General features: G+C 63.3%; 58 protein-coding genes and 1 tRNA gene (2 of these 59 running past the window's edge). 52 read left to right on the top strand and 7 right to left on the bottom strand.

Going from position 1 to position 56,207, the window contains the following annotated elements:
- Positions 1–572, top strand: partial view of a CaiB/BaiF CoA transferase family protein gene (locus XH88_RS24250; RefSeq protein WP_271670775.1) — the final stretch only. The gene continues 658 nt to the left of window position 1, outside the view; only the last 572 of its 1,230 coding nucleotides appear in the window; the start codon falls outside the window, past its left edge; the stop codon is at positions 570–572.
- 32 nt (positions 573–604) lie between these two features.
- Here XH88_RS24250 and XH88_RS24245 read toward each other — a convergent pair whose 3' ends face one another.
- The gene (locus XH88_RS24245) at positions 605–1,600 is read right to left on the bottom strand and encodes an AraC family transcriptional regulator (protein ID WP_271670774.1); all 996 of its coding nucleotides are present in this window, start codon (positions 1,598–1,600) and stop codon (positions 605–607) included.
- A 242-nt stretch (positions 1,601–1,842) separates the two neighbouring features.
- Between XH88_RS24245 and XH88_RS24240 the strand changes: the two genes are divergently transcribed.
- The 3 genes from XH88_RS24240 to XH88_RS24230 all read left to right on the top strand — a co-directional run bounded on the left by XH88_RS24240 (position 1,843) and on the right by XH88_RS24230 (position 5,187).
- Positions 1,843–4,353, top strand: coding sequence for an autotransporter outer membrane beta-barrel domain-containing protein (locus XH88_RS24240; protein ID WP_271670773.1), 2,511 nt, complete (start codon positions 1,843–1,845; stop codon positions 4,351–4,353).
- Between the two features lie 137 nt (positions 4,354–4,490).
- Positions 4,491–4,706: a hypothetical protein gene (locus XH88_RS24235; protein ID WP_128966853.1), complete on the top strand. Its 216-nt coding sequence runs from the start codon at positions 4,491–4,493 to the stop codon at positions 4,704–4,706.
- A gap of 88 nt (positions 4,707–4,794) precedes the next feature.
- On the top strand, positions 4,795–5,187 hold the full coding sequence (locus tag XH88_RS24230; RefSeq protein ID WP_271670772.1) for a RidA family protein: 393 nt from the start codon (positions 4,795–4,797) through the stop codon (positions 5,185–5,187).
- Positions 5,188–5,190: 3 nt separating this feature from the next.
- On the opposite strand, the gene XH88_RS24225 is transcribed toward XH88_RS24230, so the two are convergent.
- Positions 5,191–5,862, bottom strand: coding sequence for a TetR/AcrR family transcriptional regulator (locus XH88_RS24225; RefSeq protein ID WP_271670771.1), 672 nt, complete (start codon positions 5,860–5,862; stop codon positions 5,191–5,193).
- A gap of 216 nt (positions 5,863–6,078) precedes the next feature.
- Between XH88_RS24225 and XH88_RS24220 the strand changes: the two genes are divergently transcribed.
- From XH88_RS24220 to XH88_RS24205, 4 genes are all read left to right on the top strand, one after another.
- Positions 6,079–7,314 (top strand): acyl-CoA dehydrogenase family protein, encoded by a 1,236-nt coding sequence (locus tag XH88_RS24220; RefSeq protein ID WP_271670770.1) that lies wholly within the window; start codon positions 6,079–6,081, stop codon positions 7,312–7,314.
- Between the two features lie 132 nt (positions 7,315–7,446).
- Entirely contained in the window at positions 7,447–8,505 is a 1,059-nt protein-coding gene (locus XH88_RS24215) for a phosphotransferase family protein (protein ID WP_271670769.1), read from the top strand.
- Positions 8,506–8,729: 224 nt separating this feature from the next.
- Complete coding sequence (locus XH88_RS24210) at positions 8,730–9,071, top strand: NIPSNAP family protein (protein WP_271670768.1); 342 nt, start codon at positions 8,730–8,732, stop codon at positions 9,069–9,071.
- A 20-nt stretch (positions 9,072–9,091) separates the two neighbouring features.
- Complete coding sequence (locus XH88_RS24205; RefSeq protein ID WP_271670767.1) at positions 9,092–9,715, top strand: LysE family translocator; 624 nt, start codon at positions 9,092–9,094, stop codon at positions 9,713–9,715.
- Positions 9,716–9,929: 214 nt separating this feature from the next.
- On the opposite strand, the gene argE is transcribed toward XH88_RS24205, so the two are convergent.
- From argE to XH88_RS24190, 3 genes are all read right to left on the bottom strand, one after another.
- Entirely contained in the window at positions 9,930–11,117 is a 1,188-nt protein-coding gene (gene argE, locus XH88_RS24200; protein ID WP_271670766.1) for an acetylornithine deacetylase, read from the bottom strand.
- A gap of 365 nt (positions 11,118–11,482) precedes the next feature.
- Positions 11,483–12,445 carry an IS110 family transposase gene (locus tag XH88_RS24195; protein ID WP_271670765.1) on the bottom strand — a complete coding sequence of 321 codons (963 nt, stop codon included), beginning with the start codon at positions 12,443–12,445 and terminating at the stop codon, positions 11,483–11,485.
- A gap of 828 nt (positions 12,446–13,273) precedes the next feature.
- Positions 13,274–14,059: an SDR family NAD(P)-dependent oxidoreductase gene (locus tag XH88_RS24190; protein WP_271670764.1), complete on the bottom strand. Its 786-nt coding sequence runs from the start codon at positions 14,057–14,059 to the stop codon at positions 13,274–13,276.
- Between the two features lie 132 nt (positions 14,060–14,191).
- Here XH88_RS24190 and XH88_RS24185 point away from each other — a divergent pair, with 132 nt between their 5' ends.
- Together XH88_RS24185 and XH88_RS24180 are read left to right on the top strand one after the other, a co-directional pair.
- Positions 14,192–14,890: a histidine phosphatase family protein gene (locus tag XH88_RS24185; RefSeq protein ID WP_271670763.1), complete on the top strand. Its 699-nt coding sequence runs from the start codon at positions 14,192–14,194 to the stop codon at positions 14,888–14,890.
- 42 nt (positions 14,891–14,932) lie between these two features.
- Positions 14,933–15,700 carry an SDR family NAD(P)-dependent oxidoreductase gene (locus tag XH88_RS24180; protein WP_271670762.1) on the top strand — a complete coding sequence of 256 codons (768 nt, stop codon included), beginning with the start codon at positions 14,933–14,935 and terminating at the stop codon, positions 15,698–15,700.
- A 192-nt stretch (positions 15,701–15,892) separates the two neighbouring features.
- Here XH88_RS24180 and XH88_RS24175 read toward each other — a convergent pair whose 3' ends face one another.
- Positions 15,893–17,116 (bottom strand): serine hydrolase domain-containing protein, encoded by a 1,224-nt coding sequence (locus XH88_RS24175; protein WP_271670761.1) that lies wholly within the window; start codon positions 17,114–17,116, stop codon positions 15,893–15,895.
- A gap of 168 nt (positions 17,117–17,284) precedes the next feature.
- Between XH88_RS24175 and XH88_RS24170 the strand changes: the two genes are divergently transcribed.
- The 12 genes from XH88_RS24170 (at position 17,285) to XH88_RS24115 (ending at position 35,574) form a co-directional block, all read left to right on the top strand.
- Positions 17,285–17,360: transfer RNA gene (locus tag XH88_RS24170), tRNA-Trp, on the top strand.
- A 274-nt stretch (positions 17,361–17,634) separates the two neighbouring features.
- Positions 17,635–17,826, top strand: a complete 192-nt coding sequence (secE, locus tag XH88_RS24165; RefSeq protein ID WP_092294122.1) for a preprotein translocase subunit SecE — start codon at positions 17,635–17,637, stop codon at positions 17,824–17,826.
- Positions 17,826–18,383 (top strand): transcription termination/antitermination protein NusG, encoded by a 558-nt coding sequence (gene nusG / locus XH88_RS24160; RefSeq protein ID WP_188104643.1) that lies wholly within the window; start codon positions 17,826–17,828, stop codon positions 18,381–18,383. Before secE ends, nusG begins: the two co-directional genes overlap by 1 nt.
- A gap of 133 nt (positions 18,384–18,516) precedes the next feature.
- On the top strand, positions 18,517–18,945 hold the full coding sequence (gene rplK / locus XH88_RS24155; RefSeq protein WP_057745528.1) for a 50S ribosomal protein L11: 429 nt from the start codon (positions 18,517–18,519) through the stop codon (positions 18,943–18,945).
- 6 nt (positions 18,946–18,951) lie between these two features.
- Complete coding sequence (gene rplA / locus XH88_RS24150; RefSeq protein ID WP_092294126.1) at positions 18,952–19,644, top strand: 50S ribosomal protein L1; 693 nt, start codon at positions 18,952–18,954, stop codon at positions 19,642–19,644.
- Between the two features lie 106 nt (positions 19,645–19,750).
- A complete protein-coding gene (locus XH88_RS24145) occupies positions 19,751–20,704 on the top strand; it encodes a 2-hydroxyacid dehydrogenase (RefSeq protein ID WP_271670760.1) in 954 nt (317 codons plus the stop codon).
- A gap of 577 nt (positions 20,705–21,281) precedes the next feature.
- Entirely contained in the window at positions 21,282–21,800 is a 519-nt protein-coding gene (rplJ, locus tag XH88_RS24140; protein WP_271670759.1) for a 50S ribosomal protein L10, read from the top strand.
- Positions 21,801–21,854: 54 nt separating this feature from the next.
- Complete coding sequence (gene rplL / locus XH88_RS24135) at positions 21,855–22,232, top strand: 50S ribosomal protein L7/L12 (protein WP_018647233.1); 378 nt, start codon at positions 21,855–21,857, stop codon at positions 22,230–22,232.
- A gap of 472 nt (positions 22,233–22,704) precedes the next feature.
- The gene (gene rpoB / locus XH88_RS24130) at positions 22,705–26,829 is read left to right on the top strand and encodes a DNA-directed RNA polymerase subunit beta (protein ID WP_271670758.1); all 4,125 of its coding nucleotides are present in this window, start codon (positions 22,705–22,707) and stop codon (positions 26,827–26,829) included.
- 129 nt (positions 26,830–26,958) lie between these two features.
- Positions 26,959–31,155, top strand: a complete 4,197-nt coding sequence (gene rpoC / locus XH88_RS24125) for a DNA-directed RNA polymerase subunit beta' (RefSeq protein WP_271670757.1) — start codon at positions 26,959–26,961, stop codon at positions 31,153–31,155.
- Between the two features lie 192 nt (positions 31,156–31,347).
- Positions 31,348–33,411: an FAD-dependent oxidoreductase gene (locus XH88_RS24120; RefSeq protein ID WP_271670756.1), complete on the top strand. Its 2,064-nt coding sequence runs from the start codon at positions 31,348–31,350 to the stop codon at positions 33,409–33,411.
- Positions 33,412–33,546: 135 nt separating this feature from the next.
- A complete protein-coding gene (locus XH88_RS24115) occupies positions 33,547–35,574 on the top strand; it encodes an ABC transporter ATP-binding protein (RefSeq protein ID WP_271670755.1) in 2,028 nt (675 codons plus the stop codon).
- Here XH88_RS24115 and XH88_RS24110 read toward each other — a convergent pair.
- The gene (locus XH88_RS24110; RefSeq protein WP_271670754.1) at positions 35,487–36,740 is read right to left on the bottom strand and encodes an FAD-dependent oxidoreductase; all 1,254 of its coding nucleotides are present in this window, start codon (positions 36,738–36,740) and stop codon (positions 35,487–35,489) included. The genes XH88_RS24115 and XH88_RS24110 overlap by 88 nt on opposite strands.
- A gap of 669 nt (positions 36,741–37,409) precedes the next feature.
- On the opposite strand from XH88_RS24110, the gene rpsL reads away from it, so the two are divergent.
- From rpsL to XH88_RS23960, 30 genes are all read left to right on the top strand, one after another.
- Positions 37,410–37,781 (top strand): 30S ribosomal protein S12, encoded by a 372-nt coding sequence (rpsL, locus tag XH88_RS24105; protein WP_007603006.1) that lies wholly within the window; start codon positions 37,410–37,412, stop codon positions 37,779–37,781.
- A gap of 15 nt (positions 37,782–37,796) precedes the next feature.
- Entirely contained in the window at positions 37,797–38,267 is a 471-nt protein-coding gene (rpsG, locus tag XH88_RS24100) for a 30S ribosomal protein S7 (RefSeq protein WP_008136420.1), read from the top strand.
- A 33-nt stretch (positions 38,268–38,300) separates the two neighbouring features.
- Positions 38,301–40,373: an elongation factor G gene (fusA, locus tag XH88_RS24095; protein ID WP_271670753.1), complete on the top strand. Its 2,073-nt coding sequence runs from the start codon at positions 38,301–38,303 to the stop codon at positions 40,371–40,373.
- Between the two features lie 40 nt (positions 40,374–40,413).
- A complete protein-coding gene (tuf, locus tag XH88_RS24090) occupies positions 40,414–41,604 on the top strand; it encodes an elongation factor Tu (RefSeq protein WP_194467931.1) in 1,191 nt (396 codons plus the stop codon).
- An 84-nt stretch (positions 41,605–41,688) separates the two neighbouring features.
- Positions 41,689–41,997, top strand: coding sequence for a 30S ribosomal protein S10 (gene rpsJ / locus XH88_RS24085; RefSeq protein WP_002712302.1), 309 nt, complete (start codon positions 41,689–41,691; stop codon positions 41,995–41,997).
- 53 nt (positions 41,998–42,050) lie between these two features.
- A complete protein-coding gene (gene rplC / locus XH88_RS24080) occupies positions 42,051–42,767 on the top strand; it encodes a 50S ribosomal protein L3 (RefSeq protein ID WP_271670752.1) in 717 nt (238 codons plus the stop codon).
- A 1-nt stretch (position 42,768) separates the two neighbouring features.
- Entirely contained in the window at positions 42,769–43,389 is a 621-nt protein-coding gene (gene rplD, locus XH88_RS24075) for a 50S ribosomal protein L4 (RefSeq protein WP_057745497.1), read from the top strand.
- The gene (locus XH88_RS24070) at positions 43,386–43,688 is read left to right on the top strand and encodes a 50S ribosomal protein L23 (RefSeq protein WP_092294145.1); all 303 of its coding nucleotides are present in this window, start codon (positions 43,386–43,388) and stop codon (positions 43,686–43,688) included. Before rplD ends, XH88_RS24070 begins: the two co-directional genes overlap by 4 nt.
- Positions 43,689–43,700: 12 nt before the next feature.
- Positions 43,701–44,534, top strand: a complete 834-nt coding sequence (gene rplB / locus XH88_RS24065; protein WP_092294147.1) for a 50S ribosomal protein L2 — start codon at positions 43,701–43,703, stop codon at positions 44,532–44,534.
- Positions 44,535–44,546: 12 nt separating this feature from the next.
- Complete coding sequence (rpsS, locus tag XH88_RS24060) at positions 44,547–44,825, top strand: 30S ribosomal protein S19 (RefSeq protein WP_008136357.1); 279 nt, start codon at positions 44,547–44,549, stop codon at positions 44,823–44,825.
- A 10-nt stretch (positions 44,826–44,835) separates the two neighbouring features.
- On the top strand, positions 44,836–45,222 hold the full coding sequence (gene rplV, locus XH88_RS24055; protein ID WP_024342451.1) for a 50S ribosomal protein L22: 387 nt from the start codon (positions 44,836–44,838) through the stop codon (positions 45,220–45,222).
- 18 nt (positions 45,223–45,240) lie between these two features.
- The gene (gene rpsC, locus XH88_RS24050; RefSeq protein WP_092294149.1) at positions 45,241–45,966 is read left to right on the top strand and encodes a 30S ribosomal protein S3; all 726 of its coding nucleotides are present in this window, start codon (positions 45,241–45,243) and stop codon (positions 45,964–45,966) included.
- Between the two features lie 30 nt (positions 45,967–45,996).
- Positions 45,997–46,410, top strand: a complete 414-nt coding sequence (rplP, locus tag XH88_RS24045) for a 50S ribosomal protein L16 (RefSeq protein ID WP_008136349.1) — start codon at positions 45,997–45,999, stop codon at positions 46,408–46,410.
- Positions 46,411–46,415: 5 nt separating this feature from the next.
- Positions 46,416–46,622, top strand: coding sequence for a 50S ribosomal protein L29 (gene rpmC / locus XH88_RS24040; RefSeq protein WP_027520957.1), 207 nt, complete (start codon positions 46,416–46,418; stop codon positions 46,620–46,622).
- Between the two features lie 13 nt (positions 46,623–46,635).
- Complete coding sequence (gene rpsQ, locus XH88_RS24035) at positions 46,636–46,884, top strand: 30S ribosomal protein S17 (protein WP_057745481.1); 249 nt, start codon at positions 46,636–46,638, stop codon at positions 46,882–46,884.
- 96 nt (positions 46,885–46,980) lie between these two features.
- Complete coding sequence (rplN, locus tag XH88_RS24030) at positions 46,981–47,349, top strand: 50S ribosomal protein L14 (protein WP_007603030.1); 369 nt, start codon at positions 46,981–46,983, stop codon at positions 47,347–47,349.
- Positions 47,349–47,663, top strand: a complete 315-nt coding sequence (rplX, locus tag XH88_RS24025; protein ID WP_024342453.1) for a 50S ribosomal protein L24 — start codon at positions 47,349–47,351, stop codon at positions 47,661–47,663. Before rplN ends, rplX begins: the two co-directional genes overlap by 1 nt.
- Entirely contained in the window at positions 47,656–48,213 is a 558-nt protein-coding gene (gene rplE / locus XH88_RS24020) for a 50S ribosomal protein L5 (RefSeq protein WP_092294151.1), read from the top strand. The genes rplX and rplE overlap by 8 nt, the downstream gene beginning before the upstream one ends.
- A gap of 46 nt (positions 48,214–48,259) precedes the next feature.
- Positions 48,260–48,565 carry a 30S ribosomal protein S14 gene (rpsN, locus tag XH88_RS24015; protein WP_271670751.1) on the top strand — a complete coding sequence of 102 codons (306 nt, stop codon included), beginning with the start codon at positions 48,260–48,262 and terminating at the stop codon, positions 48,563–48,565.
- Between the two features lie 14 nt (positions 48,566–48,579).
- Positions 48,580–48,978: a 30S ribosomal protein S8 gene (gene rpsH, locus XH88_RS24010; protein WP_015685407.1), complete on the top strand. Its 399-nt coding sequence runs from the start codon at positions 48,580–48,582 to the stop codon at positions 48,976–48,978.
- Between the two features lie 16 nt (positions 48,979–48,994).
- Complete coding sequence (gene rplF, locus XH88_RS24005; protein ID WP_271670750.1) at positions 48,995–49,528, top strand: 50S ribosomal protein L6; 534 nt, start codon at positions 48,995–48,997, stop codon at positions 49,526–49,528.
- 11 nt (positions 49,529–49,539) lie between these two features.
- Positions 49,540–49,902, top strand: coding sequence for a 50S ribosomal protein L18 (rplR, locus tag XH88_RS24000; protein WP_209959815.1), 363 nt, complete (start codon positions 49,540–49,542; stop codon positions 49,900–49,902).
- Positions 49,903–49,949: 47 nt separating this feature from the next.
- Entirely contained in the window at positions 49,950–50,546 is a 597-nt protein-coding gene (gene rpsE / locus XH88_RS23995) for a 30S ribosomal protein S5 (RefSeq protein WP_209959817.1), read from the top strand.
- Between the two features lie 25 nt (positions 50,547–50,571).
- Entirely contained in the window at positions 50,572–50,778 is a 207-nt protein-coding gene (gene rpmD, locus XH88_RS23990; RefSeq protein WP_092294155.1) for a 50S ribosomal protein L30, read from the top strand.
- Between the two features lie 48 nt (positions 50,779–50,826).
- Positions 50,827–51,312: a 50S ribosomal protein L15 gene (rplO, locus tag XH88_RS23985; protein ID WP_128951226.1), complete on the top strand. Its 486-nt coding sequence runs from the start codon at positions 50,827–50,829 to the stop codon at positions 51,310–51,312.
- Between the two features lie 150 nt (positions 51,313–51,462).
- Complete coding sequence (gene secY, locus XH88_RS23980) at positions 51,463–52,794, top strand: preprotein translocase subunit SecY (protein ID WP_209959820.1); 1,332 nt, start codon at positions 51,463–51,465, stop codon at positions 52,792–52,794.
- 379 nt (positions 52,795–53,173) lie between these two features.
- Entirely contained in the window at positions 53,174–54,085 is a 912-nt protein-coding gene (locus tag XH88_RS23975; RefSeq protein ID WP_271670749.1) for an adenylate kinase, read from the top strand.
- Positions 54,086–54,273: 188 nt separating this feature from the next.
- Complete coding sequence (rpsM, locus tag XH88_RS23970; protein WP_014494511.1) at positions 54,274–54,642, top strand: 30S ribosomal protein S13; 369 nt, start codon at positions 54,274–54,276, stop codon at positions 54,640–54,642.
- A 121-nt stretch (positions 54,643–54,763) separates the two neighbouring features.
- Positions 54,764–55,153: a 30S ribosomal protein S11 gene (gene rpsK, locus XH88_RS23965; RefSeq protein ID WP_007603045.1), complete on the top strand. Its 390-nt coding sequence runs from the start codon at positions 54,764–54,766 to the stop codon at positions 55,151–55,153.
- 111 nt (positions 55,154–55,264) lie between these two features.
- On the top strand, positions 55,265–56,207 hold the 5' portion of the coding sequence (locus XH88_RS23960) for a DNA-directed RNA polymerase subunit alpha (protein WP_271670748.1). It continues 89 nt past the right edge of the window; only the first 943 of its 1,032 coding nucleotides appear in the window; it begins with the start codon at positions 55,265–55,267; its stop codon lies beyond the right edge, outside the window.

Below are 56,207 nucleotides of genomic sequence, written 5' to 3'. Positions count from 1 at the left end.
CGCTGTCGCATTGGCTGCAGATCTACCTTGTCAACGGCAAGACGCCGCCGCGCCGCGGCACCTGGGGCAATGGCGGCATGCCGGCCGGCGTGTTCCGGTGCACCGACGGCGAGCTGATGCTGGTGGTCGGCAATGACGGCCAGTTCCAGCGCACCTGCGCCGTGCTCGGCCAGCCCGAGCTCGCGAGCGATCCGCGCTTTGTCAAGAACAACGACCGCGTCGTGCACGGCAAGGAGATCATGGCGATATTTGCCGGCCTGTTCCTCAAGCAGCCGGTGGCCTATTGGCTGGAGAAGCTGGAGGAGGCTGGCGTGCCCTCCGGCCCGATCAACAATTTCGAGCAGGTGTTTTCCGATCCCCACGTCCAGTCGCGCGGCATGCGGGTGAAGGTGAACCATCCTTTCCAGCCCGACCTGTCGCTGATCCGCAACGCGCTGACCTTTTCGGAGACGCCGGTCAAGACTTACCGCGCGCCGCCACTGCTCGGCGAGCACACGCAGGAGATCCTCGGCGGCAAGCTCGGCTATGATGCGGGAAAGATCGAGCAGCTGAAGCAGCAGGGGATCATCTAGCGTCGTGCTCCGCGCGGGGCTTGCCTGAAGCCTTACTCCCGCTGCTCGCGCCATACGCATTTCGCCGCCTCGCGAAAATCGGAGGGACGACTGCCGAAATGACGGCGAAAGGTGCGGTTGAAGTAAGAGACGTCGCCGAAGCCGCTTTCGTGCGCAATCTGCGCGATGTTGAGATGTGAGAACCGTTGCTCGACCAGCATGCGCTGTGCCTTCGCCAGGCGTTCGGCGAGCACGAAGGCGGAGAACGAGGTACCGTCCTGCTCGAACAGCTTGCGGACATAGCGCGGTGAAATGCCGTGTCGCAGCGCGATGCTTTCGGTCGACAGCTCGAGGTCGCCCAGCGCCATCCCGATGTCCGATTTGATCGCCATGAGCCGTGCCGCCGTTCCGCCGCGCTGGATGGCAAGCTCGGCAAAGTCGCCACGGGCGCCGAGCGCGAGCGCGGCAAGGTCGAGCATGTGCTCGGACGCGCTGCGTGCAACGTCTGCTTCGCTGGACGTCACCTCCTCCGCGACGATGTCGACATAGCGCGTCAAGAGACGCAGCGCCGTGTTCGAGCTCGGGATCGATCGGCCGAACGCCCGGCTGTAGTGCGGAGCGCGGCGGGTAATGATGGGCAACGGCAGCAGCAGCGTGACGAAGCTACCCGCGGTCAGCATGGTGCTGGTGGAGGGCTCGAGCGGCGCGATCACGCTGGCGCTGCCGACCCCCGAGATCAGCTCCTTGCCGAACTGGGTGGCGCTGGCGCGGCCCGAGCGCAGCACGCTGATGGCCATGACGTCCTTGGTGCGTACCGCCAGCTCCTTGGACACCACATAGTGCGCGGGCGAGCGGGAGCCGGCCGCGATGCTGATGCCGGGGAGCTGACAGAAGGTCACGTCGGCTTGGAAAGGCTGATCTCCGATCGGTTCGATGTCCACCGCGGCGATGCCACGTCCATAGACCTCGCGCCACGTCTGCAGCCGGCTGGCTTGCGGAAAAACGTCCGTGGAAATACGTGCGCGCCGAAGCGACCGTTCGTCCTGCATTGGCCCCCGCCAGAAAACATCGCGTCGCGTGTTGGACGCCCGATTGCGTGATGGCGTTCAAGTTCGTAGCGCCGACGACAAGCTTTTCCTCCCGATCGTTGCACAGATGCCACAGCGCGCCGAAGAAAGCTCGTGACGTGCCGCGCGGGCCAAGGCGGTGCCGTACAGGCCAAGACAGTCGGAACCCATCCGAGCCAAGTCTACGGCGCGGCTGCCTTTGCCGCAATGCTCGGGAATCACTGATGAAAACGACATACGGCCGGATCCGCCACAAGCTGCCGCAGGGAACGACATTCAACGCCAGGTGGATCTGGGGCGGCGGGCCGATCGCCGCTGCAATGTCGGTCGCCGTCGTTGCAAGCCTCGCACCGTCGACGGCAATGGGCGCCTGCGTGCAGAGCGGCAGCGTGGTCACCTGCAGTGGGGGCAGCAGCACCGGTTTCGGCACCGGCGCGGAGGCCAACCTGTCGCTGACGGTGGTTTCCGGCGCCTCGATCACTGTGCCCTCGGGCGTGAACGCGATCAACCTCGGCGCGGGCAACACCGCCGTCAACAACGGCGCCATCTCGATCGGTGACGGCGCATCGGGCATCGTGGGAAGCAACAACAATTCCTTCACCAATACCGGGACCATCGCCATCGGCTCGAATGCCGCGGCGATGTTCGTGGCGGGCAATAACAATGCCGTGCTCAATACCGGCTCCATTACGGGCTCGACTTTGATGGGCGTTGGCATCGACGTCCTCGGCAGCGGCAATGCCGCCACCAATTCCGGCACGATCACCCTGACAGGCACAGCTTCGACCGGAATCTCCGCCAATGCGACCGGCACCACTGTCCAGAATTCGGGAACCATCATCATCGGCAGCAGCAGCGGCACCAATGGCCAGGGCGTCTTCCTGCTCGACGCCAACACGTTCGCCAACAGCGGCACGATCCGCGCCGTCGGCGACGACAGCGTCGGCGTCAGCATCTGGGGCAGCGGCAACGCGATGTCCAACAGCGGTACGATCGTCGCGACCGGCCCGACCGGCATTGCCCTCGGGATCGGAGGGCTGAACAACACGGTCCTCAACAACGGGATCATCAAGGGCGGCGCCAACGGTTATTCGCTGTTCTCCTTCGGCACCACCGGCAACAATATTGTCAACAACGGCACGATCGACGGCGCGATGTTCTTCATCGGGACCGGCAACGGGCTGACCAACAACGGGCTGATTACGATCAGCGATCCGGCGACGGCGCTCGCGCCGGGCAATCTCGCCTTCGGAGGCTCTTTCGATCAGGGGGCGCAGGGAACGCTTGCCCTGCGGGTCGACAGTGCAGGGCACCGCGACGGTCTCTCTACCCAGGACCAGGCCCAGCTCGGCGGCACACTGCGCGCCGTCGTACTGCCCGGCCTCTATCAGACCACGACGACCTACGCCGCCGTGGTGCAGAGCGCGGGGCCGGTGACCGGACAGTTCAATGCCGTCACTGCGTCCTCCGCCTTCTTCAATGCGACGGCGACTTACAATGCCAATTCCGTCGACCTGACGCTGACCCGGCAGGCATTTGGCGCGGTTGCGGGCGAAACGGCCAACCAGCGAGCGGTCGGCAGCGCGCTCGAGGCCGGCTACTCGCCCGCGCTGACGGGCACCGCCGCGGCGTTCTATGCGCAACTCCTGGCGGCCGGATCCGTAAGCGTGCTCGACAAGATCTCGGGCGAGGGCACCAGCGGCACCCAGAACACCGCCTTTGCCGCCGCAAACATGTTCGGCGAGACCATGGACGGACAGATGAACGCCTGGCGTGCCGGTACGCGCGGTGCTGCCGCAGGGGCAGGCGCGCTCGGCTACGCCGAGGCGCGGCCAGTGACCTCGGCCTTCAACGCGCTGAAGGCGCCGCCGCTCGTCCAGCCGCAATGGCATACCTGGGCGTCCGGCTTTGGTGCGGGCCAGTCCCTGTCGGGCGACGCGGCAACAGGCAGCGCCGGCTTCAGCGACCGCATCGCTGGCGGGGCCGGCGGTCTCGATCGCCTCGTCAATCCTGACCTCCTGGTCGGCATCGCCGCCGGCGGCTCGACCGCGACCTTTGACGTCAGCGATCGTGCGACCTCCGGTCGGCTCGAGGGCGCCCATATCGGCGCCTATGCGATACAGCGCTTCGGTGCGAGCTATGTGTCGGGACAGCTCGCCTACAGCCACTTCAACAATGCCACCAGCCGCACCGTCACCGGCGTCGGCCCGGACGAGCTTGCCAAGGGGGCGTTCGGCAGCAATCAGTTTGGCGGGCGGCTGGAAGTCGGTCGCACCTTTGGCTTCGATGCGGTTGCAGTGACGCCCTTCGCCGCGCTTCAGGCCGCTCGGCTGTGGCAGGCGGGCTATACTGAAACCAGCGTCGCCGGCGCAGGGCCGGGCGTGCTCGGCCTCAGTTACGCGGGGCGCGACGTGGCGTCGCTGCCCCTGTTCCTCGGCAGCAAGTTCGACGCCCGGTTCGATCTCGGAGGCGGTATCAGCTGGATGCCATTCGCCAACCTGGCCTGGGTGCACGAATTATCGCCAGTCCGCACCGTCGCGGCGGCTCTGGTGTCGCTGCCGGCGGCCGCCTTCACCGTCGACGGGGCGCGTGCGGCGAGCGATGCCGGTCGGGTCGAGCTCGGCTCGCGTCTCGTGCTGAACCGCTGGTCGGAGCTGTCGGCACGCTTCACGGGCGAGTTTTCCAATGTGGGGCAGAGCTATGCCGGTACCGGATCGCTGCGCATAAATTGGTGACCTCAATGCGGCGCTCGCGCAGGCTTGCCTGAAGCTTGCGCGCAATCCCCAGATAATCCCGGTCCGTAGTCGCACAGGCTTCCGCTTTGCTTCAGACTCTGATTCGATCCCTCCACTGAGTTCGGGAGGGAAATGGCATGTCCTACACGATCGGGTTCCAGGCAAAGGACCAGAAGGCAATTCTGGCGACCGAGGCGGCAACGGCCAATCAGGCGGTCGCCATCATTGCCGCGCTGCGGCAAAGCGCCGAGGAGATCAAGTTCATCCGCTCGCCGCAGGAAGGCGACATGGGGATCGAAATGCTGCTGCTGCTCGCCAAGGAAGAGGCCGAGGAGATGCCGCAGCGGGGCTGATCCGCGGCCACACTTCGAGCTCTAGCGAAGCATGTCGGCTGCATCATCGGGTAGTCAGGCACCGATCTCGCTTGAACCGAAGGTGGCCATGAAACGCGAAGCGCTCCGCGTCGAGCCGATCTCGACCTATCTCGACCGCTGGAACGCGCCCGCCTCGCCCGTGACGCGCGCCGGCAACATGATCTTCGTCTCCGGCCTGCCTCCGTTTGACCCGATCACGGGCGAGATCGCGGCGGTTCCGATTGAGCGGCAGAGCGAACTGGTCCTGGAGCAGCTGCAGCTGTGCCTGCACACGGCCGGCGCCACGCTCGACCATGTCATGAAGTGCAATGTCTACTGCACCTCGGCCAAACACTTTCCCATTTTCAACGCGATCTATGCGCGCTACTTCCCGGAGCAGCCGCCGGCGCGGATCTTCGTCTGCATCCCCGAATGGACCGGGCCCTTCGACATCGAGATCGACTGCATCGCGATGGTGTGACGTTCAGCGCGCATCGCGTGCAAGGGCGCGGGCCGGCGCCTTGGCTTCGACCTTGCCGGCCGTCAGCGCCATGGTCGCGACGCTGACGACGCGCGCGACCACGTCCTCGACGTCGTCGAGGTCGCATTGGCCTTCCGACAGCTTCGTCAGCCGCTCGCTCTCGCGGATGGTGTGGTGCGCCATCGCCAGCGCGAAATTCAGGCCCCAATAGATATCGACGTCGCTGCGGTCGGGCAGGGCCCTTCGCATCGCACCCACGAATTTCCGCAAATGATCGATCTCGCGGTTCTTGATGCGCCGGATCGGCGGCACGGATTCGATCGACGCCCGGATCATGAATCGCGCCGCGGTCGAGCGCTGGTTCTCGGGGCCGAGGCAGCCGCGCAAGGTCGGGCCGACCAGCGCGCGCAAGATCACCTCGATCGGCGCGCGGCCGCCGCCTTGCTCTTCCGCCGCCTTCAACTCGCGCAGGCGCTCGCGGTTGGTCGCGATCGAGCGGGTGACAAATAATTCCGCAATCAGCTCGTCCTTCGAGCCGAAATGATAGTTCACCGCGGCCAGGTTGACGTTGGCCTCCGCGACGATGTCGCGCAGCGTGACGTCGCCGAAGCCGCGATCGGCGTAGAGCCGTTCGGCGGCGGCGAGAATGGCAGACCTCGTATGATCGCTGGCCATGGATGACTTCGGGAGAGGGAGTTGCAATTCAAACAGTTGTATGAAACTATCGTTTGAAGGCTGGAGAAAGTCAATCCGCAATCGCAACTCGTTCGCAGCGCGCGGGCCGGTTCCGAGGTTTTGCAAAGCGCACACGCTGATGCTTGCGGACCGCGCGAAGCGGGAGGACAGTCCGGCGCAAAACGAGATCGCAAAGAGAGAGACGAGGAGCGTCCCATGGACTTCGATATGTCGCCCAAGCAGAAGGAATGGCTCGACCGCGTGCGGTCCTTCATGGCCAAGCATGTGCGTCCGGCAGTGCCTGTTTACAACGAGCAGGATCAGACCGGCGAGCGCTGGAAGGTGATCCCGATCCTCGAGGACCTCAAGAAGAAGGCGAAGGCCGAAGGCCTTTGGAACATGTTCATGCCGCCGAGCGAGCATGAGGATGACGAATTCCGCGGCGCGGGACTGACCAATCTGGAATACGCGCTGCTGTCCGAAGAGATGGGCCGCATCACTTGGGCGTCCGAAGTGTTCAACTGCTCCGCGCCCGACACCGGCAACATGGAAGTGTTCATCCGTTACGGCACCAAGGAGCAGAAGCGCAAATGGCTGCGCCCGCTGATGGACGGCGAGATCCGCTCGGCCTTCCTGATGACGGAACCGGCGGTGGCGTCGTCCGATGCCACCAACATCGAGACCCGCATTGAGAAGGACGGCGACCACTACGTCATCAACGGCCGCAAATGGTGGTCATCAGGCGTCGGCGATCCCCGCTGCAAGATCGCGATCCTGATGGGCAAGACCGACTTCAACGCGGCCAAGCACCAGCAGCAGTCGCAGATCCTGGTTCCGCTCGACACCCCCGGCATCAAGGTCGAGAAGATGCTCCCCGTGTTCGGCTTCGACGATGCGCCGCACGGCCACGCCCAGGTGCTGCTCGAGAACGTTCGCGTGCCGAAGGAGAACATCCTGCTCGGCGAGGGCCGCGGCTTCGAGATCGCGCAGGGCCGCCTCGGACCCGGTCGTATCCACCACTGCATGCGCACCATCGGCAAGGCCGAGGAGGCGCTGGAGAAGATGGTGAAGCGGCTCACTTCGCGCACGGCCTTCGGCAAGAAGATCGTCGAACATTCGGTGTGGGAGCAGCGCATTGGCGAGGCCCGCACCAACATCGAGATGACGCGCCTGCTCTGCCTCAAGGCTGCTGACATGATGGACAAGGTCGGCAACAAGACCGCGCAGGCCGAGATCGCCATGATCAAGGTCGCAGCTCCCAACATGGCGCTGAAGATCATCGACGAGGCGATCCAGGCGTTTGGTGGCGCCGGCGTCTCTGATGACGCCGGTCTTGCCAAGGACTATGCCCACATCCGTACGCTGCGTCTCGCCGACGGTCCGGACGAGGTGCACAATCGCGCCATTGCAAGGTTAGAGGTTCGGAAGTATGCCAACTCTCCCAAGCATTAAGCGGGAGGGCTGCGCGGCGCTCTCGACTTGAAGAAACGACAAGAACATGATCCGCGCTCGGTGACCGCTTGACGCAAGTGCGTCAGCGGTTACCGATTAGGATCATGTTCGGACTGAAGAGGGAGCGTCACCGTGGCTGACGGCGTCAGGAAAGACGAAGAGTTCTCGGGCACCAAGCCGGTCGAGGAGCGTCATCGCTTCGACGAACTGCGGCTCGAAGCGTGGATGCGCGAGCACGTCGAAGGCTTCGAAGGCCCGCTGGTCGTGCTCCAGTTCAAGGGCGGCCAATCCAATCCGACCTACCGGCTCAACACGCCGAAACGCTCCTACGTAATGCGCCGAAAGCCCTTCGGCAAACTGCTGCCGTCCGCGCACGCGGTCGATCGCGAATACCGTGTCATCGCAGCCCTCGGAAAGCAGGGTTTCCCGGTCGCGCACGCCTACGCACTATGCCAGGATGACAGCGTCATCGGCGCCGCCTTCTACATCATGTCGATGGAGGAGGGGCGCGTGTTCTGGGATCCGACGCTGCCGAGCCAGGACAACGACTCGCGCCGAAAGATCTTCACCAGCAAGATCGAGACGCTGGCGAAACTCCACATGTACGATCCTGTCGCGATCGGCCTCGGCGATTTCGGCAAGCCTGGCAATTATTTCGCGCGCCAGATTGACCGCTGGACCAAGCAGTATCGCGCCTCCGAAACGCAGCATATTCCCGAGTTCGAAAAAGTCGCCGAATGGCTGCCCAAGACCGTGCCGGAGCAGGCGCGCGTCTCGATCGTCCATGGTGACTATCGCCTCGACAACATGATTTTCCACGCGACGGAACCGCGCGTGCAGGCCGTGCTGGACTGGGAGCTCTCGACGCTCGGCGATCCCATGGCCGACTTCACCTATCTGTTGATGCAGTGGATCATGCCCGGCCTCGAAGGCGCCGACCTCAAGGCACTCAACATCCCGAGCCTGGAAGAGGCGGCGCAAATCTATTGCAACGTCACCAGGATGACGGTGCCCGATCTCAACTGGTACTTCGCCTACAATCTGTTCCGCCTCGCCGGCATCACGCAAGGCATCGCCGGCCGCGTCCGCGACGGCACCGCCGCCAACGCGAAGGCGCTCGAGTCCGCCAAGCGTACCGTGCCGCTGTCCAAGGCGTCCTGGGAATACGCGCAGAAGGCGGGCGCGGTGTAGGGAGACAAAGGCGCGGCTGACGGCCGCGCTCTTTTGTTTGATGCGATGCTGCTCCTACATGCACAGCGTCATTGCCCGCGAAAGCGGGCAATCCAGTACTCCGTGGCAATCGCGATTGAATCGAGGGAGCACGACGTACTGGATGCCCCGCCTTCGCGGGGCATGACACCGTCGGCTTGTCCGGCCGTTGAGCGTGACCATATCTCCCAGCACGGAGACAGATCATGATCCAGCAACTGCGCATCTACGAAATCTTCGAGAACAACAAGGCTGCCTTCCACGCCCGCTTCCGCGACCACGCCGCGCGCATCATGCGCACCCGATATGGCTTCCGGATCGTGGCGATGTGGGAGACCAAATTCGGCGAGCGGACCGAGTTTGCCTATCTGCTGGAATGGCCAGACGAGGCGACGAAGATTTCGGCATGGGCGGCCTTCATGGCCGATGCCGAGTGGTCCGAGATCAAGCAGGTGACCCATGCGCAGCACGGTCTGATGGTCGGCCAGATCGAAGACCGACTGCTGATGCCTGTGGACTACTCCCCCTCGTCCAGCCTGATAAGCTAATCCTCGCTCAAGATCTGCCCATGATCGACCACGCCACCCTCATCACCTACGTCGTCATCGTCCTCGGCTTCGTCTTCATTCCGGGCCCGGCCACATTGCTCACCATGGCGCGGGCGGCAAGCTCGGGAACCAGGGCGGGCATCGCGACAGGCGCGGGGGTTGCGGCCGGTGATTTGATCCACACCTCGATGGCGATCGCCGGCCTGTCGGCAATCATCGCGACCTCCGCGCTGCTCTTCAGCATCGTCAAATATGCAGGCGCTGCGTTCCTGATCTATCTCGGCATCCGCACGATGCTGGACAAAGCGCCGATCGAATTGAAAGGCGCGCCCGCGATCAGCGCGGGCCGCGCCTTCCGGCAGGCTGTGCTGACCGAGGTGCTCAATCCCAAGACCGCGCTGTTCTTCCTGGCGTTCCTGCCGCAGTTTGTCCGGCCGGAGCACGGTTCGATCGCAGTTCAGCTCGCGATCCTCGGCATCGTCTTCGTGATGCTCGGCCTCGTCAGCACGATCGTGTTCGCTGTCGGTGCCGGCCGCCTCGGCAATCTGCTGCGCCGTCACCCCGCCGTCGTGAAGTGGCAGGGCAAGGTGGTCGGGGCGATCTACTGTGCCGTCGGCGTGCGGCTTGCCTTGCAGGAGCGATGAGACGCAGGGCTGCTTCGTCGCCAGCCCACGGCACCTGGGTCCCGGCTCTGCGGAGCGTCACTTCGTGCCGTACCGCGTCCGGGACACGAGACCGTCTTCGGAGCATGCAACGCCCAAATGGGGCCGAGCACCTGCCTCATGCTCGTGTCCCGGACGCGCTGCAACGCGTAGCGTTGCTGCGCAGAGCAGGGACCCAGTTCAATTCGGCCGCCGCTTACCGCTTCGCGCAGTGCGCGATCAGCTTCTCCACGAAGCCAGCGCAATTCTCCAGCTCGGCCATTTCCACGAACTCGTCAGGCGTATGCGCCTGCGCGATCGAGCCCGGGCCGATCACCACTGAGGGGATATCGGCCATGCTGGCGAAGAGGCTCGCCTCGGTGCCGAACGCGACCTTGGCATGGTCGTTGCGCCCCGCAAGGCTCTTGGCCAGCGTGACGATGGCAGCGTCCGCCTTGGTGTCGAGGGCGGGGTAGTCGAGGATCTCCTCGAATTCGATGCCGCACTCGGGATGTCTCGCCTTCATCGCCGGCTCCAGCTCGGCCTTGGCCCAGGCGACGATCGCATCCGTCACCTCCCTGGACTCGGTGATGCCGATGCCGCGGCATTCGAAATCCACCGTGCACGTATCAGGCACGATGTTCAGCGCCGCGCCGCCATGCACGATGCTGGTCAGCAGCGTCGAGTGCGGGACGTCGTACAGGCTGTTGCGCTCGGCTTCGCTGGCGAGCTTCACGGCGCGGCGGCGGATCTCGGTGATCAACTCGGCGGCATATTCGATCGCGTTGACGCCGTCAGGGGCGATCGAGGAATGGCGGGCGAGGCCGTGGAACGTCGCGCGCACGCCGTGCTTGCCCTTGTGGCCGATGATGACCTTCATCTCGGTCGGCTCGCCGATGAAGGCGCCGAGCGGCCGCAGCTTCTTCTTCGCGACCTCGCGCAGCATCGGCCGCACGCCGACGCAGCCGATCTCCTCGTCATAGGAGATCGCAAGATGAATCGGCGTATTGAGCTTCGCCTCCAGCATCTCCGGCACCATCGCAAGGCACACCGCGACAAAGCCCTTCATGTCGGTGGTGCCACGGCCATAGAGCTTGCCGTCGCGCTCGATGAGCTTGAACGGATCATGGCTCCAGTCCTGGCCCATAACGGGCACGACGTCGGTATGGCCCGACAGCACGAAGCCGGGCTTGTCCTCAGGCCCGATGGTGACCCAGAGCGAGGCTTTCTGGCCGGTCTCATCGATGAAGCGTTCGCCTTTGATGCCGAACGCGGCGAGATAGCTCTCGATATGGGCAATCAGGGGCAGGTTGGTGCGATCGCTGATCGTGTCGAAGGCGACGAGGTCGGCGAGGAGATGGCGGATGCGATCGGGGCGTGAGCTCGGGAGGATCGGGTTGGGCATTGTCATTTCTGTCGAAGATGAATGAGGCTGAGGTTGCCTGCATGAACCATACCAATGCGACGGCCGGTCAGGCAAATCGACACAGCCTACAAGATATCGTGCTGCCCGTCGGGCGAAACACCCGAACGTCAGTCAACCCACGTCGCCAAAAGATTCCGCTTTACCGAAATTCGGAAATGGCGTATGTGTTGCGGCAACCCGGCCCAAGGAAGAGCAACTGTGCTGAAGTGGACCGGTGATCGTGCGGGCTCAAGGCTGGCGCTACGCGCCCCCGCCGTTGGCGGCTAACGGCCTTGACCCCGCCCGCCCACCGGTCTGCTCGCTTTGCATGCGCTCGGCCGAGGTCCGAGCGCTGCGTGCGCTCGTTAAGCCACCACGTAACGCGTCGGATCCCATTTCTGGCGTCGTGCGATCAGCGTGTTGAGTATGATGATCAGCTTGCGCATGCAGGCAGTGAGCGCAAGCTTCGGCGCCTTTCCCTTGGCAATTAGGCGTTGATAGAAGGCTTTGAGTACAGGGTTGTTCTGCGTGGTGGCGCCGAGACAGGGCATGTAGATGGCGTTTCGAACCCAACGGCGGCCACCCTTGATGTGGCGCTCGCCGCGCCTTTTGCCACTATCGTCGTCATAGGGAGCGACCCCGATTAAGGCCGCAGCGATCCCATCGCTCACCAGCCCGAGCTCCGGCATCCCTGCAATGAGGTTGGCGGAGGTCGTTTTAGCGAAGCCCGGCACACTCTCGATGATCTCGGCGCGCTCAGCAAACTCCGGTGTGGCCCTGATCGTGGCGGAGATGACCACTTCGAGCTTGGCAATTTCGGCGGCCAAGCCCTTCAAGATGCGGGCATGTGCTTTCTGAACCGGTCCCGGTGCCACATGTTCGTTCTGGCTTTGCAAGCGCGTCTTAAGCTCAATCAGACCTATGCGTGCTTTGACCAGCCCTACCAGTTCTTCGTGCTTCGCATCATGGGTCTGGCCTGGCGCCGCGCTGAACGTCTCGGCGAACCAGCCGATCATCTCCGCGTCGATTGCGTCGTTCTTTGCCAGCCGACCAGCCGATTGGGCGAAGCTGCGGCCCCGTTTCGGATCGACGATCCGGACTTCAATGCCGGCCTCACGCAGCGTCTTGGCCCAGTCACGCTCATAGCCGCCGCTCGCCTCCATGACTGCCTTGTTCACCTGGTGCTTGCGAAGCCAGCCAATCAGCTTGCGCCGACCTTGCGTGCTGCTCGGGCACGTCAGCCGCAGCGACAACGATCGAACGCACGCATCCACCTTGTCCTTCGCCACGTCGATGCCGACGACAGCTGGATCATTTTGTGCCATCATCCACTCCCTTCCTTGCTCGGTTCGGGCTCGAAGCCCGTGCAACTGTTCGGGTTGAGGAAGACACCGGAGCTGTCCCTCGCTCTCAACCAGGCTCTGCCGCCTTTGGGGCGTAGCGGGCTCAGTTCCAGCAACGGGCGGTTGGTGCGCAACCGCCCGTTCGCACATTCTGCCAAACTTCCCGGACACAAGGGGCGTATCGCGATCGTCACGAACGCGGGCCGGGCGGCGGTGGGCATGGGTCACATCGGCGCGGAAGGTTTTGCAGGGCGGGCAACCGTGAGCGAAAACGTCGCGCACACGACCGGTGTGATTCCTGCGTACGGCAAAATCGTGTGGTCCTGGCGGCCGAAGTCTGTGCGCCAAGTCTTGCGGTGATGCGTGTGGTCCAACCGGACCTTCGCATCAGCCATCTGCAGGGCGACGGGGCAATAGTGCAGCGCTCCCCGGGGAGATCACGACATAAGCCGTCAAACCACTGCGCAGGGAAGGCCGGATGTTTCGGCTTCACCTGTATGCCGCTGTGCAGCCTCTTGTAGCGCAACTCTTCGCACAGTGGACCGCGGGTGCCAGCCAGCACCCGGTCTTCCCTGCGCCCTCTTTCATCAGAGGGTGATACATCGAAGCAAAGCTCGGGCGAGACGCGCCGCGAGGATGATCGATTATGTCTATCGCAAATAAAGGTCTCGTGCCCCGGACGCAGCGCAGCGCGTCTTCAGCGGTGCGCTGCAGAGCCGGGGCCCATGCGACAGCGAACTCCGCGGCATTTTGGGTCCCGGCTCTGCGCAGCAATGCTGTGCATTGCAGCGCGTCCGGGACACGAGAGCGCCGTCAAACCGGCTTGCCCGTATACGGCATCGACGCCGTCAGACCTCCGTCCACGGGGAAGGCCTGGCCATTCACATACGATGCTTCGTCGCTGGCCAGGAACAGCCCCATCGCCGCCAGCTCGTGCGGTTGGCCGGGGCGCTTCAGCGGATTGAGCTGGCCGATCTTGTCCTGGGTGCCGCGCTCCCTGGCGCGGTCGAAGATCGGTTTCGTCATGCCCGTCTCGATCAGGCCAGGACAGACCGCATTGATGCGGACGCCGGTGCCGGTGAGCGAATAGGCGGTGGTCTGCACGAGGCTGATCACGCCGGCCTTGCTCGCCGCGTAGGGATGCCCGCTGGCGCCGGCCTTGAGGCCCGCGACGGATGCAGTGAGGACAATCGCGCCGGACTGCTGCCTCACCATGTGCGGCATCGCGTGCTTCACCGCAAGGAATGGCCCGATCAGATTGACGCGCAGCACTTCCTGCCAGTGTTCCACGGTCTGCTCGCCGAGTGGAATGAGGCCGCCGGAGATACCGGCATTGGCCCAGATCACGTCGAGCCGTCCGTGCGTCTTCACGGCCTTGTCGACGACGGCCATGACGTCCTTCTCGGAGCCCGCGTCGGCAATCATCGCCTCGGCCACACCACCGGCCTTCTTGATCTCATCGACGGTTTCCTTCACCGCCTCGGTGCGGTCGACCGCGATCAGCTTGCCGCCTTCCCGGGTGAAGAGCAGCGCTGCGGCGCGGCCGATGCCGCTGCCGGCGCCGGTGATGATGACGGATTTGCCTTGCAGGCGGCCCATGCGTTTCTCCCTTGGGTACGCGCGCGACGCTTGCCGCGCGACGGAATTTCAAACAGAATTTCAAACGGCAAAGTGTCTTGAGACACGTTCACACCTGACGTACAGCGACATCACACTGGATGGAAGAGCTTCATGGCAACCACAGACAAGGCGAACGTGATCACGACACGCTGGTGGTGGGTTCGTCATGCGCCTGTGCGCAATGACGGCGGCAACATCTACGGGCAGAGCGATATCGCCTGTGACACCAGCGACACCTACGTGTTCAACGCTGTTGCCAAGGTGCTGCCGCGCAAGGCGGTCTGGTATTCGAGCAATCTGATGCGCACGCACCAGACCGCGGAGGCGATCTGGGACGCGGGCTATCCGCGGCCTGCGTCGATGAAACGGGAGGCGGACCTCGCCGAGCAGAATCTCGGCCGCTGGCAGGGCATGAACCGCGCCGAGTTCGTTGCCAGCCGCCCGGTGGGGGCGAGCTGGTTCGCCGACATCAACGAACCCGCGCCCGGCGGCGAGAGTTTTATGGACCTTTATAACCGCACGCGCCGGACCGTCGAGCGGATCAACAATGAAGCGGCCGGGCAGGACATCATCGCGGTCGCGCATGGCGGCACCATCAAGGCGGCGATCGGCCTCGCACTCGACGGCCAGGTGGAGCGGGCGTTGTCGTTCGACATCGATAATGTGTCGATCACGCGGCTCGATTATTTCGCGAGTCCCGAGCGCACGGTGTGGCGGTTGCCGATGGTGAACCAGCAGCCGTGGATCGCGGACGATGCACATGCGGCGATGCACCAGCCGGCGGGGCCGGAAGTGAAGAAGCTCGCGTGAGCGAGCTGACATCCAATACGAACATCAATCTGGGAGAGAAACATGACCTTGTTCGACATGAAGGGCAAAGTTGCCGTCATCACCGGTTCGACGCGCGGCATCGGACTTGCGATCGCCGAGCGCATGGCCGAGCACGGCGCCAAGGTCGTGATCTCCTCGCGCAAGGCCGACGTCTGCGAGCAGGTGGCGAAGGACATCAACGAGAAGTTCGGCAAGGGCACCGCGGTCGCGATCGCCGCCAGTATCTCCTCGAAGGAGAATCTGCAGAACCTGGTCGACGAGAGCAACCGCGCCTTCGGCAAGATCGACGTGCTGGTCTGCAACGCTGCGTCGAATCCGTATTACGGTCCGCTCGCCGGCATCTCCGACGATCAGTTCCGCAAGATTCTCGACAACAACATCGTCGCCAACAACTGGCTGATCTCGATGGTGGTGCCGCAGATGATCGAGCGCAATTACGGCTCGATCATCATCGTCTCCTCGATCGGCGGCCTGAAGGGCTCCACCATCCTCGGCGCCTACGCGATCTCCAAGGCTGCCGACATGCAGCTCGCGCGCAACCTCGCCTGCGAATATGGCAAGCACAACATCCGCGTGAACTGCATCGCGCCCGGCTTGATCAAGACCGATTTTGCCAAGGCGCTGTGGGACAATCCGGAGAATTTGAAGGCCTCGACCGCGCGCTCGCCGCTGTTGCGCATCGGCATCCCCGACGAGATCGCGGGCGCCGCGGTGTTCCTGGGTTCGAAGGCCGGCGACTTCATGACCGGCCAGACCATGGTGATCGACGGCGGCGCGACGATTAGTTGAAGGCGTCGCACGGGAGGGGCACGTAAGCCCGTTCCAACATCGGTGTCATCGCCCGCGAAAGCGGGCGATCCAGTACTCCGCGGCGGAAGTTGTGTGAACGAACTGCCGCCGCGGAGTACTGGATGCCCCGGTCAAGCCGGGGCATGACGGTGAGTGTGAGGGTGCAGTGTCGCGACGGGTGCGGGCGCCGCCTCAATCCACCGCCGCGTAAACCAGATCCCGCACCAGCGTCCGCGTGTAATCACGCTGTCCCGGGGCCTGGCTCATGAACACGGTGAACAGATCCTCCTTCGGATCGATCCAGAAGAACGTGCCGGCGATGCCGCTCCAGAAATAGTTGCCGACGCTGCCGGGGAAGGGCGCGATGCCGGCGTCGCGGCGCACGGCGAAGCCGAGACCAAAGCCGTGGCCCGGCGACAGCAGCGTGCCGTTGGTCACGACGTGAGGCCCGAGATGATCGGACGCCATCAGCTCCAGCGTCTTGCGGCCGATGATCCTTGCGCCGTCGAGCATGCCGCCATTGCGCAGCATCAGGCAGAAGCGGGCGTAGTCCATCGTGGTCGAGACCAGACCGCCGCCGCCGGATTCCATCACCGGCTGCTCGAGCATGTTGAATAGCGCGACCTTGTCGCCGGTCCAGGGATCGGCCGCGAACGGCTCGGCAAGTCTGTGGGCATTGACCTCGCTGGTCGAGAAAGCAGTCTCGGTCATCTGGAGCGGTGCGAGCACGCGCTCGGTGAGGAATGCGCCTAGTGACTTGCCGCTGACGACCTCGATGATGCGGCCGAGGATGTCGGTGGAGCGGCTGTAATTGAACTCGTCGCCGGGATGGCAGACCAGCGGAAAGCTCGCCACCAGCGCGGCGTGCTCGGCATTGGTGATCTTGCGGCTACGGACGCGGGATTCCTGGTAGATCTTGTGCACGGGGCCGTCGCCCTGGTGCTCATAGGTGAGGCCCGAGGTGTGGCGGAGCAGGTCCTGCACCGTCATCGGCCGCTTGGGTGCAACCAGTTCCAGCTTGCCGCCGCTGACGACGCCAACCTTCTGGTTCGCGAACTCCGGGACGAATTTGGCAACCGGGTCGGCGAGCAGAAGGTGGCCGTCCTCGACCAGGGCCATGATGCCGACCGAGACGATCGGCTTGGTCATCGAGAAGATCCGGAAGATCGAATCAAGCGCCATCGGCGCCGACCCCGCCGGACCCTGCCTGCCAAGCGCCTCGAACCAGCCGACCTGGCCGCCCCGCGCCACCAGCACGGTCAGCCCTGGGATGGTTCCCTTGTCGATCTCGCGCTTGAAGGCGTCCGACATCGCCTGCAGGCGCGGCCGCGACAGGCCCAGCGTTTCCGGCTTGGCCTCGGGGAAAGGCGGGTTTTTCGGCGCGGTCGCGAGGTGAGGGGCGGCTGTGGCGGTCATACGTTCACTCCCGTGGGCATATTAGTATCGGGAGGGGACTGTGACCCAGAAGCCGCGGCACAAACAAGCGAAGTCAGCGCGCTTCACCTCTGCAATCCGTCCTTGCAATCCGGCCGTCCCCTGTGCTTGAAAGCGCGCCTGATCCGAAGCGGCGACGCGAGGGTCCGTAGGAGTGTAGCTCAATTGGTAGAGCACCGGTCTCCAAAACCGGGGGTCGCAGGTTCGAGCCCTGCCACTCCTGCCAGCGCATCCGCCGGCTAACCCCTTGATCCCGAACTACTCCGGTCTGCCTGCCCACGACGCAGAGCCGACTGGCCGCACCCGGTGATCCTTGACCTTTGGCCCCATCCGCAGTAGATACCCGGCACTCGCAGCCGGCCCGTTAGACGCGGATATCCGGCGCGGCTTTGAAATCTCCCGAACATCAGAGTCCGGTTTTCCGGCTCATCCTTCGAGACAGAGGGCTGGGCCACATCAGGCTGTTCGGATCCCTGAAATCCTTATTGGCGTCTCAAACGATGGCAGTCAGCCCGTTCAAGTTCTTGCAGGAAGTGCGCTCGGAGACCGCCAAGGTCACCTGGCCGACCCGTCGTGAGACCACAATCACCACCATCATGGTGTTCGTGATGGTCGCGCTGGCCTCGATCTTCTTCTTCGCTGCCGACCAGATCATCCGCTACCTCATCACCTTCCTTCTGGGCATTCACTGATGGCAACAGCCGCCGCAACCCAATCGTCCGACAAGCGCTGGTACATCGTCCACGCCTATTCGAACTTCGAGAAGAAGGTCGCCGAATCGATCCGCGAGCAGGCCAAGCAGCGCGGGCTCGAAGATCTGTTCGAGCTGGTGCTGGTTCCGACCGAGAAGGTCACGGAAGTGCGCCGCGGCCGCAAGATCGATGCCGAGCGCAAGTTCTTCCCGGGCTACGTGCTGGTGAAGATGAAGCTGACCGACGAGGCATTTCATCTGATCAAGAACACGCCGAAGGTCACGGGCTTCCTCGGCGCCGAGAACAAGCCGATGCCGATCTCGGAGAGCGAGGCCATGCGCATCCTGCACCAGGTGCAGGAGGGTGTGGAACGGCCGAAGGCGTCGGTATCGTTCGAGATCGGCGAGAACGTGCGCGTGGCCGACGGCCCGTTTGCTTCGTTCTCGGGTGTCGTCGAGGAAATCGACGAGGCGCGCTCGCGTGTGAAGGTCGCGGTGTCGATCTTCGGCCGCGCAACGCCCGTCGAACTGGAATTCGGTCAGGTCGAGAAGGTCTGACCGGGTGAGGCGGGACGCCGGAAGGCATCCCGCAAAGAGAGGCCGTGGGAGGGAGAGGGCGGTTGCCAGCCGCATCCGACCCAGACCACGAACCTGAAACCGCCGGCGTCAGCCGGCACACCAGGAGTGCTACATGGCAAAGAAAGTGACCGGATACCTGAAGCTTCAGGTCCCGGCCGGTGCGGCGAATCCCTCGCCCCCGATCGGTCCCGCGCTCGGTCAGCGCGGTCTCAACATCATGGAGTTCTGCAAGGCGTTCAACGCGCAGACCCAGAAGGAAGAGAAGAACACCCCGATCCCGGTGATCATCACCATCTATGCGGACCGTTCCTTCACCTTCGAGATGAAGACGCCGCCGATGTCCTACTTCCTCAAGCAGGCTGCCAAGATCCAGTCCGGCTCGAAGGCGCCGGGCCGTGACAAGGCCGGCAAGGTGACCCGCGCGCAGGTGCGCGAGATCGCCGAGAAGAAGATGAAGGACCTGAATTGCGACACCATCGAATCGGCCATGAAGATGGTCGAGGGCTCCGCCCGCTCGATGGGTCTGGAAGTTGCGGGGTAAGCGGTCATGGCAATCGGAAAGCGTTTGAACAAAGCCCGCGAAGGCATTGACCGCGAAAAGCTTTACCCGCTCGCGGACGCCATCAAGATGGTCAAGGAACGCGCGAAGGCGAAGTTCGACGAGACCATCGAGGTCGCGATCAATCTCGGCGTCGACCCGCGTCACGCCGACCAGATGGTCCGCGGCGTCGTGACCCTGCCGAACGGTACCGGCCGTACGCTCCGCGTCGGCGTGTTCGCCCGCGGCGCCAAGGCCGATGAGGCCAAGGCCGCCGGTGCCGACGTTGTCGGCGCCGAAGACCTCGTCGAGAAGGTGCAGAACGGCGCGATTGATTTCGACCGCTGCATCGCCACCCCCGACATGATGCCGCTGGTAGGCCGTCTCGGTAAGGTGCTCGGCCCGCGCGGCCTGATGCCGAACCCGAAGATCGGCACCGTGACCATGGACGTCACCGGTGCGGTGAAGGGTGCAAAGGGCGGCTCGGTGGAGTTCCGGGTCGAGAAGGCCGGTATCCTGCAGGCCGGCGTTGGCAAGGCCTCGTTCTCCGAGGAGAAGCTGGTCGAGAACATCAAGGCTCTCGCCGATGCGGTATCAAAGGCGAAGCCGGCCGGTTCCAAGGGCACCTACATCCAGCGCGTTGCGGTGTCCTCCACGATGGGCCCGGGCGTGAAGGTCGAGCCGGGTACCATTCTCGGCTAAGGCTTGCCTCGGCTAAGTCCGGAAATTGCATGAGGCGAGGGGCGGAATTGGGCAACCGATTCCGCCCCTCGTCGTTTGTGGGCGGCACTCACCGGAAACAAGAACAATGGCTGACAAGGTCCTGATCTACTCGCGCTTTCCCAAGACGATGATGGCGCGCTTCGCCGAGCGGTTCGATCTGCTCGACACCGGTGGCCAGCCTGCGCATGAGGTGTATTCGGCGGACGAGCTCGCCGGCATCCGGGCGCTGCTGACCGCAGGCGGCTCGCCGCTGGGGGCGGAGGCGATGGACTTGTTTCCAAAGCTCGGCGCGATCGTCTGCTACGGCACCGGCTATGACGGCATCGACCTGAAGGCCGCCGCCGCCCGCAACATCGCAGTCGGCCACAGCCCCGGCGCCAATGCGGCCTCGGTCGCCGACATCGCGATGACCCTGATGCTGGCCACGACGCGGCGCATTTTGGTCGCCGACCAATATGTCCGCAGCGGCGACTGGGCGGCATCAAGACAGTCGCCGATGATGCGCCCCCAGGCCGGCATGCCTGGCCGCCGGATCGGCGTCTACGGCATGGGCGAGATCGGCCGCAAGATCGCCGCGCGCTGCGCCGCCTTCGAGAGCGAGGTCGGCTATTTCAGCCGCACCCGATACGATCTGCCGTATCAATATTTCCCGTCGCTGGAAGCTTTGGCCGACTGGTGCAGCGTGCTGATGATCGCGGTACGGGCGGGGGGCGAGACCCAGCACGTCGTCGACGCCGATATCCTGGGGCGCCTCGGTGCGGACGGCTATGTCGTCAACATCTCCCGCGGCTCTGTCGTCGACGAGAAGGCCTTGGTCGCAGCCTTGAGCGACAAGACCATCGCCGGCGCCGGTCTCGACGTCTTCGAGAAGGAACCGCACGCCCCGGACGCCCTGACGGCGCTGCCCAATGTGGTGTTCGCCCCCCATATCGGCGGCCACACCCTCGAATCGCACGTTGCCATGCAGAACTGCGTGCTGGCGAACCTGACCGCGTTTTTCGAGGGCAAGCCGCTGCCTCATCAGGTCAAATCGGCCTGAATCGGCCCTTGTCAGGCCGCCTCAAGCCGTGATGGCAACAGATTGGAACTGGTGTGAATTTTGCTCTTGGCAATCAAGCAGAGAGCGGTTAAAGAACCGCTTCCGGACGTGCCGGCCTTGGCTGGCGCGTCCGTGCACGCATTCCGAAAACCCGACGCGCAGGAGATCATTCCTTTTCAGGACGTCCGCAAGGATTTGCCCGAAAAGGAAGGAAAATCCATCGGCCGGTGGGGTGTGGGCAGAGGTCAGGCGGCTCGCCGACTGGCCTCGTCCTGTCCAAGACTGCAGGCGCCTGCGGGAAATTTCGATTTCTCAACGGCTTAATCGCATAGCCTGCATAGACGGGTGAAGACCGGATTTCACTTCGCTTCCCACCTTGGGGTGGTCGCGAAAGAAGTTTGGTTCGGACCTCGACACGCCGTGGGCTCTCGCGAGCTCCCGGAGGGCAGGCTTTGAATTGTCGTCTTGCCCTGCGTGTCCGATGGGTTTTGGCCCTGAGGTTCAGGTTTGGGCGGGACGATGGGTGCAACCCGGCGGTTCCGCTTTCGCGTTGACCGCCAACCGGAAAGAGCTTGCTGTGGAACGAGCGGCAAAAAAAGACGCGGTCGAACAGCTCAATGGGGTCTTCAAGACCACGAGCGTCGCGATCGTTGCTCAATATTCCGGCCTCACCGTTGCCCAGATGCAGAAGCTGCGCCAGCAGATGAAGCAGGCGGGTGCCTCGGTGAAGGTCTCGAAGAACCGTCTCGCCAAAATTGCTCTTGAAGGCACTGACGTCGTTGCCATCGGCCCCATGCTGAAGGGACCGACCGTGATCGCCACTTCGAACGATCCGGTAGCGGCGCCAAAGGTCGCCATCGAATTCGCCAAGACGAACGAAAAGTTCGTCATCATTGGCGGCTCGATGGGGAAGACCGTCCTGAATGTCGACGGCGTGAAGGCGCTTGCCTCGCTGCCGTCGCTTGACGAACTGCGCGGCAAGATCGTCGGCCTCATCGTGGCCCCGGCGACCAAGCTCGCTCAGCTCGCCAACGCGCCCGCGGGCAAGCTCGCGCGCGTCATCCAGGCTCATGCCTCAAAGGGCGAAGCGGCCTGACGCCCTTCGCAAAACTCAAACCCGAACCAGACTTACACTCAAGGAAACTGAACAATGGCTGACTTGCAGAAGATCGTTGACGACCTCTCGAGCCTCACCGTGCTCGAGGCTGCCGAACTCGCGAAGCTCCTCGAAGAGAAGTGGGGCGTTTCGGCTGCCGCGGCCGTCGCCGTGGCCGGCCCGGCCGGTGGTGGCGCTGCTGCCGCTCCGGCGGAAGAGAAGACCGAGTTCACGGTCGTTCTCGCCAGCGCTGGCGAGAAGAAGATCGAGGTCATCAAGGAAGTCCGCGCCATCACCGGTCTCGGCCTGAAGGAAGCAAAGGACCTCGTCGAGGGTGCTCCGAAGCCGCTGAAGGAAGGCGTGAACAAGGAAGAAGCCGAGAAGATCAAGGCCCAGATCGAGAAGGCTGGCGCCAAGGTCGAGCTCAAGTAAGCAATGCTTACGACCAGGATCCCGGGCTGAGGCTCGGGATCCTGGTCCGCCTTCAAAAGGGCGGGCCGAATGCAAAAGGCGTGCGACGGATCGTCCCGACGCAGGCCGAACACGAAAATGTGTGGGGATTTCAGGGTTTATCCCTCGAATCTGCACTATTGTCGCCTCATATCGGGTCGGCAGCACGAAAGCGCGGTGGCCAGGGGCGTTGGGTTTCCCTGTAAGCCGTTGGGAGAACAGGCTATTTCGGGCTTTTGCAGTCCGTGAAGACGATCGTTGTGACGGGCGGGCGCGCACCAGCGCCCCGCGCGTCGTTTTGCGTTTTGAAGGTCTGAAGAACAGATTCAGGACATTTCCGCCTGAAGCTGAGTCTCCGGCCCCAAAGCGGGTTCGACAAATTCAACCCGGGGAGCGGTGGCAGCCGCGTTCCGGACGGTTCGCCCAGAGCGGGCGACGAAAATGAGAGGCCACGATGGCGCAGCAGACATTCACCGGTCGCAAACGCGTTCGCAAGTTCTTCGGACACATCAAGGAAGTCGCCGAGATGCCGAACCTCATCGAGGTTCAGAAGGCGTCCTATGACCAGTTCCTGATGGTCGACGAACCCGCGGGCGGCCGCCTCGATGAGGGCCTCCAGGCTGTGTTCCGTTCCGTGTTCCCGATCTCCGACTTCTCGGGCACCTCGATGCTGGAATTCGTCCGCTACGAGTTCGAGCAGCCGAAATACGACGTCGACGAGTGCCGTCAGCGCGGCATGACCTTCGCGGCCCCGCTCAAGGTGACGCTGCGCCTCATCGTGTTCGATATCGACGAGGAAACCGGCGCGAAATCGGTGAAGGACATCAAGGAGCAGGACGTCTACATGGGCGACATCCCGCTCATGACGATGAACGGCACCTTCATCGTGAACGGCACCGAGCGCGTCATCGTCTCGCAGATGCACCGTTCGCCGGGCGTGTTCTTCGACCACGACAAGGGCAAGACCCATTCCTCGGGCAAGCTGCTGTTCGCTGCCCGCGTGATTCCGTATCGCGGTTCCTGGCTCGACATCGAGTTCGATGCCAAGGACATCGTCTATGCGCGTATCGACCGTCGCCGCAAGATTCCGGTAACGTCGCTGATGTTCGCCCTCGGTCTCGACGGCGAGGCGATCCTCTCCACGTTCTACAAGAAGATCCTCTACAAGCGGACCAAGGAAGGCTGGCGCGTTCCGTTCGACGCCAACCGTTTCCGCGGCTACTCGACCATCAACGACCTGATCGATGCCGACACCGGCAAGGTCGTGCTCGAGGCCGGCAAGAAGCTCACCGTCCGCGCCGCCCGCCAGCTCCAGGAGAAGGGGCTCAAGGCGCTGCGCCTGTCCGACGAGGAACTGGTCGGCAACTACCTCGCCGAGGATCTCGTCAACCCGAAGACCGGTGAGATCCACGCCGAAGCCGGCGAGGAAATCACCGACAAGTCGATGAAGGCCCTCAACGAGCACGGCTACAAGGAGCTGCCGCTGCTCGACATCGACCACGTCAATGTCGGCGCCTACATCCGCAACACGCTTGCGGCCGACAAGAACATGACGCGCGAAGACGCGCTGTTCGACATCTACCGCGTGATGCGTCCGGGCGAGCCGCCGACGCTGGATTCGGCGCAGGCGATGTTCCAGTCGCTGTTCTTCGATGCCGAGCGTTACGACCTCTCCGCGGTCGGCCGCGTCAAGATGAACATGCGCCTCGACCTCGATGCGCCCGACACCCAGCGCACGCTGCGCAAGGAAGACATTCTCTGCGTCATCAAGACGCTGGTGGATCTGCGCGACGGCAAGGGCGAGATCGACGATATCGACCATCTCGGCAACCGCCGTGTGCGATCGGTCGGCGAGCTGATGGAGAACCAGTACCGCATCGGCCTCCTTCGCATGGAGCGCGCGATCAAGGAGCGCATGTCCTCGGTCGACATCGACACGGTCATGCCGCAGGACCTGATCAACGCGAAGCCGGCGGCTGCCGCGGTGCGCGAGTTCTTCGGCTCCTCGCAGCTCTCGCAGTTCATGGACCAGACCAACCCGCTCAGCGAGATCACCCACAAGCGCCGTCTCTCGGCACTTGGGCCGGGCGGTCTGACCCGCGAGCGTGCCGGCTTCGAGGTGCGCGACGTGCATCCGACGCATTACGGTCGTATCTGTCCGATCGAGACGCCGGAAGGTCCGAACATCGGCCTGATCAACTCGCTTGCCACCTTCGCGCGCGTGAACAAGTACGGCTTCGTCGAGACGCCGTATCGCAAGGTCAAGGACGGCCGCGTCACCGATGAGGTCGTGTACCTCTCGGCGATGGAAGAGGGGCGCTATTCGGTCGCGCAGGCCAACGTGCCGGTCGACGCCAAGGGTCGCTTCACCGAAGACCTCGTGGTCTGCCGCGCGAGCGGCACCCGCGACGTCGTGCCGATGACGCCCGACAAGGTCGACTACATGGACGTGTCGCCGAAGCAGCTCGTTTCGGTCGCCGCGGCGCTGATCCCGTTCCTCGAGAACGACGACGCCAACCGCGCGCTGATGGGCTCGAACATGCAGCGCCAGGCGGTGCCGCTGGTTCGCGCCGAGGCGCCGTTCGTCGGCACCGGCATGGAAGGCGTGGTTGCGCGTGACTCGGGCGCCGCGATCGCGGCGCGTCGTTCGGGCGTGATCGACCAGATCGACGCGACCCGCGTCGTTATCCGCGCGACGGAAGATCTCGATCCGACCAAGTCGGGCGTCGATATCTACCGCCTGATGAAGTACCAGCGCTCCAACCAGTCGACCTGCATCAACCAGCGTCCGCTGGTGAAGGTCGGCGACATCGTCAAGAAGGGCGACATCATCGCTGACGGTCCGTCGACCGATCTCGGCGAGCTCGCGCTCGGCCGTAACGTGCTCGTCGCGTTCATGCCGTGGAATGGCTACAACTTCGAAGACTCGATCCTGCTCTCCGAGCGGATCGTGAAGGAAGACGTCTTCACCTCGATCCACATCGAGGAGTTCGAGGTGATGGCCCGCGACACCAAGCTCGGGCCTGAGGAAATCACCCGCGACATCCCGAACGTCTCGGAAGAAGCGCTGAAGAACCTCGACGAAGCCGGTATCGTCTACATCGGCGCTGAGGTGCGCGCCGGCGACATCCTGGTCGGCAAGATCACGCCGAAGGGCGAAAGCCCGATGACGCCGGAAGAAAAGCTCCTGCGCGCCATCTTCGGCGAAAAGGCCTCCGACGTCCGCGATACCTCGCTGCGCGTTCCCCCGGGCGTGCAGGGCACGATCGTCGAAGTCCGCGTGTTCAACCGTCACGGCGTCGACAAGGACGAGCGTGCGCTGGCGATCGAGCGGGAAGAGATCGAGCGTCTGGCCAAGGACCGCGACGACGAACAGGCGATCCTGGACCGCAACGTCTACAACCGTCTTGCCGAGCTCCTCGAGGGGCGGCAGGGCATTGCCGGTCCCAAGGGCTTCAAGAAGGACACCAAGATCACCCGCGCGGTGCTCGAGGAGTACCCGAAGTCGCAGTGGTGGCTGTTCGCCTCGCCCAACGACAAGCTGATGGCCGAGATCGAGGCCATGCGGAAGCAGTACGATGAGTCGAAGAAGGGGCTCGAGCAGCGCTTCCTCGACAAGGTCGAGAAGCTTCAGCGCGGTGACGAATTGCCCCCGGGCGTGATGAAGATGGTCAAGGTCTTCGTCGCGGTGAAGCGCAAGATCCAGCCCGGCGACAAGATGGCCGGCCGTCACGGCAACAAGGGCGTGGTGTCGAAGATCGTGCCGATCGAGGACATGCCGTTCCTCGAAGACGGCACGCACGCCGACATCGTGCTCAATCCGCTGGGCGTGCCCTCGCGCATGAACGTCGGACAGATCCTCGAGACGCATCTCGGCTGGGCCTGCGCCGGCCTCGGCAAGCGTATCGGCCAGACGGTCGATGCGTACCTGTCGAAGCAGGACATCAAGCCGCTGAAGGAAACCTTGAAGAAGGTCTACGGCGAGGACGAGACGATCAAGACGCTCAACGACAACGAGCTGCTTGAACTCGGCCACAATCTGAGCCGCGGCGTGCCGATCGCGACGCCGGTGTTCGATGGTGCCAAGGAGACCGACATCGAGGAGATGCTGAAGCTCGCGGGTCTGGACGCCTCGGGCCAGTCGACCGTCTATGACGGCCGTACCGGCGACGCCTTCGATCGCAAGGTGACGGTGGGCTACATCTACATGCTCAAGCTGCACCATCTCGTCGACGACAAGATCCACGCGCGTTCGATCGGTCCGTACTCGCTCGTTACCCAGCAGCCGCTGGGCGGCAAGGCGCAGTTCGGCGGCCAGCGCTTCGGCGAAATGGAGGTGTGGGCGCTCGAAGCTTACGGCGCGGCCTACACGCTCCAGGAAATGCTGACCGTGAAGTCGGACGACGTCGCCGGCCGTACCAAGGTGTACGAGGCGATCGTGCGCGGCGACGACACCTTCGAGGCCGGTATCCCGGAATCGTTCAACGTGCTGGTCAAGGAAATGCGCTCGCTCGGCCTCAACGTCGATCTGCACAATTCCAAGATGGGGCCGGCGCCGACGTCGGAAGCAGCCGAGTAATACGACCTTTCATGCCCGGCCTTCGCGGCCGGGCATTGGCGCCCCTCCCGATGCCTTGAGGGCAGGGCGCCCCGCTCGAGTGATTTTCGAATTTGCGGCCGGAGGCGACCGGTACGCGAGGAGAAGACGATGAACCAAGAAATTATGAATCTCTTTAACCCGACGACGCCGGCTCAGGTCTTCGACCAGATCCGCATCTCGATCGCGTCCCCGGAGAAGATTCTGTCCTGGTCCTACGGCGAGATCAAGAAGCCGGAGACCATCAACTACCGTACCTTCAAGCCCGAGCGCGACGGCCTGTTCTGCGCCCGTATCTTCGGGCCGATCAAGGACTACGAGTGCTTGTGCGGCAAGTACAAGCGCATGAAGTACAAGGGCATCATCTGCGAGAAGTGCTCGGTCGAGGTCACGCTGTCGCGCGTCCGGCGCGAGCGCATGGGCCATATCGAGCTCGCGGCTCCCGTCGCCCACATCTGGTTCCTGAAGTCGCTGCCCTCGCGCATCGGCCTGCTGCTCGACATGACGCTGAAGGATCTCGAGCGGATCCTCTACTTCGAATACTACGTCGTGCTCGAGCCGGGCCTCACCGCGCTGAAGGACCGTCAGCTGCTGTCGGAAGACGAGTATCTGAAGGCACAGGACGAGTACGGCCAGGATTCCTTCACCGCCATGATCGGCGCCGAGGCGATCCGCGAGCTGCTCAAGGGCATGGACCTCGAGAAGCTCGAGCTCAGCTTGCGCGCCGAGATGCAGGAGACCGACTCCGACATCAAGCACAAGAAGCTCGCCAAGCGTCTGAAGATCGTCGAGGCCTTCCGCCACTCCGGCAACAAGCCGGAATGGATGATCCTGACCGTCGTTCCCGTGATCCCGCCGGACCTGCGTCCGCTGGTGCCGCTGGACGGCGGCCGCTTCGCGACCTCCGATCTCAACGACCTCTATCGCCGCGTCATCAACCGCAACAACCGCTTGAAGCGGCTGATGGAGCTGCGCGCGCCCGACATCATCATCCGCAACGAGAAGCGCATGCTTCAGGAGGCGGTCGATGCGCTGTTCGACAACGGCCGTCGCGGCCGCGTCATCACCGGCGCCAACAAGCGCCCGCTGAAGTCGCTCGCCGACATGCTCAAGGGCAAGCAGGGGCGTTTCCGTCAGAACCTGCTCGGCAAGCGCGTCGACTATTCGGGCCGTTCGGTGATCGTGGTCGGTCCCGAGCTGCGCCTGCATCAGTGCGGCCTGCCGAAGAAGATGGCGCTCGAGCTGTTCAAGCCGTTCATCTACTCGCGGCTTGACGCCAAGGGCCTGTCCACCACGGTGAAGCAGGCGAAGAAGCTGGTCGAGAAGGAGCGGCCCGAGGTCTGGGACATCCTGGACGAGGTGATCCGCGAGCATCCGGTGCTGCTCAACCGCGCGCCGACGCTGCATCGTCTGGGCATCCAGGCGTTCGAGCCGGTGCTGATCGAGGGCAAGGCGATCCAGCTTCACCCGCTGGTCTGCTCGGCGTTCAACGCCGACTTCGACGGCGACCAGATGGCCGTGCACGTTCCGCTGTCGCTCGAAGCGCAGCTGGAAGCGCGCGTGCTGATGATGTCGACCAACAACATCCTGCATCCCGCGAACGGCCAGCCGATCATCGTGCCGTCGCAGGACATCGTGCTCGGTCTCTACTACGTCTCGATCATGCGCGAAGGCCTGCCCGGCGAGGGCAAGCTGTTCGGCGACATGGCCGAGCTGGAGCATGCCCTGCATGCGAAGGTCATCCACCTCCACACCAAGATCAAGTACCGGTGGGAAGGCATGGACGAGACCGGCAAGGTCTCCAAGCGCTGGATCGAGACCACCGCGGGCCGCGTCATGCTCGGCAACCTGCTGCCGAAGAACCCGCGCATCTCGTACGAGATCATCAACAAGCTGATGACCAAGCGCGAGATCTCGGGCGTCATCGACCAGGTCTACCGTCACTGCGGCCAGAAGGAGACCGTGATCTTCTGCGATCGCATCATGGCGCTCGGCTTCTACAACGCGTTCAAGGCCGGCATCTCGTTCGGCAAGGACGACATGGTCGTGCCGCACGGCAAGTGGAAGATCGTCGACACCACCCGGACGCTGGCGAAGGATTTCGAGCAGCAGTACAACGACGGTCTGATTACCCATGGCGAGAAGTACAACAAGGTCGTCGACGCCTGGTCGAAGGCCACGGAAGAAATCGCCAAGGCGATGATGAAGGAGATCTCCGCCACCAAGAAGACGGCGAGCGGAGCCGATGCCGACATCAACTCGATCTACATGATGGCCCACTCCGGTGCCCGCGGTTCGCCGGCCCAGATGCGCCAGCTCGCCGGCATGCGCGGCCTGATGGCCAAGCCGTCAGGTGAGATCATCGAGACGCCGATCATCTCGAACTTCAAGGAAGGCCTCTCGGTTCTCGAATACTTCAACTCGACCCACGGCGCCCGTAAGGGTCTCGCGGACACCGCGTTGAAGACCGCGAACTCGGGCTACCTGACCCGTCGTCTGGTCGACGTCGCGCAGGACTGCATCATCACGCAGTCCGACTGCGGCACCAAGCTCGGCATCAAGATGCGCGCCATCGTCGATGCCGGCACCGTGGTCGCTTCGCTCGGTTCGCGCATCCTCGGACGCACGGCCTGCGAAGACGTGCGTGACAGCTCGGGCAAGGTGATCATCAAGCGCGACACGCTGATGGAAGAGAGCCATCTGGAGGCCATCCAGCAGGGTGGTGTGCAGGAGGTGAAGATCCGCTCGGCGCTGACCTGCGAACTCGTCAACGGCATCTGCGGCAAGTGCTACGGCCGCGACCTCGCCCGCGGCACGCCGGTCAACCACGGCGAAGCGGTCGGCGTCATCGCGGCGCAGTCGATCGGCGAGCCGGGCACCCAGCTCACCATGCGCACCTTCCATATCGGTGGTGCGGCGCAGCTCAACGAGCAGTCCTTCGTCGAAGCCAATTTCGACGGCAAGATCGTGATCCGGAACAAGGCCATCGCCCGCAATAGCGAAGGTCACCTGATCGCGATGGTGCGCAACATGGTGGTGGCCGTTGTCGATGCCGACGGCACCGAACGTGCGACGCACCGTGTCCAATACGGCTCGCGCCTGCACGTCGACGACGGCGATATGGTCAAGCGTGGCCAGCGCATCGTCGAGTGGGACCCGTACACCCGTCCGCTTCTCACCGAAGTGGAAGGCACCATCGGCTTCGAGGATCTGGTCGAAGGCCAGTCGATCTCGGAAACGCTGGACGAGGCCACCGGTATCGCCAAGCGCGTGGTCATCGACTGGCGCTCGACCCGCGGCGGTTCGGACCTGCGTCCGGCCATCGTGGTGAAGGGCAAGGACGGCAAGGTGCTCAAGCTCGCCCGTGGTGGCGACGCCCGCTACATGCTGTCGGTCGACGCCATTCTCTCGGTCGACGTCGGAGCCAAGGTCAACCCGGGCGACATCCTTGCCCGTGTCTCGACCGAAAGCGCCAAGACGCGTGACATCACCGGCGGTCTGCCGCGGGTGGCGGAACTGTTCGAGGCACGGCGCCCGAAGGATGCGGCGATCATCGCCGAGATCGCGGGCACCATCCGGTTCGGACGCGACTACAAGAACAAGCGTCGCATCTCGATCGAGCCGATGGACAAGACCGACGAGCCGCGCGAGTACCTGATCCCGAAGGGCAAGCACATCCACCTTCAGGACGGCGACGTCGTCGAAAAGGGCGACTTCATCGTGGAGGGCAACCCGGCGCCGCACGACATTCTTGCGGTCAAGGGCATCGAAGAGCTCGCGGCCTATCTGGTCAACGAAATCCAGGAGGTCTACCGGCTCCAGGGCGTGCTCATCAACGACAAGCACATCGAGGTGATTGTCCGTCAGATGCTCCAGAAGGTGGAAATCACCGACCAGGGCGACACGGACATGATCTCCGGCGAGCAGGTCGACAAGATCGAGTTCGACGCGCTGAACGAGAAGGCCAAGGAAGAGGGCAAGAAGCCCGCCACGGGGACGCCGGTTCTGCTCGGCATCACCAAGGCGAGCCTGCAGACCCGCTCCTTCTTCTCGGCGGCCTCGTTCCAGGAGACCACCCGCGTCCTCACGGAAGCGGCGGTCAACGGCAAGATCGATCCGCTCGAAGGCCTCAAGGAGAACGTCATTGTCGGCCGGCTGATCCCGGCGGGCACCGGCGCCTCGATGGCCAAGATCCGCGAAGTCGCCATGAAGCGCGACAAGCTGATTCTCGACGAGCGCGAGAAGCAGGCGTCCGTCGTGCCGCCGGCACCGGAGGCCGAGCCGATGGCGCTGCCGCCTGCGGAATAATAGCTCCTCCGTACGATTACTGAGGACAATGAAAAGGCCGGCGAAAGCCGGCCTTTTTGCTGCTTTGATTGCCTGCTGCGATGCGGCACCAATATTTGTTCATCTTTCCTTCAGGCGCAAAAGCGCTTCTGCTAAGGGAGCTTAGACCGGTGGTCCCGTGACGGGGGCAGGGCCGGAGACCACGGAACTCACATGCTTGATCTTGCAATCGTAGGCGGCGGCCCCGGCGGGCTGATGAGCGCCTGGTATCTGAAGCGGAAGCTCGGCGACCTCTGTCGCATTACCATCTACGAAGCGTCCGACCGGCTCGGCGGCAAGATCGTCACGCGCAAATTCGATTCCGCTCCGGCGATGTACGAGGCCGGGGTTGCCGAGATCTACGACTACTCGATGACCGGTCCCGATCCGCTGCGCGAGTTGATCCAGCATTTCGGACTGCAGACCATTCCGATGGATGCCGAGCAGGTGCACCTCGACGGCGAGTTGCTGAACGACGTGCCCGGCATGCGCCGCAAATTCGGACCCAAGACCGCGGCGGCGATCGAGGCTTTCCGCAAGCGCTGCGCCGACGCGATGTCGCCGATCGAATATTACGAGGGCGTCGGCGCCCACGACAACGAGAACCCCTGGGCCTACAAGACCGCCGAACAAGTGCTCGACGAGGAGGTCGAGGACGACACCGCAAAGCGTTTCTTCAAGGTGATGGCGCGCTCGGACATCGCGACCGAAAGCCACAACACCAACGGCCTCAACGCGCTCAAGAACTATCTGATGGATGTGGACGGCTATATCGGGCTCTATTCCATCCAGAACGGCAACGAGCAGCTGATCGAATGCCTCCAATCGGAGGTCAATGCCGATATCCAGCTCAATCATCGCGTGCTCACGGTCGGCAAGGTGCCGACCGGCCGCTATCAGCTCAAGATGATGAACGGGAAAGGTCCGGAGACGCGCGACTTCGATCTCGTGCTGGTCTGCCTGCCGCACTCCTGGCTCTCCACCCTGGGATGGGAAGGCGAGCAGCTGCGCAAGTCGATGGTCAAGCACGTCGCCTATTTCGATCGTCCTGCACATTATTTGCGCGTCTCGATCCTGTTCGACACCCCGTTCTGGGGCGAAAAGATTCCCGGCGCCTGGTTCATGTCGGAAGCCTTCGGCGGCTGCTGCGTCTACAACGAGGGCGCGCGCCACGACGTCGGCAGGCACGGGGTCCTGAACTGGCTGATTCCCGGCTCCGATGCACTGGCCTACGCCAATCTGTCGGACCAGGAGCTCATCGATGCCGCGCTGAAATCGCTGCCCCCCTCGCTGGGGGACGCGCGTGCGCATTTCATGGAAGGCAAGATCCACCGCTGGCTGTCATCGGTGAACGCGATCCCGGGCGGTCTGCCGGTGCGCGACGTGATGACCAATCACCGGCCCGAGCCGAAGGAACATCCCGGCATCGTCGTGGTCGGCGACTATCTGTTCGACTCCACGCTGAACGGCCTGCTCGACTCCTCGGACGCGGCGACCGACATCATCCTGACCGAGATGATGCGGCTGCGCCGCGAGCGAGCGCAGGAGAATGGCGAGCCCATCTCCGATAAGATCGACCGCGACTATTTCGAGAACTATCGCGGTCTTGGCCCCTATAGCGAAGCGTGGCGTCACTTCACCGATCCCGACTATCTGACCAAGCTGATCGGCATCGTCTGGGGCAAGACGAAGGGCGCAAAACTCCTGGTCGCGGGCTCCGCCAGCGGCGAGCTGGTCGGCGCGTTGCGTGAGTGCGGCATCGACGCCTGGGGCATCGAGAACAACCGCGCCATCCACGCCAAGACGCCGAAGGCGCTAAGGAAGTTCAACAAGCTCGGCTCGATCACCGACATGCCGTTCAAGGATGGCAGCTTCGACTACGTGTTCGAGACCAGCCTCTGTCACGTCGCCCCGAAGCAGGTGGTTCGTGCGATCCGCGAGCTCAACCGCGTGGTCAAGACCGGCCTCGTGTTCGGCTCGATCACCTCGGACATGGCCTCAGTCGTAATCGATCGCTACGATCTGTTGCGCGGGGTCAAGAAGCTGGGCACCTGGTGGGAATGGTCCGAGCTGTTCTTTGGCAACGGTTTCGACCTGTCGATGCACCGCAAGGACTGCACCGATGCGCTCTGGGAAGCGACGCTTGCTGCCGGCAAGGGTCCGGGTCAGTGGTACGCCGACGCAGATTCCTTGCGCTATTCCTTCTTCGACAAGGTCGAGGACGGAGACGACGACTAGCATCATGAGGTGCGGATCAATTCGCCAATTGCTTTGCCGAATTCATCCTGATCGCATAGAATCGGCGTTATGGCGGCGCGCCGCTATTTGCTGCTTTCTCTGCGGTCATGCCGGCCGTCAGCATCGGTTGGTTTCATGGCGTCCAGGCCCCTCTCTCCCGACAAACAGAAGCTCGCCGCGAGCGAGGCGGCCGAGCTCGAGGACAAGCTCGCTGCCGCGCACGAGCCCGGGCTTGAAGACGACGAGGGCGACGAAGACGCGGACGAGCTTGAGCTCGACGACGATGATGACGAGGACCTCGTCGTCTTTACCGCCCGCGAGGCCGCCGGCGCGCTCGCGACCATCCTGGGTTTCGTCAAACCCTTCCTGTCCAACTACAAGCGCATCCTGGGCTATGTAGCGTTCGGCGTCCTGGTCGAGACGCTGTTCAACGTCTTCATGCCGCTCAGCCTGAAGTTCCTGATCGACGACGCGCTCGGCGAGGAGGATTTCCAGGCGCTGTACAAGATCCTCGGCGTGCTCGCGGTCGCCGGCATCTCCACCTCGATCGTCGCGGTCTGGTACGAGCGCTGGGACGCGCGGCTGGCGGCTTGCGTCATCTCCGACGTCCGCAAGCGCCTGTTCGAGCACGTCCAGGACCTTCCGGCGGCCTATTTCGGCCGCACCAAGCGCGGCGAGATCCTGTCGCGCTTCTCGGTCGACCTCTCGGCCTTCGAAGGCTCGGTCAAGACCTTTACCAACAGCGCTGCGCTGCCCTTCCTGGAATTGATCGCCGGCATCATCCTGATGCTGTTCCTGAACTGGCAGCTCGCGGTGGTCGCGCTGCTGGTGTTTCCGATCACCCTGATCGGCCCGCGCATTCTGACGCCGAAGGCGGTGCAGGCCAACTACGAGCAGAAGCTCAATGAAAGCGCGCTGCTCGGCATGGTGCAGGAGAACGTGGCGGCGCAGGCCGTGATCAAGGCGTTCAGCCTGCAGCGCAAGATGTTCGGCTTCTTCACCTTCCGCAACGACGCGACCCGCAACAGGATTGCCGCCGCCGGGTTCCTGTCGACGATGGTGGAGCGGACGGTCACCATCTCGGTGCTGCTGTTGCATCTCGTCGTGCTCGCGATCGGCGCTTACCTCGCGACCAAGGGCCAGATCACCATCGGCACCTTCGTCACCTTCGAAAGCGCGTTCTGGGAGGTCTCATATAACATCGCACACGTGATGCACTTCATCCCGGTCTCGATCTCCTCGGCCGCTGCGATCCGTCACATCCAGGAGCTGCTCGACGAGCCCACGCGCGGCGCCGATCGCCCCGGCGCGCCCGATCTGCCGCGCATCACCAACGACATCACCTTCGATCACGTGACGTTCCAGTACGAAGGCGGCCAGACGCCGGTGCTGGACAATCTCAGCCTTAAACTCAGTGTCGGCAAGAGCATCGCCATCGTCGGTCCCTCGGGCTCCGGCAAGAGCACGCTGCTCAATCTGATCCTGCGTCTGTACGTGCCGGACGAGGGGCGCGTCACCATCGACGGCGTCGATGTTCGCAAGGTGACGCTGGACTCGCTGCGCCGGAGCATGGCGGTGGTGTTCCAGGAGAACATGCTGTTCAACATGTCGATCCGCGAGAACATCCGGCTCGGCAAGGAAGGCGCGACCGACGAGGAGGTCGAGGAGGCCGCCAAGAAGGCCGAGATCCACCGCTACATCATGAGCCTGCCGCAGCGCTACGACACGCCGGTCGGCGAGCGCGGCGATACGCTGTCGGGCGGCCAGCGCCAGCGTATTGCGATCGCGCGCGCGATCATCCGCAATCCCTCGGTGCTGCTGCTGGACGAAGCCACTTCGGCGCTCGACCAGACCACGGAAGCGGCGATCAATCGCACGCTGCTGAAAGTGGCCAAGGGCCGCACCATGATCTGGTCGACCCACCGTCTGAGCTCGGTCGTCGAGATGGACGAGATCATCGTGATTTCAGGGGGCAGGGCGATTGAACGTGGCTCGCATTCCGAGCTGCTCGCCAGGAACGGCACCTATCGCAAGCTGTGGAACGATCAGACCCATCAGCCCCACGGCGCGATCGCTCAGGCCGACGTCGATAGCGATGATGACGAAGACGACGAGGACGACCTCGACGCGGATGATGAGGACGAGGACGACGAGGAGGAGTGACCGAGGAAGTTCGGCTCCAGATGAAACGCTCCTCCAAGCCGCCGCACCAATCCTTGGGCCGACCAGGCCATGAAACGCGCCCAGCGTTGCGCCGTCCAGTAGGGGCTCGTCGCAATCGATACGGAGCGGAAGTCGAAGGCTTTCGCCGCTGACCATTGATCGCAGGCCAGCTTGACCGGATCGGCGTAGAAGCCCGCGATCTTGCCCGCATCCATCCCGTCGGATGCCAGCCATTGCGGGATGTGGACGTTGCAGAGCCGCTCGACGTCGGTGAACGCCTTGTCGCAGCCGGTGCCGGCGACCGGGCAGGAGGTCGCGAAAGCATCGCCCGCCAGCACCACGCCCGGCTGGTGACCGGCGTCATTCACATAGAGATCAACCGGGCGGATCTTGATCTCGCCGATGATGTCGAACGGGCCAGTGATGCGCTCGAGCCGCGGCAGGGCGGCGTTCAATGTTTCGGCCGGTGCGCGGCGAAATTGGTGCAGCCAGGGATCGTCGAAGTCGCGGTAGGCGAACAGATTGGCCCGCATCCCCGTGCCGATCAGAAAAAGCGAGATGTAGGGGATGCGGTCGCTCGGCCGCTCCGAGAAATAGGTCAGGGCCGGGAAGTCGAAGGAATTCCGGCCTGCCGGCTCCACGTCGAACCCGATCGAGATCGAATGGCAGGCGCTGATGATGGTTCGCCGGATGCCAAGCTGGTGGCGAAGGCCGACATTGAGGCCATTGGCGAGCACCACCAGACGAGCCGAGATCGTCTTTCCACTGGCGAGGGCGATTCTCTGCCGCTCCGGACTGGTCTCGACCGCCACCGCCTTGGTCCAGACCCGTTCGACCGTTCCAGGAATCTCGTCGCGGATCGCGTTGACAAGGGAATCGTAGCGGATGTTGAATTGCCGGGTCGGCGCCTTGTCGAGGAGATGGCCGAACCGCGCGATCCAGTTCTCGCCGGAGAACGTCGCGCGGCGCAGGACTGAGTCGGCGATCCCGCTCCGCTGGAATCGCTCGATTTGTCCGTGACCGCTGAGCTTTTCGACACGAAAATCGGCCGGATAGGTCTGGTGCGGGTCGATCAGCATCGCCGAAATACCGGCGCGTCCGAGCATCGCGGCGGCGGTTGAGCCGGCAAGTCCCCCGCCGATGATGGCAATATCGGTATACCGCATGGCGCTCGTCTCTGCCGGAGGGGGACAGATTGACGCATCAACAGGAAAAAAAGCCTTAGCATTGGTTATAAAAGTATATTTCGCCCGGGCGTAATTGGGTATGGGTCTTGAGAGACGATGCCTACCCTTTCATATCGGAGCCTCCGGGCAGGGCGCCGAGCGGGCAATTTCCCAAGGCGCGAGAAGCGCTTTGTTGCTGTCGTTTCGCCTTGACTTGACCGATTCTCACTTATAGAAAGCGCCTCACTTAACGACAGGCGGTGAGCATCGCCAGCGTCGGAACGGGCCACCCGTTGATCCTCAGGGGTCGCTAGACGGGCACCAACCTCGACGAATGCCGCTCAAACGCTGTCGATAATAGCTAGGCAATGCCAGTGCGATTTTAGGTCTCTCGAGCCAGTTCTCTTGAGGTCGAATTCGGATGCATGACCTCAGTGCGCGGGCCGCGGCTATCAGCTGATCGGCCTAAATACTGCGGTCCTCTGTGGCGTCGAAGCGCTTTCCGCTCAGTGATGGAGCGGTTGGCGCGATTTCGCTTTGTGCGGATTGTTCCGTACAGCGCGGAGCCCCGTCGAGCGGGTAGCGCGACAAGAATTTGCGGTCCCGGCAACGGGCCGCGGCAAGACAGCAGGCCCGCAAGGGCTCGCGATAACAAAGGGTAAGGCCAGGATGCCGACGATCAACCAGCTGATCGCTCAACCGCGTGAAGTGCAGAAGTCGCGCAAGAAGGTGCCGGCGCTGCAGCAGTCGCCGCAGAAGCGTGGTGTTTGCACCCGCGTCTACACCACGACCCCGAAGAAGCCGAACTCGGCGCTCCGTAAGGTCGCCAAGGTGCGTCTGACCAACGGTTTCGAGGTGATCGGCTACATCCCCGGTGAAGGCCATAACCTTCAGGAGCACTCGGTGGTCATGATCCGCGGCGGCCGCGTCAAGGACTTGCCCGGCGTGCGCTACCACATCCTCCGCGGCGTCCTGGATACCCAGGGCGTCAAGAACCGTAAGCAGCGTCGTTCGAAGTACGGCGCGAAGCGTCCGAAGTAAGCGGGAACCAGCTCAATGTCTCGTCGCCACTCAGCGGAAAAGCGCGAAGTCCTTCCCGATCCGAAGTTCGGGAACATCATCGTCACCAAGTTCATGAACTCGGTGATGTACGCCGGCAAGAAGTCGGTTGCCGAAGGTATCGTCTACGGCGCGTTCGGCATCATCGAATCCAAGACCAAGCAGAATCCGCTTGGCGTGTTCGAGCAGGCGCTCGAGAACGTCATGCCGACCATCGAGGTTCGCTCCCGCCGCGTCGGTGGAGCGACCTATCAGGTTCCGGTGGAAGTTCGTTCGACCCGCCGTCAGGCGCTGGGCATTCGCTGGCTGATCTCGGCCGCGCGCGAGCGCAACGAAAAGACGATGACGGAGCGTCTCTCGGCTGAGCTCCTGGATGCATCGAACAACCGTGGGAACGCCGTCAAGAAGCGCGAAGACGTGCACCGGATGGCGGAAGCCAACCGCGCCTTCTCGCACTATCGCTGGTAACGGCGAAACAAACGGACTCGCAAGGAACACCCCATGCCCCGCCAACATGCCATCGAGGACTACCGTAACTTCGGTATCATGGCGCATATCGACGCCGGCAAAACGACGACGACCGAGCGCATCCTCTATTACACTGGCAAGAGCCACAAGATCGGCGAAGTGCACGAAGGTGCCGCGACGATGGACTGGATGGAGCAGGAGCAGGAGCGTGGCATCACGATCACCTCGGCTGCAACCACCGCATTCTGGGCCGGCAAGCGCCTGAACATCATCGACACTCCTGGCCACGTCGACTTCACCATCGAAGTCGAGCGCAGCTTGCGCGTGCTCGATGGCGCCGTCTGCGTGCTCGACTCGAACCAGGGCGTCGAGCCCCAGACCGAGACCGTCTGGCGCCAGGGCGACAAGTACAAGGTTCCGCGCATCGTTTTCGCCAACAAGATGGACAAGATCGGCGCCGACTTCTTCAAGTGTCTGGCCGACATCGTTGACCGTCTGGGTGCCAAGCCCGTCGCGATCCAGCTTCCGATCGGTGCCGAGAACAACTTCAAGGGTCTCGTCGACCTCGTGAAGATGAAGGGCGTCATTTGGAACGACGAGTCGCTCGGCGCGAAGTTCGACTATGTCGACATTCCGGAAGATCTCGTCGACCAGGCCAAGGAATATCGCGAGAAGATGGTGGAAGCCGCCGTCGAGCTCGACGACGACGCCATGGCCGCTTACCTCGACGGCAAGGAGCCCGACGAGGCGACCCTGAAGCGCCTGATCCGCAAGGCGGTGCTGACCGGTGCGTTCTATCCCGTGCTGTGCGGCTCGGCCTTCAAGAACAAGGGCGTGCAGCCGCTGCTCGACGCCGTCGTCGACTATCTGCCGTCGCCGCTCGACGTGCCTGCGATCAAGGGCACCGACGACAAGGGCAATGAAGTCGTGCGCAAGGCGGACGACAAGGAACCGCTGGCGCTGCTCGCGTTCAAGATCATGGACGACCCGTTCGTCGGCACCATCACCTTCTGCCGCATCTATTCCGGCGTTCTGCAGAGCGGCACCGGCGTCGTGAACTCGACCCGCGAGAAGAAGGAGCGCATCGGGCGCATGCTCTTGATGCATGCGAACAACCGCGAAGACATCAAGGAAGCCTATGCCGGCGACATCGTCGCGCTGGCCGGCCTGAAGGAAGCTCGCACCGGTGACACGCTGTGCGATCCCGACAAGCAGGTGATCCTCGAAAAGATGGAATTCCCCGAGCCGGTCATCGAGATCGCGATCGAGCCGAAGTCCAAGGCCGACCAGGAGAAGCTGGGCGTGGCGCTGGCCAAGCTCGCCGCGGAGGACCCGTCCTTCCGCGTGTCGACCGACCACGAGTCCGGCCAGACCATCCTCAAGGGCATGGGCGAACTCCATCTCGACATCAAGGTCGACATCCTCAAGCGCACCTACAAGGTGGACGCCAACATCGGCGCGCCGCAGGTGGCGTTCCGTGAGCGTGTCACCAAGCGGGTCGAGCACAGCTACACCCACAAGAAGCAGACGGGTGGTACGGGCCAGTTCGCGGCCGTGTCGTTCATCGTCGAGCCGAATGAGCCCGGCAAGGGCTACGAATTCGAGTCGAAGATCGTCGGCGGCGCGGTGCCGAAGGAATACATCCCCGGCGTCGAGAAGGGTCTCGAGAGCGTGCTGTCGTCCGGCGTGGTCGCGGGCTTCCCCGTGGTCGACGTCAAGGTGCAGCTCGTCGATGGCAAGTATCACGACGTCGACTCGTCGGCACTCGCCTTCGAAATCGCTTCGCGCGCCTGCTTCCGCGAAGCGCTGCAGATGGGCAAGTCCGTCCTGCTCGAGCCGATCATGAAGGTCGAAGTGGTGACCCCGGAAGACTACACCGGCTCGGTCATCGGCGACCTGAATTCGCGGCGCGGTCAGATCCAGGGTCAGGACATGCGCGGCAACGCCAACGTCATCAACGCGATGGTGCCGCTCATGAACATGTTCGGTTACGTGAATAACCTGCGCTCGATGAGCCAGGGTCGCGCGACCTTCACCATGCAGTTCGATCACTACGCAGAAGCGCCGGCTAACGTGTCGGCGGAAGTCCAAAAGAAGTTTGCCTGATTGTCGTCGGTCTAAAGCTGACGATTGAACGGAGAGTCAAATGGCCAAAGCAAAGTTTGAACGTACCAAGCCGCACTGCAACATCGGCACCATCGGTCACGTCGACCATGGCAAGACGTCGCTGACCGCGGCGATCACCAAGGTTCTCGCCGAAGCCGGCGGTGCGACGTTCACCGCGTACGACCAGATCGACAAGGCGCCGGAAGAGAAGGCGCGCGGCATCACCATCTCGACCGCGCACGTCGAATACGAGACGCCGAACCGCCACTACGCCCACGTCGACTGCCCCGGCCACGCCGACTACGTGAAGAACATGATCACCGGCGCCGCCCAGATGGACGGTGCGATCCTGGTCGTGTCGGCCGCTGACGGCCCGATGCCGCAGACCCGCGAGCACATCCTGCTCGCCCGCCAGGTCGGCGTGCCTGCGCTCGTCGTGTTCCTCAACAAGTGCGACATGGTCGACGATCCGGAATTGCTCGAGCTCGTCGAGCTCGAAGTCCGCGAGCTGCTCTCGAAGTACGATTTCCCGGGCGACAAGATCCCGATCATCAAGGGTTCGGCGCTCGCCGCTCTCGAAGACAGCGACAAGAAGCTCGGCCACGACGCCATCATCGAGCTGATGAAGAACGTCGACAGCTACATCCCGCAGCCGGAGCGTCCGATCGACCAGCCGTTCCTGATGCCGGTTGAAGACGTGTTCTCGATCTCGGGCCGCGGCACCGTCGTGACCGGCCGTGTCGAGCGCGGCGTCGTCAAGGTCGGCGAGGAAATCGAGATCGTCGGTCTCCGCGCCACCCAGAAGACCACCGTCACCGGCGTCGAAATGTTCCGCAAGCTGCTCGATCAGGGTCAGGCCGGCGACAACATCGGTGCGCTGCTCCGCGGCACCAAGCGCGAAGACGTCGAGCGCGGCCAGGTGCTCTGCAAGCCGGGTTCGGTCAAGCCGCACACCAAGTTCAAGGCCGAGGCTTACATCCTCACCAAGGAAGAGGGCGGTCGCCACACCCCGTTCTTCACCAACTACCGTCCGCAGTTCTACTTCCGCACCACCGACGTGACCGGTGTCGTGCACCTGCCGGAAGGCACCGAGATGGTGATGCCGGGCGACAACATCGCGATGGAAGTGCACCTGATCGTGCCGATCGCGATGGAAGAGAAGCTCCGCTTCGCGATCCGCGAAGGCGGCCGCACCGTCGGCGCCGGCGTCGTCGCGTCGATCATCGAGTAATACGCGAATAGGGATTGGCGAGTGGCGAATGGTGACATTCGCTATTCGCTATTCGCCACCCCCCACTAAAGAGAGACCACGGCAATGAACGGCCAAAACATTCGTATCCGTCTCAAGGCGTTCGACCATCGTATCCTCGATACGTCGACCCGCGAGATCGTGAACACGGCGAAGCGCACCGGTGCGCAGGTCCGCGGACCCATTCCGCTGCCCACCCGCATCGAGAAGTTCACCGTCAACCGTTCGCCCCACGTCGACAAGAAGAGCCGCGAACAGTTCGAGATGCGCACTCACAAGCGTCTGCTCGACATCGTCGATCCGACCCCGCAGACCGTCGATGCTTTGATGAAGCTCGACCTGGCCGCCGGTGTCGACGTCGAGATCAAGCTCTAAGATTTTTGGATCACGTTCGCACCTAGCGGACAGAAAGAACAGGAAGCACGCCGATGCGCTCCGGAGTGATCGCACAAAAGGTCGGGATGACGCGGGTCTTTACAGAGGCCGGCGAACATATCCCCGTGACCGTGCTGAAGCTCGGCAATTGCCAGGTCGTAGGCCACCGCACTGAAGAGAAGAACGGTTATGTCGCGCTCCAGCTTGGTTCTGGCAGCCGCAAGACCGTGTACATGCCCAAGGCGGAGCGCGGCCAGTTCGCGGTCGCCAAGGTCGAACCGAAGCGGCAGGTCGAGGAATTCCGCGTCTCCGCGGATGCCATGATCCCCGTCGGCGCCGAGATCCTCGCCGATCACTTCGTGGTCGGCCAGTTCGTCGACGTCACCGGCACCTCGGTCGGTAAGGGCTTCGCCGGCGGCATGAAGCGCTGGAACTTCGGCGGTCTGCGCGCCACGCACGGTGTGTCGATCTCGCACCGTTCGATCGGTTCGACCGGTGGTCGTCAGGACCCCGGCAAGACCTGGAAGAACAAGAAGATGCCCGGCCACATGGGTGTCGATCGCATCACCACGCTCAACCTTCGCGTCGTCCAGACCGATGTCGAGCGCGGCCTGATCCTCGTCGAAGGCGCCGTTCCCGGCTCCAAGGGCGGCTGGATTCGCGTGCGCGACGCCGTCAAGAAGCCGCTGCCGAAGGAAGCTCCGAAGCCCGGCAAGTTCAAGGTTGCGGGCGGCGAAGCCGAGGCTGCGGCCCAGCAAGGGGGTGCGTGAGATGGAACTGAAGGTCACCACCCTCGAGGGTAAGGAAGCCGGCTCGGTCCAGCTGTCCGACGCCATTTTCGGTCTCGAGCCGCGCCAGGACATCATTGCACGTTGCGTGCAGTGGCAGCTCAACAAACGCCAGGCCGGTACCCACAAGGCCAAGGGCCGCGCCGAGATCTGGCGCACCGGCAAGAAGATGTACAAGCAGAAGGGCACCGGCGGTGCTCGTCACGGCTCGGCCCGCGTGCCGCAGTTCCGCGGCGGCGGTCGCGCCTTCGGTCCGGTGGTGCGTTCGCATGCCACCGACCTGCCGAAGAAGGTCCGCGCGCTCGCTCTCAAGCACGCTCTCTCGGCCAAGGCCAAGGACGGCGATCTGCTCGTGATCGAGAAGGCGGCGCTGGAAGCCGCCAAGACCAAGGCGCTGCTTGGTCACTTCTCGGGTCTCGGCCTGACGAATGCGCTGATCATTGACGGCGCCGAGCTCAACAACGGCTTTGCCGCTGCGGCCCGTAACATCCCGAACATGGACGTGCTGCCGATCCAGGGTATCAACGTCTATGACATCCTGCGCCGTCAGAAGCTCGTTCTGACCAAGGCCGCCATCGATGCGCTGGAGGCGCGCTTCAAATGACGAAGAACATCGAGGCTCGGCATTACGACGTGATTGTCGCTCCGGTCGTCACCGAAAAGGCGACGCTGGCGTCCGAGCACAACAAGGTCCTGTTCAAGGTGGCCGCCAAGGCGACCAAGCCGCAGATCAAGGAAGCGATCGAGAAGCTCTTCGACGTCAAGGTCAAGAGCGTCAACACGCTGGTCCGCAAGGGCAAGGTCAAGGTTTTCCGCGGCAATCTCGGTTCGCAGTCGAACACCAAGCGCGCGATCGTGACCCTCGAAGAGGGTCACCGGATCGACGTCACCACCGGTCTGTAAGGTCGTACGACGATGGCACTGAAGACATTCAATCCCACGACGCCCGGCCAGCGCCAGCTGGTCATGGTCGATCGTTCGGCCCTCTACAAGGGCAAGCCGGTCAAGGCGCTCACCGAAGGCAAGAAGTCCTCGGGCGGCCGCAACAACACCGGCAGGATCACCGTTCGCTTCCGCGGCGGCGGTCATAAGCAGACGCTGCGCACCGTCGACTTCAAGCGCGAGAAGATCGACGTTCCCGCGACCGTCGAGCGGCTGGAATACGATCCGAACCGCACCGGCTTCATCGCCCTGATCAAGTATCAGGACGGCGAGCAGGCCTACATCCTGGCGCCGCAGCGCCTGGCCGTGGGTGACACCATCGTCGCCGGCAACTACGTCGACGTGAAGCCGGGCAACGTCATGCCGCTCGGCAACATGCCGGTCGGCACGATCATCCACAACATCGAGGTCAAGATCGGGAAGGGCGGCCAGCTCGCCCGTTCCGCCGGCACCTACGCCCAGCTCGTCGGTCGCGACCAGGACTACGTGATCATCCGCCTGAACTCGGGTGAGCAGCGCCTGGTGCACGGCCGTTGCCGCGGCACGATCGGTGCGGTGTCGAACCCGGACCACATGAACACCTCGATCGGCAAGGCCGGTCGCAAGCGTTGGATGGGCCGTCGCCCGCACAACCGCGGTGTTGCCATGAACCCGATCGACCATCCGCACGGCGGTGGTGAAGGTCGCACCTCGGGCGGTCGCCACCCGGTCACCCCGTGGGGCAAGCCGACCAAGGGCAAGAAGACCCGCACCAACAAGTCGACCAACAAATTCATTCTCCTAAGCCGCCACAAGCGGAAGAAGTAAGGAACGACGGACATGGTTCGTTCAGTCTGGAAAGGCCCGTTCGTCGAGGGTTCTCTGCTCAAGAAGGCAGATGCCGCGCGCGCGTCCGGCCGTCACGACGTCATCAAGATCTGGAGCCGTCGCTCGACGATCCTGCCGCAGTTCGTCGGCCTGACCTTCGGCGTCTACAACGGTCAGAAGCACGTGCCGGTGGCCGTCAACGAGGAAATGGTCGGTCACAAGTTCGGCGAGTTCTCGCCGACCCGGACCTTCCATGGCCACTCCGGCGACAAGAAAGCCAAGAAGGCTTGAGGATCAAACGATGAGCAAACCTAAGCGCGAACGGAGCCTCGCCGAGAACGAGGCCAAGGCGGTCGCCCGGATGCTGCGGGTGAGCCCGCAGAAGCTCAACCTGGTCGCCCAGCTCATTCGCGGCCGGAAGGCTTCTGCTGCGCTCGCCGACCTGCAGTTTTCGCGCAAGCGGATCGCGGTCGACGTGAAGAAGTGCCTGGAATCGGCTATCGCCAACGCCGAAAACAACCACGACCTCGACGTCGACGATCTCGTCGTGGCGCAGGCCTTCGTCGGCAACGGCCTGGTGATGAAGCGCTTTGCCGCTCGCGGCCGTGGTCGTTCGGGCCGTGTCTACAAACCATTTTCGCAGCTGACGATCATCGTTCGTCAGGTCGAAGCCGAAGCAGCGGCTTAAGGGACGCAGGAGAACACGATGGGTCAAAAGATCAATCCGATCGGTCTGCGCCTCGGCATCAACCGGACCTGGGATTCCCGCTGGTTCGCCGGCAAGCAGGAATACGGCAAGCTTCTGCACGAGGACGTCAAGATCCGTGAGATCCTGCACAAGGAGCTCAAGCAGGCGGCCGTCGCCCGCATCGTGATCGAGCGTCCGCACAAGAAGTGCCGCGTCACCATTCACTCGGCCCGTCCGGGCGTGGTGATCGGCAAGAAGGGCGCCGACATCGACAAGCTTCGCAAGAAGGTCGCGGACATCACCTCGTCCGACGTCGTCATCAACATCGTCGAGATCCGCAAGCCGGAGCTCGATGCGACGCTGGTGGCGGAGTCGATCGCGCAGCAGCTCGAGCGCCGCGTGGCGTTCCGCCGCGCCATGAAGCGCGCCGTCCAGTCGGCGATGCGTCTCGGCGCGGAGGGCATCCGCATCAACTGCTCGGGTCGTCTGGGCGGTGCGGAAATCGCGCGCATGGAGTGGTACCGCGAAGGTCGCGTGCCGCTGCACACGCTGCGCGCCGACATCGACTACGGCGTTGCGACCGCGTTCACGACCTTCGGCACCTGCGGCGTCAAGGTCTGGATCTTCAAGGGCGAGATCCTCGAGCACGATCCGATGGCCCAGGACAAGAGAATGGCCGAAGGCGAGACGGGTGGTAGCAGCGATCGTGGTGGCCGTCAGCGCCGCGACACGGCTGCAGCCTGAGCCAGCACAGGAATTTGAGGGCTTAAAGCCATGATGCAACCTAAGAAAACGAAGTTCCGGAAGGCGCATAAGGGCCGCATCCACGGCGTCGCGTCTTCGGGCGCGACGTTGGCGTTCGGCCAGTTCGGCCTGAAGGCGACCGAGCCTGAGCGCGTCACCGCGCGCCAGATCGAAGCCGCCCGCCGCGCGCTGACCCGCCACATGAAGCGTGCCGGCCGCGTCTGGATCCGCGTGTTCCCCGACGTTCCAGTGTCGAAGAAGCCGGCCGAAGTCCGCATGGGCTCCGGCAAGGGTTCGCCGGAATTGTGGGTCGCCCGCGTCAAGCCGGGCCGGGTGCTGTTCGAGATCGACGGCGTCAACACCCAGACGGCGCGTGAAGCGCTGACCCTGGCGGCCGCCAAGCTGCCGATCAAGACGCGCTTCGTCGAGCGCATTGCGGAGTAATGGCCATGGCCCAGATGAAGATCGAAGACATCCGCGCGATGAGCCCCGACCAGCAGGATGATGCCGTCCTGAACCTGAAGAAGGAGCGCTTCAACCTGCGCTTCCAGCGTGCGACCGGTCAGCTCGAGAACACCTCGCGCCTGCGCGAGGCTCGCCGCGACATCGCCCGGATCAAGACTGTCGCTGCGCAGCAGCGCGCGAAGAAGAAGTAAGGGGCTAACGGATATGCCGAAACGTACTTTGCAAGGCGTGGTCGTCAGCGACAAGACTGCCAAGACCGTCGTGGTGCGCGTCGATCGCCGCTTCACGCATCCGATCTACAAGAAGACGATCCGCCGTTCGAAGAATTACCACGCGCACGACGAGAACAACGAGTTCAAGCCGGGCGACATGGTCTGGATCGAAGAGACCAAGCCGATTTCGAAGTTGAAGTGCTGGATCGTGATCCGGGGCGAACACAAGAAAAGCGCCTGATCTGTTGGTCTCGGCCGTTCATTTGGCCGACTGACTTCAGGGAAATGTTGAGCGCCGGCTAGGCTGGCGCAAAGAGAAAGAGGACGAGGTGCATCAATGATTCAGATGCAGACCAACCTCGACGTGGCCGACAATTCTGGCGCACGCCGTGTCATGTGTATCAAGGTGCTCGGAGGCTCCAAGCGCCGCTACGCCACGATCGGCGACATCATTGTCGTCTCGATCAAGGAAGCCATTCCGCGTGGCAAGGTGAAGAAGGGCGACGTGATGAAGGCCGTCGTGGTGCGTGTCCGCAAGGATATCCGCCGTGCCGACGGTTCGGTCATCCGCTTCGACCGCAACGCCGCCGTTCTGATCAACAACCAGTCCGAGCCGGTCGGCACCCGTATCTTCGGGCCCGTTCCGCGCGAGCTGCGCGCGAAGAACCACATGAAGATCATCTCGCTCGCGCCGGAGGTGCTGTGATGGCTGCGAAGATCCGCAAGGGCGACAAGGTCGTCGTGCTGACCGGCCGCGACAAGGGCCGTACCGGCGAAGTGTTCGAAGTCCGCCCCGACGCCGGCACGGCGCTGGTGCGCGGCATCAACATGGTCAAGCGTCACCAGAAGCAGACGCAGGCCCAGGAGGGCGGCATCATCTCGAAAGAGGCGCCGATCCAACTGTCCAACATCGCGTATGTCGGCAAGGACGGAAAGCCGACCCGCATCGGATTCAAGATTCTGGCGGACGGCAAGAAGGTTCGCATCGCCAAGAGCTCGGGAGCTGAGATCGATGGCTGAGGCCGCTTACACCCCGCGCCTGCGCGCGGAATACGACGCGAAGATCCGCACGGCGATGACCGAGAAGTTCGGTTATCAGAACGTGATGCAGGTTCCGCGCCTGGACAAGGTCGTGCTGAACATGGGCGTCGGCGATTCCGTCAACGACCGCAAGAAGGCCGAGACCGCAGCTGCCGAGCTCACTCAGATCGCCGGCCAGAAGGCGATCGTGACCTATTCGCGTATCGCGATCGCGACCTTCAAGCTGCGTGAGAACCAGCCGATCGGCTGCAAGGTCACGCTGCGCAAGGCCCGCATGTACGAGTTCATCGATCGCCTGGTCAACGTCGCGCTGCCGCGCGTCCGCGACTTCCGCGGCCTGAACCCGAAGAGCTTTGACGGCCGCGGCAACTACTCGCTCGGCATCAAGGAGCACATCATTTTCCCCGAGATCGACTTCGACAAGGTCACGGAAGCCCGCGGTATGGACATCACCGTCTGCACCACGGCCAAGACCGACGAAGAGGCGAGGGCCTTGTTGACCGCTTTCAATTTCCCGTTCCGGCAGTGAGACGCTGACCTAAAGCCTCTCAAACGCGGATACCCAGGAGCCAAGCATGGCAAAGAAGAGTTCAGTCGAGAAGAACAACCGGCGCAAGCGGATGGTGAAGAACGCCGCCCCGAAGCGCGAGCGGTTGAAGGCGATCATCGCCGACAAGACGCTGCCGATGGAGGAGCGGTTCGCCGCCACCCTGAAGCTTGCGGAGATGCCGCGCAATTCGTCGGCGACCCGCATCCGCATGCGTTGCGAGCTGTCGGGCCGTCCGCGCTCGAACTACCGCAAGAACAAGCTGTCCCGTATCGCACTGCGCGACCTTGGCTCCAGGGGCATGGTCCCGGGCCTCGTGAAGTCGAGCTGGTAAGGAGGGTCGTTTAGATGTCTACGCACGATCCAATCAGCGATCTGATCACCCGCATCCGCAACGCGCAGATGCGTTCCAAGAGCAAGGTCTCCACGCCGGGCTCGAAGATGCGCGAGAACGTCCTCGAAGTGCTCAAGAGCGAGGGCTACATCCGCGGTTACGCGACGCTCGAGCATTCCTCGGGCCGCAGCGAGATCGAGATCGAGCTGAAGTATTTCGACGGCGAGCCCGTCATCCGCGAGATCGAACGTGTCTCCAAGCCCGGGCGTCGTGTTTACGCCTCGGTGAAGAACCTGCCGCGGGTCAATAACGGACTCGGCATTTCGGTGTTGTCGACGCCGAAGGGGATCATGGCCGACCACAGTGCGCGCGAAGCGAACGTGGGCGGCGAAGTCCTCTTCACGGTGTTCTGAGAAGGATTTTTGATCCATGTCACGTGTTGGCAAAAAGCCTGTGGCGGTGCCGTCCGGTGTGACCGCGACCGTTGACGGGCAGACCGTCAAGATGAAGGGGCCGAAGGGCCAGCTTCAGTTCGTCGTCCATGACGACGTCGAGGTGAAGCTCGAGAGCGGCCAGATCAAGGTCAAGCCGCGGGCCGAGACCAACCGCGCGCGGGCGCTGTACGGCACCGCTCGCGCCCAGGTCGCGAATCTGGTCGAAGGCGTCACCAAGGGCTTCGAGAAGAAGCTCGAAATCACCGGCGTCGGTTACCGCGCCGCGATGCAGGGCAAGAACCTGCAACTCGCGCTCGGTTACAGCCACGACGTGATCTACCCGATCCCGGAAGGGATCACGATCACCGTGCCGAAGCCCACCGAGATCACGGTCACCGGCAGCGACGTCCAGCGCGTCGGCCAGGTTGCCGCCGAGATCCGCGCCTACCGTCCGCCGGAGCCCTACAAGGGCAAGGGCGTGAAGTATGTGGGCGAATTCATCTTCCGCAAGGAAGGCAAGAAGAAGTAACGGAGCCGGTCATGTCCAAAGCCAAGGTTACGAATGCCCGGCGCAAGCGGAGTGTGCGGCTGAAGCTGCGCCGCTCCGGTGGTGGTCGCCCGCGTCTGTCGGTGTTCCGCTCGTCCAAGCACATCTATGCCCAGGTCATCGACGACCTGAAGGGGGAGACGCTGGCTTCCGCCTCGTCGCTCGAGAAGGTGATGCGCGACGGCGGCAAGACCGGCGCCGACATCGATGCGGCGAAGGCGGTCGGCAAGCTGCTGGCCGAGCGTGCCGCCGAGAAGGGCGTCAAGGAAGTCGTGTTCGATCGCGGCGGCTACCTCTACCACGGGCGCGTCAAGGCTCTCGCCGACGCAGCACGTGAGAGCGGGCTGAGCTTCTAACAGAATTTGAGGATTGAGGCGTAAGCCTCTGAAGGATTGGAAAAACCATGGCAGCTGAACGCGAACAACGTGGTGGACGCGATCAACGCGGCGGCGGACGTGAACGCAAGGAGCGCGAGGAGCGCGACAGCGAGTTCGTCGACAAGCTCGTCCACATCAATCGCGTGGCCAAGGTCGTCAAGGGCGGCAAGCGCTTCGGTTTCGCAGCGCTGGTCGTGATCGGCGATCAGAAGGGCCGCGCCGGCTTCGGTCACGGCAAGGCGCGCGAAGTGCCTGAGGCGATCCGCAAGGCCACCGAGTCCGCCAAGCGCAACCTGACCCGCGTATCGCTGCGCGAGGGCCGCACCCTGCACCACGACATCGCCGGCCGTCACGGCGCGGGCCGTGTCTACCTGCGTGCAGCTCCCGCCGGTACCGGCATCATCGCCGGTGGTCCGATGCGCGCCGTGTTCGAGACGCTCGGCGTCCAGGACGTGGTGGCGAAGTCGATCGGCTCGTCGAACCCATACAACATGGTTCGCGCGACCTTCGATGCGCTCAAGCATCAGGACAGCCCGCGTTCGGTCGCGGCGCGCCGCAACATCAAGGTGTCCACCCTCCAGGGTCGTCGCGTCGGCGGCGATGCCGAGGCGGCGGCGGACTAACCAACGCTTTTCGGAGTAGATCACGATGGCCAAGGACGCCGCTAAGTCCGCAAAGACGATCAAGCTCGAGCAGACCGGCAGCGCGATCCGCCGCCACCACTCGCAGCGTTCGACGCTGATCGGGCTCAAGCTCAACAAGATCGGCCGCACCAGCGAACTGCCGGACACCCCGGCCGTGCGCGGCATGATCGAGAAGGTTCACCATCTCGTCCGCATCGTCGACGAGAAGTAAAATTGCGCGCATGATCCAGATCATGCGCAAAACACAAGGAGCAGGGCGATGAAGCTCAGCGATATCGCCGACAACGCCGGCTCGCGCAAGAAGCGTATGCGCGTCGGCCGCGGCATCGGTTCGGGCAAGGGCAAGCAGTCCGGTCGCGGCGGCAAGGGCCAGACCGCGCGTTCGGGCGTGCGCATCAAGGGTTTCGAAGGCGGCCAGATGCCGATGCATCGCCGCCTGCCCAAGCGCGGCTTCAACAACATCTTCCGCGTCGAGTACGCCGAGATCAATCTCGACCGTCTCCAGGACGCCGTCGATGCCAAGAAGCTCGATACCGGCAGCGTCGTGAACGTCGAGGCCCTGGTGAAGGCCGGCGTGCTGCGCCGCGCCAAGGCCGGCCTGCGGCTGCTCGGCCGCGGGGAACTCAAGGCCAAGCTGAACATCGAAGTGCACGGCGCCACCAAGTCCGCGATCGAAGCGGTCGAGAAGGCCGGTGGTTCGGTGAAGATCCTCGCCCCTGCCAAGGAAGAAGGCGAGGCGGCGTAACAACTGCGTCATTGGCCCGCGCCTTGCGGGCCTTGGCGTATGCGGGACGATGGACTTATCGAAGCCGAAGCCCCAGATAGTGTCCGGCGTCCGCTAGAATAGCCCGGCCGCGGGTATGACGGCGCAAAAGGCGGCGGGAGAAAGTCCAATATGGCCTCTGCAGCGGAACAACTGGCAGCCAATCTCAATTTCGGCGCGTTCGCCAAGGCCGACGAACTGAAGAAGCGCATCTGGTTCACACTGGGTGCGCTGCTCGTTTACCGGCTCGGAACCTACATCCCGCTGCCCGGCATCGATCCCAACATCTGGGAGCAGGTGTTCAGGTCGCAGGCGGGCGGCATCCTCGGCATGTTCAACATGTTCGCCGGCGGCGGCATCCACCGCATGGCGATCTTCGCGCTGAACATCATGCCGTACATCTCGGCCTCGATCATCATCCAGCTCCTCACCACCGTCTCGCCGCAGCTCGAGGCGCTGAAGAAGGAAGGTGAGGCGGGCCGCAAGACGCTGAACCAGTACACCCGCTATCTTACGGTGATCCTGGCCGCGTTCCAGTCCTACGGCATCGCGGTCGGCCTTGAAGGCGCCGGCAACGTCGTCAGCGATCCCGGCATGTTCTTCCGTCTCTCCACCGCGATCACGCTGACCGGCGGCACCATGTTCCTGATGTGGCTGGGCGAGCAGATCACCTCGCGCGGCATCGGCAACGGTATCTCGCTGATCATTCTCTCCGGCATCGTCGCCGAGCTGCCCGCAGCACTTGCCAACATGCTCGAGCTCGGCCGTCAGGGCGCGATGTCGACAGGCCTGATCCTGGTCGTGATCGTAATGGCGGTCGCCGTGATCGCCTTCATCGTGTTCATGGAGCGCGCCCAGCGCCGGCTGCTGATCCAGTATCCGAAGCGCCAGGTCGGCAACAAGATGTTCGAGGGCCAGTCCTCGCATCTGCCGCTCAAGCTCAATACGTCAGGCGTGATCCCGCCGATCTTCGCGTCCTCGCTCTTGCTGCTGCCGACCACGGTCGCGAACTTCAACGCGGGCAAGGGACCGGAATGGTTCCAGTGGATCACGACCCAGCTCGGCCACGGCCGTCCGCTGTTCCTGATCCTCTATCTGGCGCTGATCGTGTTCTTCGCCTTCTTCTACACCGCGATCGTGTTCAACCCGACCGAGACCGCGGACAATCTGAAGAAGCATGGCGGCTTCATCCCGGGCATTCGTCCCGGCGAGCGCACCGCCGAATACATCGACTACGTGCTGTCGCGCATCACCGTGCTAGGCGCGATCTATCTCGCGATCGTCTGCTTGATCCCGGAGATCCTGATCTCCTACGCTTCGGTGCCGTTCTACTTCGGCGGCACCTCGCTGCTGATCGTGGTCAGTGTCACCATGGACACGGTGGCGCAGGTGCAGGGCTATCTGCTGGCGCATCAGTATGAAGGCCTGATCCGGAAGTCGAAGCTGCGGGGCCGCCGCCGCTAGAGCATGATACGGAAAAGTGCGCAGCGGTTTTCCGAAAAGATCATGCTCAAACAACAACCTAAAGCGCGATGACGATTCATCCTAATGGCATCGCGCTTTAGCGCCGCGGCGTCCTCTCGAGGCGGCGCACCAGCGCCGCCGATTCGCCGCGCGAGCAACGCGCTGCGCCTGCGGAAAGCGATCGACAACCGTTCGGTCCTACCGGCAGAGCTGCTTTCCCTGCAGCGCAATCACTGATTTCAAAGCTCTTCTTGGCGACCGGGCATTTGCTCCCCTATGATATGGGTAGCGGTGCAGCGCTGATTATGATTTGCACTGCTGCTGACTTTCAAACACAGGTGCGCGACGTATCGCTCACCAATCCGGGGGGCGTACGCCGATGAGAATTATACTTCTGGGACCGCCAGGATCGGGCAAGGGGACCCAGGCGCAGCTGCTGGTGCAGCGTTATGGCATCGTCCAGCTCTCGACCGGCGAGATGTTGCGTGCAGCCGTCGCGGCGGGAACGCCGGTCGGGCTGAAGGCCAAGGAGATCATGGCCAGCGGCGGTCTCGTCCCTGACGATGTCGTGGTCGGAATCATCTCCGACCGGATCGAACAGCCGGACGCCAAGCACGGCTTCATCCTGGATGGCTTCCCTCGTACCGTGCCGCAGGCCGAGGCGCTGGACGAACTGCTGAAGCACAAGCACATGAAGCTCGATGCCGTGATAGAGCTCCGCGTCAACGAGAGCGCGCTACTGAGTCGCGTGGAGACCCGTGTCGCCCAAATGCGGGAGCGCGGCGAGGAGGTCCGGCTCGACGATACCCCGGAGGTCCTGACCAAGCGGCTTGCCAGCTACCGCAGCCAGACGGAACCGCTGATTCACTATTATTCCGAGCGTCGGAAGCTCTCGACTATCGACGGCATGATGGCCATCGACGAGGTCACCCGTGCCATCCATCGCCAGCTCCTGGCGCTGGGCGCGGTTGAGCCCAAGACCCATGGCAAGACCCATGGCAAGACCCATGGCAAGACCCATGCCCGCAGCGCGGCCAAGGCGGCTCCCGCCAAGAAGGCGGCCAAAAAGGCCAAGGCAGCCAAAAAGTCGGCAAAAGCGGCCAAAAAGGCTCCAAAACCGGCGAAGTCAGCCAAAAAGGCTGTGAACGGTGCCAAAAAGGCAGCCAAGGCTGCCAAGAAAGCCGCTAAGAAAGCCGTGAAGAAGGTGGCTAAAAAGACCGCTAAGAAGGCTGTCAAGAAAGGTGCCAAAAAGACCGCAAAAAAGGTCACGAAAAAGCGAGCCAAGCGCTAGCGGCGGTTGACGAAAGCCCCTGGAATCCCCTAATAAGCCCCGCATCCAAGTCGGATAGTTTCAAACGATGCCGGGCCCCAGGAAGACCAGGGGTGGGCGTCGTGTTCGCGTTTGTGAACACCTGCCCGAGAAACATAAGCACTTAAAGCCCGATTCCTGACGAGGGATCGGCAACAGGAGAGAAGGCCGTGGCCCGTATTGCCGGCGTGAACATTCCGACCAACAAGCGCGTGCTGATCGCGCTCCAGTACATCCATGGCATCGGCCAGAAGATCGCTGGTGAGATCCTCGAGAAGGTGAAGATCCCCGAGGATCGTCGCGTCAATCAGCTCAGCGACGCTGAAGTGCTCCAGATCCGCGAAGTCATCGACCGCGACTATCTCGTCGAGGGCGATCTGCGTCGTGAAGTCGGTATCAACATCAAGCGTCTGATGGACCTCGGCTGCTATCGCGGCCTGCGTCATCGTCGCGGTCTGCCGGTGCGCGGCCAGCGCACCCACACCAATGCGCGTACGCGCAAGGGCCCGGCCAAGGCCATCGCCGGCAAGAAGAAGTAAGTTTTCGAATTCTATCGCGGCGTGTGGCGCTACGGGTGACCCGTTCGCCACGCGCTTTTCGTTCCACAGGTGTAGCCGCTGGCATTACGGCGGCGTTTGAGATCTTCAGGAAAGGGACTCAATGGGCAAGGAAGCCACCCGCGTTCGTCGTCGTGAGCGCAAGAACATCGCCTCCGGCGTCGCGCATGTGAACTCGTCGTTCAACAACACGACCATCACCATCACCGATGCGCAGGGCAACACGATTGCCTGGTCCTCCGCCGGCACGATGGGCTTCAAGGGCTCGCGCAAGTCGACCCCTTACGCCGCACAGGTCGCTGCCGAAGACGTCTCCAAGAAGGCGCAGGAGCACGGCATGCGCACGCTGGAAGTCGAAGTTGCCGGTCCCGGTTCGGGCCGCGAGTCGGCGCTGCGCGCTTTGCAGGCCGCGGGCTTCACCGTCACCTCGATCCGCGACGTGACGACGATCCCGCACAACGGTTGCCGTCCGCGCAAGCGTCGGCGCGTCTGATACGAAGTTGCGGGCGCTGTGGTGCCCGCGATGCTTTTTTAAGAAGCCGCGGGTTTGATCTGCGGCCTTTCTCCAACGCCAGTATTTGAATTTTCAAATCGACTGGCCTGTATGGGTGAAACAGTGACGATCCAGAAAAATTGGCAAGAACTGATTCGGCCGAACAAGCTCCAGGTCACGCCCGGCAGTGACCCCGCGCGCTTCGCGACCATCGTTGCCGAGCCGCTCGAGCGCGGTTTCGGCCAGACGCTCGGCAACGCGCTGCGCCGCATCCTGCTCTCCTCGCTCCAGGGCGCGGCGGTGCAGTCGGTGCACATCGACGGCGTGCTGCACGAGTTCTCCTCGATCGCGGGCGTCCGTGAGGACGTCACCGACATCGTGCTGAACATCAAGGACATCTCGATCAAGATGCAGGGCGAAGGCCCCAAGCGCATGGTCGTGAAGAAGTCCGGCCCGGGCGTCGTCACCGCCGGCGACATCCAGACCGTCGGCGATGTCACCGTGCTGAACCCGGACCTGCAGATCTGCACGCTCGACGAGGGCGCCGAGATCCGCATGGAGTTCACGGTCTCGACCGGCAAGGGCTACGTGCCTGCCGAGCGCAACCGTCCCGAGGACGCGCCGATCGGCCTGATCCCGGTCGACAGCCTGTACTCGCCGGTCCGCAAGGTCTCCTACAAGGTCGAGAACACCCGCGAGGGCCAGATCCTCGACTACGACAAGCTGACCATGACGATCGAGACCAACGGCGCGATCTCGCCGGATGATTCGGTGGCTTACGCCGCCCGCATCCTGCAGGATCAGCTCAACGTGTTCGTCAACTTCGAAGAGCCGCGCAAGGAAGTCGCCCAGGAGATCATCCCGGACCTCGCCTTCAACCCGGCCTTCCTCAAGAAGGTGGACGAGCTCGAGCTGTCGGTGCGTTCGGCCAACTGCTTGAAGAACGACAACATCGTCTACATCGGCGACCTCGTGCAGAAGAGCGAAGCGGAAATGCTCCGCACTCCGAACTTCGGCCGCAAGTCGCTGAACGAGATCAAGGAAGTGCTGGCCC

It is taken from the genome of Bradyrhizobium sp. CCBAU 51627 (assembly GCF_028128765.1).
Lineage (GTDB): Bacteria > Pseudomonadota > Alphaproteobacteria > Rhizobiales > Xanthobacteraceae > Bradyrhizobium.
Note: the sequence above shows the minus strand (reverse complement) of the source record. Positions and strands in the feature narration are given on the sequence as shown.

Coding starts and splice junctions, on each gene's coding strand:
- XH88_RS24245 (WP_271670774.1), bottom strand. CDS start 1,600: ATGCAGGACGAACGGTCGCTTCGGCGCGCACGTATTTCCACGGACGTT.
- XH88_RS24240 (WP_271670773.1), top strand. CDS start 1,843: ATGAAAACGACATACGGCCGGATCCGCCACAAGCTGCCGCAGGGAACG.
- XH88_RS24235 (WP_128966853.1), top strand. CDS start 4,491: ATGTCCTACACGATCGGGTTCCAGGCAAAGGACCAGAAGGCAATTCTG.
- XH88_RS24230 (WP_271670772.1), top strand. CDS start 4,795: ATGAAACGCGAAGCGCTCCGCGTCGAGCCGATCTCGACCTATCTCGAC.
- XH88_RS24225 (WP_271670771.1), bottom strand. CDS start 5,862: ATGGCCAGCGATCATACGAGGTCTGCCATTCTCGCCGCCGCCGAACGG.
- XH88_RS24220 (WP_271670770.1), top strand. CDS start 6,079: ATGGACTTCGATATGTCGCCCAAGCAGAAGGAATGGCTCGACCGCGTG.
- XH88_RS24210 (WP_271670768.1), top strand. CDS start 8,730: ATGATCCAGCAACTGCGCATCTACGAAATCTTCGAGAACAACAAGGCT.
- XH88_RS24205 (WP_271670767.1), top strand. CDS start 9,092: ATGATCGACCACGCCACCCTCATCACCTACGTCGTCATCGTCCTCGGC.
- argE (WP_271670766.1), bottom strand. CDS start 11,117: ATGCCCAACCCGATCCTCCCGAGCTCACGCCCCGATCGCATCCGCCAT.
- XH88_RS24195 (WP_271670765.1), bottom strand. CDS start 12,445: ATGATGGCACAAAATGATCCAGCTGTCGTCGGCATCGACGTGGCGAAG.
- XH88_RS24190 (WP_271670764.1), bottom strand. CDS start 14,059: ATGGGCCGCCTGCAAGGCAAATCCGTCATCATCACCGGCGCCGGCAGC.
- XH88_RS24185 (WP_271670763.1), top strand. CDS start 14,192: ATGGCAACCACAGACAAGGCGAACGTGATCACGACACGCTGGTGGTGG.
- XH88_RS24180 (WP_271670762.1), top strand. CDS start 14,933: ATGACCTTGTTCGACATGAAGGGCAAAGTTGCCGTCATCACCGGTTCG.
- XH88_RS24175 (WP_271670761.1), bottom strand. CDS start 17,116: ATGACCGCCACAGCCGCCCCTCACCTCGCGACCGCGCCGAAAAACCCG.
- secE (WP_092294122.1), top strand. CDS start 17,635: ATGGCAGTCAGCCCGTTCAAGTTCTTGCAGGAAGTGCGCTCGGAGACC.
- nusG (WP_188104643.1), top strand. CDS start 17,826: ATGGCAACAGCCGCCGCAACCCAATCGTCCGACAAGCGCTGGTACATC.
- rplK (WP_057745528.1), top strand. CDS start 18,517: ATGGCAAAGAAAGTGACCGGATACCTGAAGCTTCAGGTCCCGGCCGGT.
- rplA (WP_092294126.1), top strand. CDS start 18,952: ATGGCAATCGGAAAGCGTTTGAACAAAGCCCGCGAAGGCATTGACCGC.
- XH88_RS24145 (WP_271670760.1), top strand. CDS start 19,751: ATGGCTGACAAGGTCCTGATCTACTCGCGCTTTCCCAAGACGATGATG.
- rplL (WP_018647233.1), top strand. CDS start 21,855: ATGGCTGACTTGCAGAAGATCGTTGACGACCTCTCGAGCCTCACCGTG.
- rpoB (WP_271670758.1), top strand. CDS start 22,705: ATGGCGCAGCAGACATTCACCGGTCGCAAACGCGTTCGCAAGTTCTTC.
- rpoC (WP_271670757.1), top strand. CDS start 26,959: ATGAACCAAGAAATTATGAATCTCTTTAACCCGACGACGCCGGCTCAG.
- XH88_RS24120 (WP_271670756.1), top strand. CDS start 31,348: ATGCTTGATCTTGCAATCGTAGGCGGCGGCCCCGGCGGGCTGATGAGC.
- XH88_RS24115 (WP_271670755.1), top strand. CDS start 33,547: ATGGCGTCCAGGCCCCTCTCTCCCGACAAACAGAAGCTCGCCGCGAGC.
- XH88_RS24110 (WP_271670754.1), bottom strand. CDS start 36,740: ATGCGGTATACCGATATTGCCATCATCGGCGGGGGACTTGCCGGCTCA.
- rpsL (WP_007603006.1), top strand. CDS start 37,410: ATGCCGACGATCAACCAGCTGATCGCTCAACCGCGTGAAGTGCAGAAG.
- rpsG (WP_008136420.1), top strand. CDS start 37,797: ATGTCTCGTCGCCACTCAGCGGAAAAGCGCGAAGTCCTTCCCGATCCG.
- fusA (WP_271670753.1), top strand. CDS start 38,301: ATGCCCCGCCAACATGCCATCGAGGACTACCGTAACTTCGGTATCATG.
- tuf (WP_194467931.1), top strand. CDS start 40,414: ATGGCCAAAGCAAAGTTTGAACGTACCAAGCCGCACTGCAACATCGGC.
- rpsJ (WP_002712302.1), top strand. CDS start 41,689: ATGAACGGCCAAAACATTCGTATCCGTCTCAAGGCGTTCGACCATCGT.
- rplC (WP_271670752.1), top strand. CDS start 42,051: ATGCGCTCCGGAGTGATCGCACAAAAGGTCGGGATGACGCGGGTCTTT.
- rplD (WP_057745497.1), top strand. CDS start 42,769: ATGGAACTGAAGGTCACCACCCTCGAGGGTAAGGAAGCCGGCTCGGTC.
- XH88_RS24070 (WP_092294145.1), top strand. CDS start 43,386: ATGACGAAGAACATCGAGGCTCGGCATTACGACGTGATTGTCGCTCCG.
- rplB (WP_092294147.1), top strand. CDS start 43,701: ATGGCACTGAAGACATTCAATCCCACGACGCCCGGCCAGCGCCAGCTG.
- rpsS (WP_008136357.1), top strand. CDS start 44,547: ATGGTTCGTTCAGTCTGGAAAGGCCCGTTCGTCGAGGGTTCTCTGCTC.
- rplV (WP_024342451.1), top strand. CDS start 44,836: ATGAGCAAACCTAAGCGCGAACGGAGCCTCGCCGAGAACGAGGCCAAG.
- rpsC (WP_092294149.1), top strand. CDS start 45,241: ATGGGTCAAAAGATCAATCCGATCGGTCTGCGCCTCGGCATCAACCGG.
- rplP (WP_008136349.1), top strand. CDS start 45,997: ATGATGCAACCTAAGAAAACGAAGTTCCGGAAGGCGCATAAGGGCCGC.
- rpmC (WP_027520957.1), top strand. CDS start 46,416: ATGGCCCAGATGAAGATCGAAGACATCCGCGCGATGAGCCCCGACCAG.
- rpsQ (WP_057745481.1), top strand. CDS start 46,636: ATGCCGAAACGTACTTTGCAAGGCGTGGTCGTCAGCGACAAGACTGCC.
- rplN (WP_007603030.1), top strand. CDS start 46,981: ATGATTCAGATGCAGACCAACCTCGACGTGGCCGACAATTCTGGCGCA.
- rplX (WP_024342453.1), top strand. CDS start 47,349: ATGGCTGCGAAGATCCGCAAGGGCGACAAGGTCGTCGTGCTGACCGGC.
- rplE (WP_092294151.1), top strand. CDS start 47,656: ATGGCTGAGGCCGCTTACACCCCGCGCCTGCGCGCGGAATACGACGCG.
- rpsN (WP_271670751.1), top strand. CDS start 48,260: ATGGCAAAGAAGAGTTCAGTCGAGAAGAACAACCGGCGCAAGCGGATG.
- rpsH (WP_015685407.1), top strand. CDS start 48,580: ATGTCTACGCACGATCCAATCAGCGATCTGATCACCCGCATCCGCAAC.
- rplF (WP_271670750.1), top strand. CDS start 48,995: ATGTCACGTGTTGGCAAAAAGCCTGTGGCGGTGCCGTCCGGTGTGACC.
- rplR (WP_209959815.1), top strand. CDS start 49,540: ATGTCCAAAGCCAAGGTTACGAATGCCCGGCGCAAGCGGAGTGTGCGG.
- rpsE (WP_209959817.1), top strand. CDS start 49,950: ATGGCAGCTGAACGCGAACAACGTGGTGGACGCGATCAACGCGGCGGC.
- rpmD (WP_092294155.1), top strand. CDS start 50,572: ATGGCCAAGGACGCCGCTAAGTCCGCAAAGACGATCAAGCTCGAGCAG.
- rplO (WP_128951226.1), top strand. CDS start 50,827: ATGAAGCTCAGCGATATCGCCGACAACGCCGGCTCGCGCAAGAAGCGT.
- secY (WP_209959820.1), top strand. CDS start 51,463: ATGGCCTCTGCAGCGGAACAACTGGCAGCCAATCTCAATTTCGGCGCG.
- XH88_RS23975 (WP_271670749.1), top strand. CDS start 53,174: ATGAGAATTATACTTCTGGGACCGCCAGGATCGGGCAAGGGGACCCAG.
- rpsK (WP_007603045.1), top strand. CDS start 54,764: ATGGGCAAGGAAGCCACCCGCGTTCGTCGTCGTGAGCGCAAGAACATC.